The following is a 57,671-nucleotide window of genomic DNA, read 5'->3' on the forward strand; positions in this document are numbered from 1 at the left end:
CAACGAGCGCAAGCACATCAGCAAGTACGTCGGCTTCAACAAGTGCAAGTACATCGGCTAGCACTTCAGCTTCAACAAGTGCAAGCACTTCAGCAAGTACATCAGCATCAACGAGCGCAAGCACATCGGCTAGCACATCAGCAAGTACGTCAGCCTCAACAAGTGCAAGTACGTCAGCAAGTACATCAGCCTCAACAAGTGCAAGCACTTCAGCAAGTACATCAGCCTCAACAAGTGCAAGCACTTCAGCAAGTACATCAGCATCAACGAGCGCAAGCACATCGGCTAGCACATCAGCAAGTACGTCAGCAAGTACATCAGCCTCAACAAGTGCAAGCACGTCAGCAAGTACATCAGCTTCAACAAGTGCAAGCACATCGGCAAGTACGTCGGCCTCAACAAGTGCAAGTACGTCGGCAAGTACATCAGCAAGTACATCAGCAAGTACATCAGCAAGTACATCAGCAAGCACATCCGCTTCAACAAGTGCAAGCACATCAGCAAGTACGTCAGCAAGTACATCCGCTTCAACAAGTGCAAGTACTTCAGCAAGCACATCGGCATCAACGAGCGCAAGCACGTCAGCAAGTACATCGGCATCAACAAGTGCAAGCACATCGGCAAGTACGTCAGCCTCAACAAGTGCAAGCACCTCAGCAAGCACGTCAGCAAGTACATCCGCTTCAACAAGTGCAAGCACATCAGCAAGTACATCCGCATCAACAAGTGCAAGTACTTCAGCAAGCACATCGGCATCAACGAGCGCAAGCACGTCAGCAAGCACGTCGGCATCAACAAGTGCAAGTACGTCAGCATCAACAAGTGCAAGCACCTCAGCAAGTACATCCGCATCAACAAGTGCAAGCACCTCAGCAAGTACGTCAGCATCAACAAGTGCAAGCACATCGGCAAGTACGTCAGCATCAACAAGTGCAAGCACATCGGCATCAACAAGTGCAAGCACGTCAGCAAGTACGTCAGCATCAACAAGTGCAAGCACATCGGCAAGTACGTCAGCATCAACAAGTGCAAGCACATCGGCATCAACAAGTGCAAGCACGTCAGCAAGTACGTCCGCATCAACAAGTGCAAGTACGTCAGCAAGCACATCAGCAAGTACGTCGGCATCAACGAGCGCAAGCACGTCAGCAAGTACATCGGCATCAACAAGTGCAAGTACTTCAGCAAGCACGTCGGCATCAACGAGCGCAAGTACATCGGCTAGCACGTCGGCATCAACGAGTGAAAGTACTTCAGCAAGTACATCCGCTTCAACAAGTGCAAGCACCTCAGCAAGTACGTCAGCAAGCACATCGGCATCAACGAGCGCAAGTACGTCAGCAAGCACATCAGCATCAACGAGCGCAAGCACCTCAGCAAGTACGTCAGCTTCAACAAGTGCGAGCACATCAGCAAGTACGTCCGCATCAACAAGTGCAAGCACGTCAGCAAGTACGTCTGCATCAACAAGTGCAAGTACTTCAGCAAGCACATCGGCATCAACGAGCGCAAGCACATCAGCAAGTACGTCAGCATCAACAAGTGCGAGCACATCAGCAAGTACGTCGGCATCAACGAGCGCAAGTACATCGGCTAGCACGTCGGCATCAACGAGTGCAAGTACTTCAGCAAGTACATCCGCTTCAACAAGTGCAAGTACTTCAGCAAGCACATCGGCATCAACGAGCGCAAGCACGTCAGCAAGTACATCGGCATCAACAAGTGCAAGCACATCGGCAAGTACGTCAGCCTCAACAAGTGCAAGCACGTCAGCCTCAACCAGCGCAAGCACGTCAGCAAGTACATCCGCTTCAACAAGTGCAAGCACCTTAGCAAGTACGTCGGCTTCAACAAGCGCAAGCACATCGGCTAGCACGTCAGCTTCAACAAGTGTAAGCACGTCAGCAAGCACATCGGCATCAACGAGCGCAAGTACGTCGGCAAGCACATCGGCTTCAACAAGTGCAAGCACCTCAGCAAGTACGTCGGCTTCAACAAGCGCAAGCACATCGGCAAGCACGTCAGCTTCAACAAGTGTAAGCACGTCAGCAAGCACATCGGCATCAACGAGCGCAAGTACGTCGGCAAGCACATCGGCTTCAACAAGTGCAAGTACGTCAGCAAGCACATCGGCATCAACGAGCGCAAGCACATCTGCTAGCACGTCAGCTTCAACAAGTGCAAGCACGTCAGCAAGCACATCGGCATCAACGAGCGCAAGTACGTCAGCAAGCACATCGGCATCAACGAGCGCAAGTACGTCAGCAAGCACATCGGCATCAACAAGTGCAAGTACGTCAGCAAGCACATCCGCATCAACGAGCGCAAGCACATCAGCAAGCACATCGGCTAGCACGTCAGCTTCAACAAGCGCAAGCACGTCAGCAAGTACGTCGGCCTCAACGAGCGCAAGCACCTCAGCAAGTACATCAGCTTCAACAAGTGCAAGCACATCGGCAAGCACGTCCGCTTCAACAAGTGCAAGCACGTCAGCAAGTACATCGGCATCAACAAGTGCAAGCACATCGGCAAGTACATCCGCTTCAACAAGCGCAAGCACGTCAGCAAGCACATCAGCTTCTGAATCAGCAAGCACAAGCGCATCAGAGTCAGCAAGCACATCAGCATCTGAGTCTGCATCAACAAGTGCATCTATGATTCATTCAACAAGTCTAGCTCCTCAAACTGATACCACTAAGGCCCGTAAGCAATTACCAAATACTGGTGAAACAGCTTCAGCTGCAAATGCTCTCCTTGGAGTTGTAGCAGGTCTAACTGGATTAGGATTAGTGGCTAAACGTCGTAAGCGTGATGATGAAGAATAAGTCTTCTAACCATTCTATTAGTTGATTATTCCGATCAAAAAACCTGAAAGATATAACTTTCAGGTTTTTTTCGTTCTATTATATTTTTGCTTTGGAAATATCTATAAACATTTCGAGAACTTTTTATAATTTTTGCAAAATAAAAAACTAGCCATGGAATTAGTAGTAGCTACTAAATTCTATGACTAGTTGTAAAGTTTAAGGTTTAGACTTGATAATTTTAGTTTGTTTAGATAGGGATAGGAGTGTTTCGTCACTTAATTTAGAATCAGTGATAATAGTATCGATATCTGAAATGTTGTAAAATGTAAAGAAATCAAACTTATCAAATTTGCTATGGTCAGCTAGGAGATATTTTTTATTGGCGTTTTCTAGTGCTAATTTCTGTGCTTCACCTTCGTCTTCACTAAAGGTAGCGATAGCATGATCCTTGATACCATTACAACTAACGAAGGCTTTTGAAAATTGCAAACTAGCGATATCTTGAAGAGTGAGAGTACCGACAAAAGCTCCTGTAATTGAACGATAATTACCACCGATTAGAATGAGATCAGTTAGCTTACGCTCATTTAGAATGAGAAATACAGGCAAACTATTGGTAACAACTCGAATGTTATCTATAGGAAGTTCACGCGCAAAGAATTCTAATGTGGTACCTGGACCAATGAAAATAGTTTCTCTTTCTTCAACTAAGTGACCTGCAAAGCGAGCAATTTCTTGTTTTTCTGCTGTTTGTAGTCCTTGTTTTTCAACGTTAGAACGCTCATTATTTAATAAGGAACCTGTTCGAAGTTTTTCAGCACCGCCATGAACTCGAACTAGCAAATCCTTATCTGCTAACTCTTGTAAATATCGTCTAGCTGTCATATCGGAAATATCAAGGCGATTCATAATCTCTTTAACAGTGATAGTTCCTTTTGTATTTACAATTTCTAAAATAGTATCTAATTTTTCTTGCTTCAGCATTGAACCACCCCCAAATCTAATATTATTTTATCATATTTTAAACAGCTAAGCAACTTAAAGAAAACAAAAATAAACAAAAAAAAACATCTAGTTTATAAATAAACTTAGATGTTTTTTAGGTTAGGTATTAATTTAGTCCATAGTTATAGTCATCATCCTGCATAGCTTCAACTTCACCAAGTAGATAACCATTACCAACTTGAGAGAAGAAGTCGTGGTTTGATGTACCAGTTGAAATCCCATTCATAACGATAGGGTTGACATCGTCAGCTGAGTCAGGGAAGAGTGGATCTTGCCCCAAATTCATAAGAGCCTTATTTGCATTGTAGCGAAGGAAGGTTTTAACCTCTTCGGTCCATCCGACTTCGTCATAGAGGCTCTCTGTATAGCCTTCTTCATTCTCATAAAGAGTATAGAGAAGGTCGTACATCCATTCTTTGAGTTTTTCTTGATCATCTTCTGGCAATTCATTGAAACCAAGTTGGAATTTGTAGCCGATGTAGGTTCCGTGTACAGACTCGTCACGAATAATCAATTTGATAATTTCTGCCACGTTGGCCAACTTGTTGTTTCCAAGATAGTAGAGTGGTGTAAAGAAGCCAGAGTAGAAGAGGAAGGTTTCAAGGAAAACACTAGCTACTTTCTTTTCAAGAGGAGTTCCGTTTAGGTAGATTTCATTGATAATCTCAGCTTTTTTCTGAAGATATGGATTGGTATTAGTCCATTCAAAAATTTCTTCAATTTCAGACTTGGTATTTAAGGTTGAGAAGATAGAAGAGTAAGACTTAGCATGAACAGATTCCATAAATTGAATGTTATTGAAAACAGCTTCCTCGTGCGGTGTACGGATGTCTGCGCGGAGGGCTTGAACCCCAGTTTCAGATTGCATAGTGTCGAGAAGGGTTAAACCACCAAAGACTTTTCCTACTAAGTCTTTTTCTACATTTGATAGCTTTCTCCAGTCATCCAAGTCATTTGACAAGGGAATACGTGTATCAAGCCAAAATTGCTCCGTTAGTTTTTCCCAAGTTGATTTGTCGATGACATCTTCGATGGCATTCCAGTTAATGGCTTTGTAGTAAGTTTCCATTTGAAATCTCTTTCTGTGTTTAATATTGCGAACTCACAATTATCTCTATTTTATCATAATTCTAGAGGAGTATCGCACAAAAAGTCGGAAGCCCGACTTTTTGTTATTTCATAGTATAGCTGCTTATTCCAGCTTAGCTTGGTAAATGAATCGATAGCCTAAGAAAATGTAGTTTCCTCAAGCAAAGATTAAATCACACAGCTTTCACATTGGTTGGCACCGACTTCTCCACCATCATCAGTAAAGGTACGGACGTAGTAGATAGACTTGATTCCCTTGTTAAAGGCATAGTTACGAAGGATAGACAAGTCACGTGTCGTTTGTTTGTTTTCTTTCTTCCATTCGTAAAGGCCTGTTGGGATATCACTACGCATGAAGAGTGTGAGTGAAAGTCCTTGGTCCACGTGCTCAGTCGCAGCAGCATAAACATCAATGACCTTACGCATATCCATGTCATAAGCAGAAGTGTAGTAAGGAATTGTTTCTGTTGACAAACCAGCAGCAGGATAGTAGATCTTACCAATTTTCTTCTCTTGACGTTCTTCGATACGTTGCGTAATTGGGTGAATAGAAGCAGAAACATCGTTGATGTAGCTGATAGAACCATTTGGCGCTACAGCAAGTCGGTTTTGGTGGTAAAGTCCATCTGCTTTAACTTTATCACGAAGTTCAGCCCAGTCAGCAGCAGTAGGAATAAAGATATCTTTGAAGAGCTCTTTAACACGGTCTGATTTCGGAAGGAATTCGCCAGTTAAATACTTATCAAAATAGCTTCCGTTAGCATAGTCTGATTTGTCAAAGTTGTGGAAGGTAACACCACGTTCACGTGCGATATTGTTTGACTCAACCAAGGTCCAGTAGTTCATAAGCATGAAGTAGATGCTTGTGAATTCAACAGACTCAGGTGATCCGTATTCGATCAATTGTTGAGCAAGATAGCTGTGAAGTCCCATAGCTCCAAGGCCAAAGGTATGAGCTTGACTATTTCCGTGGTCGATAGTAGGAACTGCGACGATGTGTGAACTATCTGTAACGAAGGTCAAGGCACGTACCATTGCACGGATAGAGCGACCAAAGTCAGGTGAAGTCATCATGTTTACAACGTTTGTTGAACCAAGGTTACATGAAACGTCAGTCCCCATTTTAAGGAATTCTTGGGCATCGTTGATAAGACTTGGTTCTTGGACTTGAAGAATCTCTGAACACAAGTTACTCATGATAATCTTACCATCAACTGGATTTGCACGGTTGGCTGTATCAATGTTGACCACATAAGGATAACCAGATTCTTGTTGCAATTTAGAAATCTCAGTTTCCAAATCACGCGCCTTGATTTTTGTCTTACGGATGTTTGGATTTGCAACTAGTTCATCGTATTTTTCTGTGATGTCGATGTAGTTAAATGGCACGCCGTATTCAAGCTCTACAGAGTAAGGGCTGAAGAGGTACATTTCTTCATTTTTACGAGCCAATTCGTAGAATTTATCTGGAACCACAACACCAAGTGAAAGGGTCTTGACACGCACTTTTTCATCGGCGTTTTCCTTCTTAGTTGAAAGGAAGGCGATGATATCTGGGTGAAAGACATTGAGGTAAACAACCCCAGCACCTTGACGTTGACCAAGTTGATTAGAGTAAGAGAAGCTATCTTCGAAAAGCTTCATAACAGGTACGACACCAGAAGCAGCCCCCTCATAGCCTTTGATAGGAGCTCCAGCTTCACGAAGGTTGCTGAGGGAAATTCCTACACCACCACCGATACGTGAAAGTTGAAGAGCAGAGTTGATAGAACGTCCGATAGAGTTCATATCATCTGTTACCTGAATCAAGAAGCAAGATACCAACTCACCACGACGAGCACGACCTGCATTCAAGAAAGAAGGAGTAGCAGGTTGATAACGTTGGTGGATGATTTCATTAGCGATATCAATAGCAATCGCTTCATCACCATCTGCGAAGTATAGGGCATTAAAGAAGACACGGTCTTCCATGCTTTCAAGATAGTACTCCCCGTCATTAGTTTTCAGAGCATACTGATTATAGAATTTATAGGCAGCCATGAAAGACTTAAATTGGAAGTTCTGATCCTTGATAAATTGATGCAGTTCTTCCAAAAATTCTGGACGGTATTTCTTGATAAATGCTGTCTCAATGTAGTTATGCTCAATGAGGAAATTAATTTTATCCGTTATTGAGTCAAAAACCATTGTGTTAGGTACAACATTTTCTTTAAAGAAGGCTTCTAAAGCTTCCTTGTCTTTGTGAAGCATAATTTGTCCATTAACAGGACGGTTAATTTCATTATTAAGACGAAAGTAAGTCACATCTTCAAGTTGTTTTAATCCCATAAAAAATCCTTTATCTAATTACAAAAGAAAGGCTTCTAAGGTAGACATAGAAGCTTTTGTCCTGATTCTTAAGCAAGTTGTTTGAGTTTACCTGGTTGGAAACCAGAGAAAACTTCTGTTGGTGTCTGAATAATAGGAGCAGCACTAAAGCCAAGCTCTTTTACTTGATCAATGTATTCAGGTTGTTCATCAAGATTGATTTCTTTATATTCAACATTATTACTGTCTAAAAAACGTTTCGTCATTTTACATTGGACACAGTTGTTTTTAGAATATACGGTTACCATTTCTGTAACTCCTCTTTAAAAAATTATTACTTTCTTAGTATATCAGAAAAAAAAACTTTGTCAACTTTCTAAAACTAAATCTTGTGTACTTATTTTACTGATTTTACTAACGAACACAATATATAGTGTAGTATTGAAAAATAATTACAGAAAAAGCAATGATTTCATTATAGGTGTCTCGACAAAAACTACATACTGTGTTTTGCTAAATTTAATAGAAGATTTTCAGCAAGTTATCTGAAAGGAAATTGAAGAAAGTCCATAAAATACTTGAAAAATATCAATGAAGGTGATATAATACTAAATTGTAAGGGTTATCAGATATGTAACTCAACAAGAAAACTATTAAAGGAGAGTCAAACTATGGCTTCTAAAGATTTCCACGTAGTGGCAGAAACAGGTATTCACGCACGTCCAGCAACATTGTTGGTACAAACTGCTAGCAAATTTGCTTCAGATATCACTCTTGAGTACAAAGGTAAATCAGTTAACCTTAAATCTATCATGGGTGTAATGAGCCTTGGTGTTGGTCAAGGTGCTGACGTTACAATCACTGCTGAAGGTGCAGACGCTGATGACGCTATCGCTGCAATCTCAGAAACAATGGAAAAAGAAGGATTGGCATAAGGAAATGACAGAAATGCTTAAAGGAATCGCAGCATCTGACGGTGTTGCAGTTGCAAAAGCATATCTACTCGTTCAACCGGATTTATCATTCGAGACTGTTACAGTCGAAGATACAAATGCAGAAGAGGCTCGTTTGGATGTTGCTCTTGAAGCTTCTCAAAACGAGCTTTCTCTTATCCGCGAGAAGGCTGTAGGTACGCTTGGTGAAGAAGCGGCACAAGTATTTGACGCCCACTTGATGGTTCTTGCTGACCCTGAATTGATCGGTCAAATCAAAGAAACTATCCGTGCTAAGAAAGTGAATGCAGAAGCAGGTCTGAAAGAAGTTACAGACATGTTTATCACAATCTTTGAAGGCATGGAAGACAACCCATACATGCAAGAACGTGCAGCGGATATCCGCGACGTAACAAAACGTGTATTGGCTAACCTCCTTGGTAAAAAATTGCCAAACCCAGCTTCTATCAATGAAGAAGTGATCGTGATTGCTCACGACTTGACTCCATCTGATACAGCTCAATTGGACAAAAACTTTGTAAAAGCTTTTGTAACAAACATTGGTGGTCGTACAAGTCACTCAGCTATCATGGCTCGTACACTTGAAATCGCTGCAGTTTTGGGTACAAACAACATCACTGAAATCGTTAAAGATGGTGACCTACTTGCCGTTAATGGTATTACAGGTGAAGTGATTATCAACCCTACTGAAGAACAAGCAGCTGAATTTAAAGCAGCTGGTGAAGCTTACGCTCAACAAAAAGCTGAGTGGGCACTCTTGAAAGATGCTCAAACAGTTACTGCTGACGGTAAACACTTCGAATTGGCTGCCAACATTGGTACTCCAAAAGACGTTGAAGGTGTTAACGAGAACGGTGCAGAAGCTGTAGGTCTTTACCGTACAGAGTTCTTGTACATGGATTCTCAAGACTTCCCAACTGAAGACGAACAGTACGAAGCGTACAAGGCTGTTCTTGAAGGAATGAACGGTAAACCAGTTGTTGTCCGTACAATGGATATCGGTGGTGACAAGGAGCTTCCTTACTTCGATATGCCACATGAAATGAACCCATTCCTTGGTTTCCGTGCTCTTCGTATCTCTATCTCTGAAACTGGAGATGCAATGTTCCGCACTCAAATCCGTGCCCTTCTTCGTGCTTCTGTACACGGTCAATTGCGTATCATGTTCCCAATGGTTGCGCTTTTGAAAGAATTCCGTGCAGCTAAAGCAGTATTCGATGAAGAAAAAGCTAACCTTCTTGCTGAAGGTGTTGCAGTTGCGGATGATATTCAAGTTGGTATCATGATCGAAATTCCTGCAGCAGCTATGCTTGCAGACCAATTTGCAAAAGAAGTTGACTTCTTCTCAATTGGTACAAACGACTTGATCCAATACACAATGGCGGCAGACCGTATGAACGAACAAGTTTCATACCTTTACCAACCATACAACCCATCAATCCTTCGTTTGATCAACAACGTTATCAAAGCAGCTCACGCTGAAGGTAAATGGGCTGGTATGTGTGGTGAAATGGCTGGTGACCAAACAGCTGTTCCACTTCTTGTCGGAATGGGCTTGGATGAGTTCTCTATGTCAGCAACATCTGTACTTCGTACACGTAGCTTGATGAAGAAACTCGACACTGCTAAAATGCAAGAATACGCTAACCGTGCTCTTACTGAATGTTCAACAATGGAAGAAGTTCTTGAACTTTCTAAAGAATACGTTAACTTCGATTAATCAATTACAAATCCTTGTAGCTTCTAGCTATGAGGATTTTTTCTTCTATTTTCTAGAAAACTCCATCTGTAAAATTTATCAAAAATATGGTAGAATAGACAAGGGAAAAAACAAGGAGGCTACAATGCAAAATAGACCAATCATTATCGGAGTAACAGGTGGATCTGGAGGAGGAAAGACAAGCGTATCTAAAGCAATCTTGTCGCATTTTCCAAATGAAAAAATCTCAATGATTGAGCATGATTCCTACTATAAAGATCAATCTCATCTAACCTTTGAAGAGCGTATTAAGACCAACTATGACCATCCTTTTGCTTTTGATACTGATTTGATGATTGAGCAAATCAAAGAGTTGTTGGCAGGTCGTCCAGTTGATATTCCTACCTATGATTATGCTGCCCATACTAGAAGTTCTAAAACCTACCGTCAAGAACCTCAGGATGTCTTTATCGTAGAAGGAATCTTGGTTTTGGAGGACAAACGACTTCGTGATTTGATGGATATCAAGATTTTCGTAGATACAGATGATGATGTTCGTATCATTCGCCGTATTAAACGTGATATGGAAGAACGTGGTCGTAGCCTGGATAGCGTTATTGACCAGTATCTTGGTGTGGTAAAACCCATGTATCATCAATTTATTGAGCCAACAAAGCGTTATGCAGATATCGTTATTCCAGAAGGAGTAACCAACACAGTAGCTATCGATTTGCTGACAACAAAGATTGAAAAGATTTTAGAAGAAGCACGTCTAGCCCAATAATAAGTAGATAAAAGGCTATGGGAAAGTAATTATTTTTCCAAGATTGAAGCTTTTTCCCATATTGGTGAGTCTTTACAATCAAGTTTTTCGATAGTTTCGTCAAAGGGACTTTTAGGAGTCTGTAATCTTAATTAAATACAGAGTCAGTTACTTGGGGTAAATAAAAATCGAGGCCGGGATTCTCCCGACCTCTTATTTTTTGATTTTTTCAAGTCTCGGAACAATAACTAGGGTAAGTATTGCTGAGATTATGAGTTCTGCGATAGAATTTGTTGAGATAACAGTAGCTAATAGTTTTTGGATATTTCCGTCAAAAACATTTCCAAAGAGGAAGAAGATTCCGCCTAGTACAAATACAGTATTTGTGAGGGAACCGAGTGCTCCAGCGAAGATAAGCCCCGCCTTGTTTTTGAGGAGTTTATAGACAAAGTATGGAGTTAAACCAATAAGGATGCGTGGTATAATCGCAATAACTAGGGAGTAGATGTTACCGTTTGGTACAAATGGAGAGAAAAGGTAGCTGGTTGGGAGAATTGTGATTGTATTGACTGTCAAGCTAATCATCCCCATCAAGAAACCTAAGATGGCCCCAATCCGTGGTCCGTAGATGATACTAGCAATGATGACTGGAATATGGACAATGGTTGGTTTAATTGGAAATGGCAAGACATTAAAGACAATAGAGCTCAGCAAATGAATGACAATCATGCTGGCAAAAAAGATAGCAATAGGAGCAATATTAGAGCGTTTGTTCATGAAGTTTTTCCTTTATCTGTTGTAAAATAGTATCAAGATCAGCAAGAGCACCACGTCCTACATCGCCACAGGCCAGTAGGGACTCTTTTGGAGCAATAATTGTATAACCATAAGTTTCTAAAGTTTTTAAGTTTGTTTGAGTTGCTGGATGGTCATACATTTTGGTATTCATAGCAGGTGCTACTAGTTTTGGAACATAGTTTGGCAAGGCAAGAGCTGTAGCAGTTACCATATTATCAGCCAAACCGTGCGCGACTTTCGCAATCGTATTTGCGGTTGCAGGAGCAAGGATAAACAAGTCTGTTTCTTTTCCTAGCTCGATATGATTGACTTTATCAGGATAAGGTTCCTGCATAAGATCGAGATGTACGGTATTTTGAGATAAGACTTGAAGGGTTAAAGGTTGGATAAAGGCAGTCGCAGCCTGGGTCATAAGTACAGTAACAGAATACCCTTGTTTCTTCAAGCCACTTACCAAATCAGCAGCCTTGTAAGAGGCGATAGAGCCTGTCACAGCGAGTGTAATACGAGCCATAATTTTCCTTTCTAACGATCAAATCCCTGAATTTTTTCCACTAAAAAGTTAGCAATTTCTTGTTTGCTAGCAGCAATCTGATAGTCTTTTTCCTCTACTAGATAAGCCAGGTGTTGATCAGCATTAATCTGAGTGAGGTCATTAGCGACAATCAAATCTGCTTGATTCTTTTCAAGACTTTCTCTAGCGATTTGAATCAGATGCTCCTTAGTAACATCGACAAGGAGTTTAAAGCCAATGAGATGGATACTTGGATTCCATTCTTTAACAAGAGAGATGATCTTTGGATTTTTCTTGAGAAATAGGACTTGCACCTCATCCTTAGAGGAGATCTTTGTTTCCATATTTTTCTTATGCAAAAATTCATTTAAATCTTGGCTTGCTTGAACTTGGTCAAGACCAGTCATGTAAACAGGGCTGTAGTCAGAAACAGCCATTGAATGGATCAAGACTTGATAATCAGGGACAATCCGTTTCATCTCTTGGAGTAAATCGGAAGTGTTTTTAATTTCAATAATGGTTAAATTCTGGTCTATCTCTGGTTTTAGTGCTTGTTGCGTAGTAATCAGACAAACTTGGTGACCAGCTTTTAGTAAAGTCTCAGTTATAACTTTACCAAGTCTACCAGTAGAGTGGTTGGTAATGGAGCGAACTCGATCAATGGCTTCGCTTGTACCACCAGATGTAACTAAAATTTTCATAGAACTATTGTACAAAAAAATGAACAGTAAGTAAAATGAAAGCGATAAAATATAACTAAACTTTATAACTATATTATTATTGACAATTAATTTAAGATATAAGATAATTATTTTAGTTATATATGAAAAGGGGAAGCCGTTATGGACTTTTTTAAGTTTGCAGATAATATGGTTAAAGAAGCTAGTAAAGTAATTGATGATGCTAGTAAGACAACCAGTAGCGTACTTAATGAAGCTGGAAAAGCTTTAGATAGCGCTGGGAAAGTTACAGGAGATTTATTATCAGATTCTGTAAAAGTAATAGGAGATGTATCAAATAAGATAGGAAATGTTGTTTCAGACGTTTCAAGTCAAGCTGCTACAGTAGCGAATGATACTGTTCAACAAGTAACAGAGGTGACAACTGGCACAATCAATCAAGCTGGAAAAATTGCAACGGAAGCAAAATCACAAATTGATTCAATAGATCTTTTTAATGGTAAACTAAGGTCCGAAGCCGTTGAGAATTACCATGAATCTATTCAAATATATAATGAAAAAGCTACAGATTTAACGAATAAATCGACTGAGCTTTATAAAAGTAGAGACAAGGCGATCAAAGTTGTCAAAATAATTGAAGAAAGAATTAGTAAATTAGCAAATAAACCGAAAGAATTTGAAACAAAATTAGACGAAATAATTGTTGAAATACAGAATTTCGAAGATAAGCAGTTAGCTATTACTCAGGCAATCAAAGAAGCAGAATTAGCCAGCGGTAGTACGGCAGCTACAGCTTCTTTAAGTGCTTTAGGTGTGACAGTCGCAACTTTAGGTCCTACTGCAGCTATGGGAGTTGCAACTACTTTTGGTGTCGCATCAACAGGAACAGCAATTTCTAGTTTGACAGGTGCAGCAGCAAATAGTGCGGCATTAGCTTGGTTAGGTGGAGGAAGTCTAGCAGCAGGCGGAGGAGGTGTGGCTGCTGGAAATGCCTTTCTAGCCATGGCGGGCCCTGTTGGTTGGGGGATTGCTGGCTTAATGTTAACAGCGTCTGTCGGAGCAGGTGTTTTTGCTAATAAAAAAAATGAAGAAGTAGCTAAAGAAGCGCTTGATGAACAAAAGAAAATTGAGTTATTAATTAGACAAACTGAAAAATCAATAATAGAAATTACTGAATTAATTAATTTAATTGAAAAGCAAACTGAGGGAATCTACTTAGCTAATCTTTCTTTAATTGGAAAAGATTATAACTTATTTACTGATGATGAAAAGTATCAAGCAGGTAGTTTAGTAAATTCAACCCTCTCACTTACTTCGATGATTAATAAGGAAATTAAAATAAATGATGAATCAGGCTGTTAATAGAGCATTTTATCAAGGGATAGGTGCTTATGTCAATTGTTTAAACAACTTGAGAATTCAAGACTTACAAATTGCTATGAAAATGATTGAGGATGAAGCTCGACATGTCATTTTAAACAAGGACAATGCCTCTAAAATCTTAAACTATGCTAGAGATAACATTGAAGACGTAATTCTAAAGAATCGTGGAGGTGAATACGGCGGTCACGGTTTTATTGCTGAATTTGCAGAAGCAGGAATTGTGAATGCGAGAAGAGCTTTTGAAGGATTAAATCCTATTGTAAAAGTATTGAATGATAATGGACCAGCCGATTTATTAATTGGTAGAAATACCATTCAAATGAAGTTTTATAATAATTTACGTGATGAACTAGCTCAATCATTTCATTACAGTAAAAAAATGAAAATGATGTTTCCAAAAGATCACGTGTTAGTATACGAAAAAATTATGGCTGGCGCCAAAGAAGTTGAATTTAATGGTAAAAGATTGTCTATTAAACAAATTACCGATATACGACAAATGATCAATGATATTACCGAAAATAAGGGACTTACTTCATATAAATCTTGGATGAAATCATCTGTTCTAAATTATGATGATGCTCAAAGAAATTCAATAAAATCCATTTTAGATTCCGAGGAGAAGAATATTTGTAAAACTGTCAGACTAAAACAACAAGAATTAAATAAAAAACGATTAGTAGCACAAAAAAATTCATTGCCAAGAATAAAAGAAGCCAATAAGATTGCAAGAAACGCAGCTGTTTTACAGGGTGGTTTAGCTTTGATGTTCAATGTGTATGGAAAATACAAAGAAGGAAAAACTATTTTTGAATTTGAGCAATCAGATTGGTTAGACTGTGGACTGGAAACAGTGGAAGGTGCGGTAAAAGGTTCTATATCAGGTTACGCGATTTATGGTCTCACTAATGTTTTTAAAATGAGTGCACCAAGTGCAAGTGCATTTGTAACAGCAACTTTTGGAATGATCGATATTATTACTCAATTTAGAACATCTGAAATAACTAAAGAAGAATTTATAAATCTTATTACTATAAGCGCTTTGGATACTTCATTTGCTACAATTGGTGCTTGTGTAGGGCAAACAATGATTCCTTTTCCAGTTTTGGGAGCTGTGTTAGGTTCAATAACTAGTTCAATAATTTGGGAATTAGGTAAAGGAATTTTAAGTGATAGGGAACAGGAATTAATTCAAGATTATAGGGAAAACTTAGATAATCATATCAAAAAGTTAGATGATAAATACAAGATTATTTTTAATGATATTATGGATAAATATCATAAACTAGGACGATTACAGGATTACTCTTTTGATTTATCTATCAATACACGTCTTCGTTTTGAGTATTCAATTGAATTAGCTGAGTATATAGGAGTTTCTGATGACGAAATTCTACATGATTTATCCGAAATTGATAGCTACTTTCTGAGTTAGTAGAAAGCTTTCAACTATAGTTAAAACCTATAAAGGCATATAAAAATTCAAAAAGAAGCCAAGAAAGTCTGAAGTGTTGTGATATTTACGAACGTTACCAAGCTTTATGACTGTTAAAAATCTTATTTTATGATATAATGAATTAACACATTTGAGGTAGAGGAGTTTGTTATGAAAACAGATATTGAAATTGCACAAAGTATCGAATTAAAACCAATCGTTGATGTTGTTGAGAAACTTGGTATTTCATACGATGATTTGGAGTTGTATGGAAAATATAAGGCTAAACTAAGCTTTGATAAGATTCGTGAAGTGGAAAGTAATCCAGTCGGTAAATTGATCCTGGTTACAGCTATCAACCCAACACCTGCTGGTGAAGGAAAATCAACTATCACTATCGGACTTGCTGATGCTTTGAATAAGATTGGTAAGAAAACCATGATTGCTATCCGAGAACCTTCTCTTGGACCAGTCATGGGGATTAAAGGTGGTGCAGCTGGTGGTGGTTATGCCCAAGTTTTACCAATGGAAGACATCAACCTTCACTTTACTGGAGATATGCACGCTATTACAACTGCAAATAATGCTCTCTCTGCCTTGATTGACAATCACTTGCACCAAGGAAACGAGCTAGGAATCGACCAACGTCGTATTCTTTGGAAACGTGTGGTTGACTTGAACGATCGCGCTCTTCGTCACGTAACAGTCGGCCTTGGTGGTCCTCTTAACGGTATTCCACGTGAAGATGGATTTGACATCACTGTGGCTTCAGAGATCATGGCCATCCTTTGCTTGGCAACTGATATTGAAGATTTGAAACGTCGTTTGGCCAATATCGTCATTGGTTACCGTTATGACCGTACACCTGTTTCAGTGGGTGATCTACATGTTGAAGGTGCCTTGGCATTGATTTTGAAAGATGCTATCAAACCGAACTTGGTTCAAACCATCTATGGAACACCTGCCTTTGTACATGGTGGCCCATTTGCCAATATCGCACACGGATGTAACTCTGTCTTGGCTACAACTACAGCCCTTCACTTGGCAGATTACACAGTGACAGAAGCAGGTTTTGGTGCAGACCTTGGTGCTGAGAAATTCCTGGATATCAAAACTCCAAATTTGCCAACTTCACCAGATGCAGTAGTGATTGTTGCAACACTTCGTGCTCTTAAGATGAATGGTGGGGTTGCTAAGGATGCATTGACAGAAGAGAATGTAGAAGCAGTTCGTGCTGGTTTTGCTAATTTGAAACGCCACGTTGAGAATATCCGTAAGTTTGGTATTCCAGCAGTTGTTGCTATTAACGAGTTCGTATCTGATACAGAAGCTGAAATCGCAGCTTTGAAAGAACTTTGTGCTTCAATTGATGTTCCGGTTGAGTTAGCTAGCGTATGGGCTGATGGAGCTGAAGGAGGAGTAGCTTTGGCTGAAACTCTCGTCAAAACAATTGACGAAAATCCAGCTAACTATACACGTTTGTATGACAACGACCTTTCTGTTCAAGAAAAGATTGAAAAGATTGTCACTGAAATCTATCGTGGAAGCAAAGTAAACTTCGAGAAGAAAGCTCAAACTCAAATCGCACAAATCGTACAAAACGGTTGGGACAAATTGCCAATCTGTATGGCAAAAACTCAATACAGTTTCTCAGACAATCCAAATGCACTTGGAGCACCTGAAAACTTTGAGATTACTATCCGCGAATTGGTACCAAAATTGGGTGCAGGCTTCATCGTTGCCCTTACTGGTGATGTGATGACCATGCCTGGACTTCCAAAACGCCCAGCAGCTCTCAACATGGATGTTGAAAGTGATGGAACAGTTCTTGGATTATTCTAATAAGAAAATTTAAAGACAAGCTCAACATTGAGTTTGTCTTTTTGTTATTATTAAAAAAATCTCCTAGAGATAACTAGGAGATTTGAGTTTTTATTTCATAGTTGGGAAGAGCAATACATCACGGATAGTTGTAGTATCTGTGAGGAGCATGCAGAGACGGTCGATACCAATTCCCAAACCACCTGTTGGTGGCATACCGTATTCAAGTGCTTCGATGTAGTCGTAGTCAATGCCTGTTGCTTCGTCGTCACCAAGTTCTTTGGCTTTAGCTTGAGCTTCAAAACGGCTAAGCTGGTCGATTGGGTCGTTGAGCTCAGTAAAGGCATTACCATATTCTTTAGTCATGATGAAGAGCTCGAAGCGGTCTGTAAAGCGCTCATCTTCTGGATTTTTCTTAGCAAGTGGTGATACAGCTACTGGGTGACCGTATACAAATGTTGGTTGAATCAATGTTTCTTCAACGTACTCTTCAAAGAAGGCATTGATAATGTGTCCAACTTCAGTATAGTGTTTTTCAACAGGAACATTCTTTTCAGCTGCGATAGCTTTAGCTTCTTCGAAAGTCATATCTTGCCAGAAATCAACACCTGTAATTTCCTTGATTGCATCCACCATGTGTACACGTTTAAATGGTTCATTGATCTTGATTTCAGTTCCTTGATAGATAACTGGACCGTCGCCTTTAACAGCTTTAGCAGCGTGTTGAATAATGCCTTCAGTCAAGTCCATGATATCGTGGAAGTCTGCATAAGCTTGGTAAACTTCGATAGAAGTAAACTCAGGGTTATGTGTAGCATCCATTCCTTCGTTACGGAAGATACGACCAATCTCATAAACACGCTCCATACCACCAACGATAAGACGTTTCAAGTGAAGCTCAGTCGCGATACGAAGCACCATGTCAATGTTTTGAGCATTGTGATGAGTGATGAATGGGCGAGCAGCAGCACCACCAGCTTCGTTGTGAAGAACTGGTGTTTCAACTTCAAGGAATCCTTTTTGGTCTAGGTAACGACGGATTTCAGAGATGATTTTTGAACGAGTAACAAAACGTTCGAAGCTTTCGCGGTTAGAAATCAAGTCAAGGTAACGTTTACGATAGATTGTTTCAACGTCTGTTAAACCGTGGAATTTCTCTGGAAGTGGACGAAGAGCCTTAGACAAGTGTGTAATGTGAGTCGCCTTGATAGAGAGTTCTCCCATATCCGTACGCATCACTTCACCCTCAACACCGAGGAAGTCTCCGAGGTCAGCCTTCTTAAAGATTTCGTAGTTTTCTTCACCTACAGCATCTTTACGAACGTAGATTTGAATTTGACCTTCGCGGTCTTGAAGGTGGGCAAATCCAACTTTACCTTTACCACGCTTTGTTACCAAACGTCCAGCGATAGTAGCAGTCTCGTTTAAATCGTGTAGTTGTTCTTTGTCAAGGTCAGCATATTTATCTTTTAATTCTTGTGAGTTAGCAGTGCGTTCAAAGCGTTTACCGAATGGATCGATTCCTTGTTCGCGGAGCGCAGCCATTTTTTCACGGCGAACGATCTGCTGGTCATTTAGTTCTTCCATATGTTCTGTTGACATGGTTTCCTCCTAGTTTTTACTCAATTCTTGATACGATGAGTCTTTTTTGCGATACTCCCATTTTATCATAAAAGTCAAATAAATTCACGGATATTCTACAAAATCTAAAAAGAACTTAACTGTGATTGTTAAGTTCTGTTCTAATTCTGATAAGAAGTGTCGTTCCAGACTAAGAGGTTAAAGTTTTTAAAGTCTTCTGTTTCGACAATAGTCACACTAGCATTTGCTAAACCGCCATCTTTTCTAAGTAGCGGAGTATCATATCCTAGAAGAGTTCGAATACTGGCTGTAAGATTGGCTCCGTGACCAACAATCATGACATGTTCAAAAGATTTGGATTCTAATGATTTGATAAATTGAGTGGTACGCTGAGTTATTTGATAAACAGACTCTGCACCAAACAAAGTCGAATCAAACTTAGCAAGATTGGTACGAAAAGCTTTTAATTGCTCGGGATAGATGGCTTCTAAGGTTGCAAATTTTGCTCCTTCAAGTTTCCCGAGTTGCCATTCTCTTAGAGAGGCTATTTCTACTAAAGGACAACTGACTTTCAGTTGACTTTGGATAATTTGAGCAGAAGTTTTAGCACGAGGAAGATCACTAGAATAAATCACATCAAATGGAGTTTCTTGGAGATACTGCCCCAATTTTTTTAAGATCTCAATGGATTCCTCAAGGAGTGGAGAGTCACCACTTGCTCCTTGAAAACGTCCCTCAAGATTCCAAAGTGTTTTACCGTGACGAATAAAATAGAATTTCATGTGTTACTTGCCTCCAAGATATCTGCAAATTCAGCTTTAACAAAGGTTGCTAGATCTTGAGGGTTTATAATGATACTATGACCTACTTCCCCTGCGGAAACAATCATTTCCTCCAGTTTAATAGCAGTTTGATCGATAAAGATAGGATAGTTATGTTTTTGACGAATCCCAACTGGATTATTGGCACCGTGGATATAGCCTGTTGTTTTTTCCAGGTCTTTTTGTGGAATCATGCTGACTTTCTTATTACCAGAAATCTTAGCCAGTTTCTTTTCAGAAAGATGTTCAGTGATAGGAAGGATGCCGATAATGGGTCCAGTCTTATCCCCCAGAAGTGCTAAAGTCTTAAAAATCTGACTCTTTTCATAACCTTGAGGCATCTCACCTTCCAAGGCATTAATTTGAATACCCGTATGGTTTATTCCTGCCTTGGTTAAAATTTGTTGGACCAAGGTTTTCTTGACTTTTACTTTTTTTGCCATTATTTATACTTATCCTCCAATTGACTCATCCAGATTCCCAACCAAATCCCTAGGGCAAAGAAGAAAGCAATCAGTACATATGAAACAAGTGACAAACCACTGTAACTGATACTTTCAGCATTGCCAGCGTTTGGAATAAGGATCAAAAGTGTACTTGATAGTACAATTCCAATGATAAAATGATACACACGTGAGTGATATAGGCGAAGAGCGTAGTCCATGAATTTTGAAAAGATAATCAGAGTGATAAGAAGTCCAATCCCAATTGGTAAGAAGGTTCCTAACAAATCAAAAGTCTTGAACCCTGTTAACATAGGGCCATAAAGGCCGAGAATCAAGAGAAGATTAGAAGGACTAAGCCCTGGAACCAAAATTCCAAGCGCCAACAAACAACCAGCCAGTGTAAAGTTAAGGAAGCTTGCAGATAGAGAACCAACTACAAAATTCAAGGCGTAGAGGGCAAGACCTGAGATGATGAAGGTTGCCCAAAACCATATGTGGTCAACCTTATCTCTATCAGAATCACGAGTTGATTCTTTGACAAGACTTGGGATGGTACCAATGATAGCTCCAGCAAAACTCCACAATACATAAACTTGATAATTTTCTAAAAGATACTCAATTGGATAAGAGAAAAGTCCGATGCCCAGTAACATCCCAATACCGACAGGAAGGAAAAAGAGCACATCTTCTTTTAAATTCTTAAAAGGATGAGCAAGAAAACGAATCATTCTCTCATAAATTCCCAAGATAGCGGCAAGAACGCCACCAGAAATCCCTGGTAGAATGAAACCTAGGACGATTACAATTCCTTTAATAATTTTTGATAGCCATGATAACATAGAGGTCCTCCGAGATTTATATACTATATAGATAAAAAAGTGATTTAATACTGAAAAATAAAGAAAAGCAAGCAGAAAGCAATGTCTGACTTGCTTATTGTGATAGTGATTAAGGATTTAAAAACAATTTTCTAAAGGTTTCTTCCTTGTTCTTTGATGAAGAAATAAGGTTCAAATCGAGGTGATGTTCAAATCCACCAAGATTTCCATGGGAAGTGTATTGGTGAAGGTCGTAGCTAAGATCTGTTTTTGGAGCACTCTCATAGTGACCTGAGTTGGTTCCATAGGAAGGTATCCAGATAGCCGAGTAATTATCAACGCTGATACTATGTTCCTCCATAAAGTAAACACCAACATAGATACCAATATTTTTTGCACCCAATGAAGCTAATTTAGCACGAAAGGCCTCAACACCCTTGTTCATGTCAGACATAGTCTTGTCTTCAACATCCAACCAATAGTAGCTAGGATTATAGGGAGAAGCAGCGTTATAAAAGGCTTCAGCAGCTTTTTCCATTTCTTCGACATTTTTTCCAGCTACATAGGCATAAACAGCGACTGGAACATTTCGTTTTTGGAATTCAGTGATATGTTCTTTATAAGCCTTATCAACCCCATTTTTGAATGAAGCGTCATTTTCTACAGAAACTTGAGCTCCACTATGAACCCGAACGATCGCACCTGAAATATTTTGAGTTAAGGTATCATAATTAATCTCTGATGGTCTTTGCCAGCCAGAAACATCAATAATCGGCTTGTTGATATTATGTAAAGCTTGAGTTTCTACTTGAACTGGATTTTGCTTTGTTTTGACTGGATGGTCTTCGAACTTGGGTCTATTGATGATTAAAATACCCACGAGAGTAGCTAATACAGTAAAAATAAAAACAGGATTTATTTTCTTTCTCATACTTTTATAGTGTATCGTAAATGGTGAAAAAAATCAAAAAAAAATACTCGAAATCATCTAGAGAATGCGATGTTTTAAAGCATTTGCCCTCTTTTGTGTTTGAAAAAGCAAATTTATGATATAATATAAGGGAATTTCTATAGAAAAGAGAAAAATATGGCAAATTATGCAGTTATTTTAGCAGCGGGTAAAGGTACTCGTATGAAATCAGATCTACCAAAAGTCATGCACAAGGTTGCAGGAATTTCAATGCTTGAGCATGTTTTTCGTAGCGTAGGGGCCATCAATCCTGAAAAAACAGTAACGGTTGTGGGTCATAAGGCAGAACTTGTGGAGCAAGTTTTAGCTGGTCAAACTGATTTTGTAAGACAGTCTGAGCAATTAGGAACTGGTCATGCGGTTATGATGGCAGAGCCAATTCTTGAAGGTCTTTCTGGACAAACATTGGTTATTGCTGGTGATACACCACTCATTACTGGTGAAAGTCTAAAGAACTTGATTGATTTTCACGTAAATCACAAGAACGTAGCTACAATCCTAACTGCAGAAGCTGAAGATCCATTTGGTTATGGGCGTATTGTTCGTAATGAGAATGCTGAAGTGCTTCGTATCGTGGAGCAGAAGGATGCGACTGATTTTGAAAAACAAATCAAGGAAATCAATACAGGAACCTATGTCTTTGATAATGCTCGTCTCTTTGAAGCTTTGAAGAATATCAACACCAACAATGCCCAAGGCGAATACTACATTACCGATGTCATCGGCATTTTCCGTGAAGCTGGAGAAAAAGTCGGAGCCTATACTCTGAAAGACTTTGATGAAAGTCTCGGAGTTAATGACCGTGTTGCCCTTGCGACAGCTGAAGGCATCATGCGTCGTCGTATTAACCAAGCGCATATGGTCAATGGAGTTAGCTTTGTGAATCCCGAAGCGACTTACATTGACATTGATGTTGAGATCGCTCCAGAAGTTCAAATTGAAGCGAATGTAACCCTCAAAGGTTCTAGTAAGATTGGTGCAGGAACTGTTTTGACCAATGGAACTTATATCTTTGATAGCACTATCGGTTCAGGGGCAGTGATTACAAACTCGATGATTGAAGAAAGCACGGTTGCTGATGGTGTTACAGTTGGGCCTTATGCTCATATTCGTCCAGGATCAAGCCTTGCGAAAGATGTGCATATCGGGAACTTTGTTGAAGTCAAAGGTTCAAGCATCGGTGAAAATACAAAAGCTGGTCATTTGACTTATATTGGTAACTGTGAAGTTGGTAGTGATGTCAACTTCGGTGCAGGAACCATCACTGTAAATTACGATGGTCAACACAAGTTTAAAACAACCATTGGTAACAATGTTTTCGTTGGTTCAAATTCAACCATCATTGCTCCAGTAGAACTCGGAGATAACTCTCTTGTTGGGGCAGGTTCAACCATTACTAAGGATGTTCCAGCTGATGCCATTGCTATTGGACGAGGTCGCCAAATTAATAAGGACGAATATGCAACTCGCCTCCCTCACCATCCTAACAATAAATAGGAGCTAACGATGGAATTTGAAGAAAAGACGCTTAGTCGTAAAGAAATTTATAAAGGACCTATTTTTCAGCTAGTTCAAGATCAGGTTGAACTACCTTCTGGAAAAGGTACTGCGCAACGTGATTTGATTTTCCACAATGGGGCAGTTTGCGTTCTTGCAGTTACTCCAGAAAATAAGATTGTCCTTGTTAAACAATATCGCAAGGCAATTGAAAAAGTCTCTTATGAAATTCCTGCAGGTAAGCTTGAAGTAGGTGAAAATGCAGATCCAGAAGCTGCAGCACTTCGTGAATTAGAAGAAGAAGCAGCCTATACTGGTAAATTAAGCCTTCTCTATGATTTTTACTCTGCGATTGGATTTTGTAACGAGCGCTTAAAACTTTACTTGGCAAGTGATTTGACAAAAGTTGAAAATCCTCGTCCTCAGGATGAAGATGAGACTTTAGAGTTACTTGAGGTCAGTCTTGACCAAGCTAAAGAACTGATCCAGTCTGGAGATATTTGTGATGCTAAGACCATCATGGCTATTCAGTACTGGGAATTACAAATAAATAGTGGAGGAACCCATGGGTAAACCTTTATTAACAGATGAAATGATCGAACGTGCCAATCGAGGAGAGGACATCTCAGGTCCTCCCTTGCTAGATGATGAGGAAACTAAGATTTTACCGACTTCTTCGCAAAATTTTGGCTATTCGCGAACCAGAGATCATGGTTTTAGCCAGGATACACTGACCATCGAAGTTGAACCTTCTATTCACAAAAGTCGTCGGATTGAAAATACTAAGAGAAATGTCTTTAATTCTAAATTAAACAAGATTCTTTTTGCAGTTATTTTTCTCTTGATTTTGTTGATTCTAGCAATGAGATTTATTTAAGGGGTCTATCATGAAAATTGGAATTATTGCAGCTATGCCAGAAGAGCTAGTTTACTTGATTCAACACTTGGACGAAGCCAGTGAAGAAAAGGTTCTGGGAAATAGCTATCATACTGGTAAGATTGGTTCTGTTGAGCTTGTACTTGTAGAGAGTGGTATTGGTAAAGTCATGTCTGCGATGAGTGTCGCTATCTTAGCGGATCACTTTCAAGTCGATGCAGTGATTAATACTGGTTCTGCTGGTGCAGTGGCAAGTGGAATCGCAGTAGGGGATGTAGTGATTGCAGACAAGCTTGCCTACCACGATGTTGATGTGACTGCCTTTGGCTATGATTACGGTCAAATGGCTCAACAGCCTCTCTATTTTGAATCAGACAAAAAGTTTATCAGTTTGATTCAAGAGAGTTTGTCTAAACTGGACCAAACTTGGCATTTAGGTTTGATTGCGACAGGAGACAGTTTTGTTGCTGGAGAAGATAAAATCAAAGCGATAAAAGAGTATTTCCCTCAAGTTCTTGCCGTAGAGATGGAAGGGGCAGCTATTGCTCAAGCAGCTTATGCTTTGAACCTTCCTTTCTTAGTCGTTCGTGCCATGAGTGACAATGCCAATCATGAAGCATCCGTTTCCTTTGATGAATTTATCGTAGAAGCAGGACGTCGTTCTGCCCAAGCCCTAATGACGCTTTTGCAGTCTATAAAGGACTAATAGAAGAATTACGAAGAACACTCATCCAGTGTTCTTTTCTTGTCTAATCTCCTAAAGTAATCAGAAGGCTCCTAAGAAAAGTTATTTTCAAACTTTTTTGATATAATAGAAACATTGACTTGAAGAATAAGGAAGAGAAAATGAACGAATTATTAAAGGGAATGAATGACCGTCAAGCCGAGGCCGTTCAAACCACAGAAGGACCCTTGCTGATCATGGCGGGGGCGGGATCTGGTAAGACTCGTGTTTTAACCCACCGTATTGCTTACTTAATTGATGAAAAGATGGTCAACCCATGGAATATCTTGGCCATTACCTTTACCAATAAAGCAGCGCGTGAAATGAAGGAGCGTGCTTATGGACTCAATCCAGCTACTCAGGATTGTTTGATTGCGACCTTCCACTCTATGTGCGTGCGTATCCTACGTCGCGATGCGGATCATATTGGCTACAATCGCAATTTCACGATTGTGGATCCTGGAGAGCAGCGAACGCTCATGAAACGCATCCTCAAGCAGTTAAACTTGGATCCTAAAAAATGGAATGAACGCACTATTTTGGGAACCATTTCCAATGCTAAGAATGATCTGATTGACGATGTTGCTTATGCTGCCCAGGCAGGAGATATGTACACTCAAATTGTAGCAAAGTGTTATACGGCCTATCAGAAAGAACTTCGTCAGTCAGAGTCGGTGGACTTTGATGACTTGATTATGTTGACTCTACGTCTTTTTGATCAAAATCCCGATGTTTTGACTTATTACCAACAGAAGTTCCAGTACATTCATGTTGATGAGTATCAAGATACCAACCATGCTCAGTATCAACTCGTTAAACTCTTGGCTTCTCGTTTCCAAAATATCTGCGTAGTTGGGGATGCTGACCAGTCTATCTACGGTTGGCGTGGTGCTGATATGCAGAATATCTTGGATTTTGAGAAGGATTATCCTAAAGCAAAAGTTGTTTTGTTGGAGGAAAATTACCGCTCAACCAAAACCATCCTCCAAGCAGCTAATGATGTCATCAAAAACAATAAAAATCGTCGTCCTAAGAATCTCTGGACTCAAAATGCGAATGGGGAACAGATTGTCTACTATCGTGCTAATGATGAACAAGACGAGGCTGTCTTTGTTGCTAAAACTATCGATGAACTTGGTCGAAGCCAAAACTTCCTCCACAAGGACTTTGCAGTTCTTTACCGTACTAATGCCCAGTCTCGTACCATTGAAGAAGCTCTGCTCAAGTCTAATATTCCTTATACTATGGTCGGTGGAACTAAGTTCTATAGCCGTAAGGAAATCCGTGATATTATCGCTTATCTGAATCTCATTGCCAATTTGAGTGATAATATCAGTTTTGAGCGGATTATCAATGAACCAAAACGTGGCATTGGACCAGGAACAGTAGAGAAAATCCGTGACTTTGCCAACCTACAAAACATGTCGATGCTTGATGCTTCAGCTAACATCATGTTATCAGGGATTAAAGGTAAGGCAGCCCAGTCAATCTGGGATTTTGCCAATATGATTCTTGATTTGCGGGAGCAACTGGATCAATTAAGCATTACTGAGTTAGTGGAAGCAGTCTTGGAAAAGACAGGCTACGTAGATATTCTCAATGCCCAGGCGACTTTGGAAAGCAAGGCTCGTGTTGAAAATATCGAAGAGTTCCTTTCTGTTACCAAGAACTTTGATGATAATCCAGATAATCAGGAAGAGGAAACTGGCTTGGATAAGCTCAGTCGCTTCTTGAACGATTTGGCCTTGATTGCAGATACAGACTCTGGCAGTCAGGAAACATCAGAAGTAACCCTGATGACGCTCCATGCGGCCAAGGGACTCGAGTTTCCAGTTGTCTTCTTGATTGGAATGGAAGAAAATGTCTTTCCACTTAGTCGTGCAGCAGAGGACGTGGATGAATTGGAAGAAGAACGCCGTCTAGCCTATGTCGGTATCACGCGCGCAGAGAAAATCCTTTATCTAACCAATGCTAACTCACGCTTGCTGTTTGGTCGAACGAACTATAATCGCCCAACACGCTTTATCAATGAGATTAGTTCAGATTTGTTAACTTATCAAGGTTTGGCGCGTCCTGCTAATAGTAGCTTCAAAGCATCCTATAGTAGTGGAGGTGTCGCCTTTGGTCAAGGCATGAGCCTAGCTCAAGCTCTACAAGATCGTAAACGCAACGCAGCTCCAAGATCAATTGAATCAAAAGGACTACCTTTTGGACAGTTTTCAGCTGGTTCTACATCGACTTCTAGTGAGACCAGTTGGTCTATTGGTGATATTGCTCTTCATAAAAAATGGGGCGAAGGAACTGTTCTAGAAGTTTCAGGAAGTGGATCTACTCAGGAATTGAAAATCAATTTCCCAGAAGTCGGCCTCAAAAAACTCCTAGCTAGTGTAGCACCGATTGAGAAAAAGTAAGTTTTAAACGAATAAAATACCCTCTTGAAATAGCAAGAGGGTATTTTTTTGATTCTCTTATCACAAGATTGTGATAGTTTACAAGTTTTTAACAAATAGCTTTTTAAACTTCACTATCTAAAAAATAGTGTATAATTGAAAATGTTTTTGAAAGGAGAAGAAAATGAGTGAAAAACAAATGAAAACATTAGGTTGGATTGCAACCTTTATGTCTGTTATGATGTATATCTCATATATTCCACAAATTATGAACAACCTTGCGGGTCAAAAAGGAAACTTTATCCAACCAGCAGTAGCTGCAATTAACTGCAGTCTCTGGGTTTACTACGGTCTCTTTAAAAAAGAACGTGATATTCCTTTGGCAGCAGCTAATGCACCAGGTATTGTTTTTGGACTTATTACCGCATTGACAGCTTTATTCTAAAACATAAAGTAAACTCTTCTTCATATCTAGTTATGAGGGAGAGTTTTTCTTTATCCGAAATTCCTAAAAAAACATGATATAATACTATTAGAAAGGTTGGTGTTTATGGCTAGAATACTTATCATTGAAGATAATAATGAGATTCAAGAAATTTTGAAAACTCTTCTTTCTAAGGAACACGAGGTGATTCAAGCTTTTTCTGGTACTGAAGGAATGATTCGATTTGAGCAAGGGGGCATTGATCTAATCTTGTTAGATATTATGCTTCCTGGAAAAAATGGCGATCAGGTTTTAAAAGCCATTAGACAAGCTAGTTCAGTTCCTGTCATCATGCTAACTGCCCTAAGCGATAAAAAGCTCATCAGTCAATATCTCTTAGATGGTGCTAATGATTATATTGTAAAGCCTTTTGATTTGGATGAAGTTTTTGCTAGGGTTACGGTTCAATTACGTCAAAATAGTGATAAGCAACCAGTTGAAATCGAGAATCCTGACAAGTTGATTCAACAGTTAAAAAATATTCAATTTGATGCAGATAGTTTTGCAATCAAAAATAGCCAGGAAACTATTCGCCTAGCTAAGAAAGAATGTTTGATACTCCAAACCTTACTGGGACATCCTAAGAAGATTTTCACGAAAGAAGAACTCTATGAATTGGTCTGGGAGGATACTTATTTACCAGGCGACAATACTCTAAACACTCATTTAAGTAATCTCCGTAAAAAATTAGGCCAACTGGATCCAGAGCAAGAGTATATTGAAACTATCTGGGGAGTTGGTGTTCGGTTAAAAGGAGTTGAGCAATGATCTACATTTTACTATCTTTGCTAGTGCTGGTCATTATCCTATTGACCATATGGTTGATTCGCTATCATTTAGCACTCGTTAACTTGAGCCAACAGATTGAAGATAAGATTCTGACTGGAAGTATGAAGAGAATCGGAGTGTCAACTTTCTCCAAGGATTTTTTACATCTTTCCCAGCAAATCAGTCATCTTTTTCAAGAAGTTGAGCAGTCACGCTTGATTATGAAACGTGAAAAGCAGACTTTAGACATGGCTATTAGCAATATTGCACATGATATTCGGACGCCTTTAACGATTGCGTCGGGTTATACTCAGCAATTGCTTAAAACAGAAAATCCTGAGTCTGAGAGTTTGAAAAAAATTGCCCATCATCTCAATCAAGTTTCAAAACGGCTAGAGGCTCTTTTGGACTATCGTCGGTTAATGGAAGGAGCAGTTAAACCTGACTTATCTGAGTTAGAAGTCTCGACATTTATGACGCAAAAATTGCTAACCTATTATGATTCTTTTCAAACGGCAAAGATTGACCTTGATTTGCAAGTAGAACCTGGTTTGTATTTACTGACAGATTCGGATTTATTAGACCGTATGTTGCAAAATCTCGTTGGCAATGTTCTAAAACATGGTAAGAATGAAGCAAGATTTTCTTTGGCGGAAGTGGACAATCACATTTGTTTGGAGATTGCTAATCTTGTCAAACAACCCATTCGCAAAATTGAAAATCTAAGTCAACGATTTTACTCTGAAAATCTCTCAGATACAGAGGAATCCTCTGGTTTAGGTCTTTATATTACTGAAGAACTATCTCATCTTCTAGGAGCAGAACTGCAACTAAGTACAGATGGTGCTTGGTTTACAGTTAAGATTCTCTTTTAAAACAAGAAACCTCCTCTTTTTGAATAGAGGAGGTCATTTTTATAAGCTTTTCTTTTTGAAAACAGCTAGTCCACTAATGGTAAAGAATAGAATAACAGTTACTGTAACGATAATGGTGTAAAGAACAGCCTGACTATAGGCAGTCATGGCATAGGCAACATTCAAGGACAAATAGCGTAAAATCTCGATATCTGGAAAGATTAGCATCGGCGTTGAAAGCAAGATAGAACTGATTAAATAGCCAATGAAAACAGCCAGATAAGAATGCGTCACATAGAGAATGAAAGAAATAATGGATAGCCAAGCAAGAAGGCAGAGGAATTGAAGGCCGATCGTTAGAAGGAGATTGCCAATAAATCCTTCTGGCATCGTTCCTACCCCATTTAGGATAGTTGCTGGTACGAAAGCAATAACTAGGCTAATAAGAATTTGCATTAGAGCGATACTGGCTAATACAACAGATTTGGCTAGGAAGAATTCTGTACGAGAAACCCCTACTGTCAAACTGTTTTTATAGAGTTTTCCGATAAGGTCAACTCCCAGAACGAGGCAAGCAAGGATAATACAGAGAAAAACGAGGTTTGAACCTTGACTAGATGCGTTAATCAGGGCTTGCACACCATTCCAACCTTGGGTTGGAATTTCTGATTCTGGGGACGTTGTATTAACTGACATTAGATGTCCTGTAGCCCCAATAGTAGCTCCCATTAACATGAGTGCAAAGAGAACAATCTCTGTAATCCAAAAACCTTTGGAACGGAAAAGACGGTAAAAGTCTGCTTGAATTGTATGAATCATGATCTTCCTCCTATTTTACTAATTGTGTGAAGTATTCTTCAAGATTTTGACGAGCATAGTAAATCTCATCAACAGCGACATCTGCTAGAGTAAGTTCTTTGAGAATTCGTTTGACATCTTGTTCATGACTAAAAATATGAATCTCATTTTCTGAATTCACAACTTTAAACTCAAGACGCACTTTGTCTTTTAAGATTTGACTAGCTTTTTCTTTTTCGATTGTTTTTAGGACGATATAGTCTTCATTGAGTGTCTCAAATTCGGCCTTACTGATTTCTCGAATGATCTTCCCTTGGTCAAGGATTCCAAATCGATTGGCAACGAGATAGAGTTCTGACAAGATATGACTAGAGATGAGAATGGTCATTCCTAGTTCTTGATTCAGACGTTGAATCATTTGACGAAATTCTTTGATACCGATTGGGTCGAGACCATTGATGGGTTCATCAAGGATGAGAAAGTCTGGTTTTGATAGGAGAGCGATAGCAATACCTAGACGTTGTTTCATCCCAAGAGAGAAATCTCGAAAAACTTTTCTACCTGTATTTGTTAACCCTACATACTTTAATGTTTCCTGAATGACTTGATCAGCATTTGGGATATGTCGAATAGTACAATAATATTTAAGATTTTGATAGGCCGTTAAATGATTATGAGCTACTGGAGATTCAATGACTGAACCTACTCGAGATAGGGCTTTTGTGCATTCCTTATATCCTTGACTGGAAAAGAGGGAAATAGTTCCATGATCAGCAGCTAATAATTGAGTAATAATTTTAATCAGAGTGGTTTTACCAGCACCATTCTTTCCGATAAGCCCATAGATATCTCCTTCTTTTACTGAGAGATTAAGGTCTTGTAGAATAGGTTGTTTGCCAAATTGTTTGGACAAGCCATGGATTTCGAGGACTGTTTTCATAGTTTTCTCCTTTAACCTTTAATACTCAATGAAAATCAAAGAGCAAACTAGAAAGCGAGCCGCAGGCTGTACTTGAGTACGGCAAGGCGAAGCTGACGTGGTTTGAATTTGATTTTCGAAGAGTATAAGATGTTTTATTTTTATAATTCTAGTATAAAGCATAGATATCAAAGAATCGTCAAGCATTTCTAAAGTGTTTCTAAAGTTTTTAAGTTTCTAAAAAATAAAAAGCCCAGTTGGCTAAAAATGCTAGTTGACTGGGCTTATATTCTACAAAATATATTCTTCAATAGCGCGTGCAACACCATCTTCTTCATTGCTGGCAGTTACGGCATCCGCGAGAGATTTGACATAGTCGCTAGCATTTCCCATGGCAATCCCAAGCCCTGCAAACTCTAACATCTCAATATCGTTATTGGCATCCCCCATTGCCATGATTTCAGAAGGTTGAATATTCAAAATATCAGCCAAGCGAGAAAGAGCAGAAGCCTTGGTTGTGCCAAGTGGCATCGCTTCATAGATAACAGGTTGAGAACGAACTCCGCTAAAACGTTGACAAAGTTCTTCAGCAAATCGTTGTTCAAAATCATCTGTTTGTTCTTTTGTACCTAAGAACATACCTTGGAACATACGGTACTTACCACTAGTGGCTTCCTCAAGTGAGATTTCGGTCAGGTCAGCAAAGACAAGTGTCGCATCATATTGAACGATAGGATTTGGTTTGCCTCCGAGAACGAAGTAGTGTTTTTCATCAAAGAGAGTCAACTGGACCTCACTCTTTTCAGCAAGGTCATTCAGATATTCAATATCAGATTTGCTAAGTTCTCGCCAGTCAACAAGACCCCAGTCACTAGTTTGGTGGGTCGAACATCCATTGTTGACGATGACGTATTCATTCTGCAAATCGAGGCCTAGTTTCTTATAGTAGGGAAGAACTCCAAAGAGAGGGCGACCAGTACAAAGAACCAATTTGACGCCTTTGTCGATAGCCTTATGGATGGCATCAATATGAGCCTGAGGGATTTCCTTGGCTTCGTTGAGTAGAGTTCCATCCATATCAAGGGCAAGTAGTTTAATCATAGTAGTTCCTTTTCACGTGTTTTGTCTATATTATAGCATAATTTAGTGGAAATAAGGATTACTATGTCAATTTAGGACGTTTCAATTACAATTCATGATTTGAAGAAGCTTTTTGGCAAATATATGCTATACTAAACTTGCAATGTATTAGAGGTTATAGAGATAATGGATAAAAAAGCAGAGGTCTTATCATGAAAAGAAGAACAGTACAGATTTTACTAGCCTTGTTGGTAATCATTTATAGGAAGACATGGTTTTGGTGGATTTTTAATCATTTTGCAGGTAGGCTTGTACCTGCTAGTAGAGAATTTTTTCAAATTCTTGCTTTTTTAGAGCTCATCGTTACTTTTATAGCTATTCTTTATTTACTAGTATTCGAAGGTAGGAAAATTCTTGAGTTGAAGTGGAAATGGAGATATCCAGTTTATTTGCTTCTTGCTTATGGAGTCAATCATCTTTCAGGTATTGTGTTTTCCTTTTTAACCCCAGCAACGTCCAATCAAATGGCTTTAAATGAATTAGTTGAGATGACAGGGAGACAAGAGTTACTATATTTATTGCTTATTACTTGTCTGCTAGGACCAATTACAGAAGAATTGGTTTATCGAGGAGTTCTCATGAATACATTTTTGAAAGATTCACCTTGGTATGGAGATGTTTTACTATCAGCCTGTGTATTTGGCTATGTGCATGTTGCTGATGGTATAACACCACTTGCCTTTTTCACCTATGCAAGTGGAGGAGCGATTGTAGCATTCCTCTACCGAAAAACTCACTCTCTCTATTATCCTATTTTGCTCCATCTCATGATTAACATTGCTGCATTTTGGGAATTATGGGTAAATCTATTTTCAGGAAGCTAGTGCTTATCAATCAATGCCGGAAATTTCCGGTATTTTACTTTTTATCAGTAGTTTAAGAACTCTCTATTTATAGGATTAGCAGTCAAAAAATGGTATAATGAAAGGTAATGAAAAAATCAAATGAGGCAGAGATGAAACTACTTTATACCGATATTCGGACTTCTTTGACAGAAATCCTGACCAAGGAGGCTCAAGGACTGGTTGCCCAAGGCAAACGAGTCTTTTACATAGCTCCTAACTCTCTTTCTTTTGAAAAGGAACGTGCCGTGCTGGAGTACTTGAGTCAGCAGGCTTCTTTTGCTATCACAGTCACGCGCTTCGCCCAAATGGCTCGTTATCTGGTTTTAAATGATATTCCTGAGAGGTCAAGTCTCGATGATATCGGTCTTGGTATGGCTTTCTATAAATGTCTGTCCGAGATTGATCCGAAGGATTTACGTGTTTACGGGGCTATTAAACAGGATCCGCAATTCATCCAGCAACTGATTGAGATTTATCATGAAATGACAACTGCAAAGATGAGTTTTTTGGACTTGGAAAGTTTGACAGATGCTGATAAACGCTCTGATTTACTCTTGATTTTTGAAAAGGTAACAGCTTATCTAAATCAAGGTCAAGTTTCACAGGGGAGTCCATTATCCTATCTGATTAATGCTATCGAAGAAAACAAGGTAAGTAGTGATTTTAGTAAGATTGCCCTAGTCATTGATGGTTTTACCCGATTTTCTGCAGAAGAGGAACACCTAGTGGATTTGCTTCATCGTAAGGGTGTTGAGATTATTATTGGTGTCTATGCAACTAAGAAAGCCTATAATAGCCCTTTTAGTGAAGGGAACCTCTATCAAGCCAGTGTTGAGTTTCTACGCCATTTAGCTTTTAAATATCAGACCAAGGCAGAAAATACTTGTCAAGAACATGAGAAACTTGATGCCTTTGCCAAAGCCTCAAAATTACTGGAAAGTGCTTATGATTATTCTGAAATTAGCTTGGAAGTGGATGCTAAGGATAGAGAAGACTTGCAAATCTGGTCTTGTCTGACCCAAAAAGAAGAGTTGGAGTTAGTTGCTCGTAGTATTCGTCAGAAATTGCACCAAGAGCCAAAACTTAGCTATAAGAATTTTCGAATCCTACTTGGTGACATAGAGTCCTATAAACTATCCTTGCAGACAATTTTTAATCAATATCAGATTCCTTTTTATTTGGGTAAGAGTGAGTCTATGGCTCATCATCCTCTAACTCAATTCGTAGAATCCATCGGACGTTTGAAACGATACAATTTCCGTCAAGAAGATTTAATTAATCTCTTACGAACTGGCTTGTATACTGACCTTAACCAAGAGGAAATTGATAGCTTTGAACAATATCTTCGTTATCTAGGGATTGATGGTCTTTCTAGTTTTAAACAAGAATTTACAAAAAATCATCATGGGAAATTTGATTTAGAAAAATTAAATAAGCTTCGTGTTCGTGTTCTAAATCCACTAGAAACTTTATTATCTAGTCGCAAGCAAAAAGCTGAAAATATTCTTGCAAAATGGAATAACTTTTTGAAGGAAGCTCATTTGACCAAGCAGTTACAAAACTTATCTGCAACGATGGAAGTAGCGGAGCAAGAAAGACAAGAGGAGGTCTGGAAGGCCTTTTGCCACGTAATGGAGCAATTTGCTACCGTATTTGAAGGTCCTCAGGTCACTTTGGATGATTTTTTGGCTCTTCTTCATTCAGGCATGAGCTTGTCTAATTATCGTACAATCCCAGCAACAGTAGATACTGTCATAGTGCAAAGTTATGATTTGATTGCACCTTTGACATCTGATTACATCTATGTACTTGGCTTAACTCAAGATCATTTGCCCAAAATTGCTCAAAACACCAGTTTGTTGAGCGATGAAGAAAGAGAATCCTTGAATCAAATGACTCAAGAAGGTTCTCAATTACTGATTGCAAGTCAAGAAAACCTCAAGAAGAATCGCTATACTATGCTTTCGTTGGTTAACTCTGCTAAGAAGCAATTGGTCTTATCGGCGCCAAGTTTACTCAATGAAAATGAGAGTAAAGAGTCGGTATATCTGAAAGAATTACAAGACTTTGGTTTTAGCAAGATTGAAAAGAGAATTGACCGAAAAAATCTAACAAAGGATGATATTGGTTCTTATCACAGCCTTTTGTCTAGTCTTGTTGCCTATCATCAGCAAGGTGAGAGTGAGACAAGCGACCAAGACTTAACCTTTGTCAAGGTTTTGGCTCGTGTGATGGGTAAAAAGTTGGAAGGCAAAGGTTTGGAAAATCCCGTCCTTCCAACAAGTCCAAAGAGCAAGACTTTAGATTCTGAAACTTTGAAAGCCTTGTATCCGCAGGAACAAGATTTCTATCTATCAACTTCTGGATTAACAGAATTTTACCGTAATGAATACAGTTATTACCTTCGTTATGTATTAGGCTTGCAAGAAGAAGTGCGTCTGAAACCTGATGCTCGAAGCCATGGGAATTTCTTGCACCGTATCTTTGAGCGGGCATTGAAAATGCCGATCGATGAATCCTTTGATCGACGTTTAGAACAAGCTATCTCTGAAACCAGTCAAGAACGTGAGTTTCAAGCTATTTATCAGGAGAGTTTGGAGGCTCAATTTACTAAGGAAGTCCTCTTAGATGTCGCACGCGCTACTGGACATATTCTTCGACATAATGCGGATGTTGAAACGATTCAGGAAGAGGCAATCTTTGGTGGCAAGGAACAAGCCTTTATTCAGCTAGATAATGGTCGAAATCTCTATGTTCGTGGTAAGGTTGACCGAATTGACCGTCTAAAATCAGATGGAGCTATCGGTGTTGTAGATTATAAGTCTTCTTTGACTCAGTTCAAGTTCCCTATGTTTTATAATGGTCTTAACTCGCAATTACCAACTTATCTAGCTGCCCTCAAGCAAGAAGGGAATACGGATTTCTTTGGTGCTATGTACCTAGAAATGGCTGAACCAATTCAGTCATTACAAACTGCTAAAACTCTTTCTAAAGCAGTAGCAGAAACGAATAAGACTATGAAATACCAAGGCCTCTTTCTTGAAAAAGAGATAAAAAACCTTGGAGAGTTTTACAATAAAAATAAGACTTATCAGTTGTCTGATGTGGAATTCCAGTTATTGTTGGACTATAATGCCCTTCTCTACAAAAAAGCGGCAGAGAAGATTTTATCTGGTGAATTTGCGATCAACCCTTATACAGAAAACGGTAGAAGCATTGCACCCTATGTTCAACAATATCAAGCTATTACAGGTTTTGAAGCCAATTACCATCTAGGTCAGGCGAGATTTTTAGAGAAAGTTGCCAAGAGCAATGCCAAGGAAGCTTGGTTTAATAAAATCAGAGAGGAGTTGGAGCGATGAAATTTTTAACCCAAGAAGAGATTGCAGCCTTGCAAGTAGCAGAAGCTCAGTCTAACAAGAAACCTAAGAAAACAACTGAACAAATTCAAGCTATTTATAGCTCTGGTCAAAATATTCTGGTCTCAGCTTCAGCTGGTTCAGGGAAAACCTTTGTTATGGCTGAACGAATTCTTGACCAACTAGCGCGTGGTGTTGAGATTCGCCAACTCTTTATCTCAACCTTTACGGTTAAGGCAGCTACCGAGTTAAAAGAACGCTTGGAAAAGAAAATCAGTCAACAAATCCAAGAAACGCAAGATGTGGAACTAAAAAAACACCTCGGCAGACAATTAGCTGATTTACCCAATGCTGCGATTGGGACCATGGACTCTTTTACCCAAAAATTCCTGACCAAGCATGGTTATCTCCTTGACCTCTCTCCAAATTTTCGCATTCTTCAGAATGAAAGTGAGCAGCTTCTCTTCAAAAATGAAGTTTTTCGTCAAGTTTTTGAAAGTCACTACCAAGGCAAAGAACAGGAACGATTTAGTCAGTTGGTGAAGAACTTTGCAGGGAGAAGCAAGGATGCGCGTGGACTGCGTAAACAGGTCTATATGATTTATGACTTTTTGCAATCTACCAGCAATCCTCAGGCTTGGCTAGAAAATTCCTTTCTAAAAGGCTTTGAAAAGGCTGATTTTACAGTTGCTAAAGAAATCCTTGCAGAGGATATAAAAGAAAGACTTTGGGATTTAGAAAGCTTTTTCCGTTATCATCTGGATAATGATGCCAAGAAATTTGGCAAAGCAGCTTATTTAGAATCTGTCCAACAAGTTCTTGATGAGATCGGTTCTTTAAGCCATGAATCTACTTTTGAGCAATATCTAGAAGTTTTAGACCGAGTTGTTAGTATCTCTAAGGATAAGGGAGGTCGTGCTCTTACAAATGCTAGCCGTAAGGCTGAACTACAAGACTTGAAAGAAACTTACAACCAAGAGAGAAAAGTAAAAATTGAAAAGTTGATTGCACTCAATGATCAAATCACTTTATTGAAATTTCAGGAAGATTATCATCAAGATTCCTGGGACTTGGCAAAGACATTCCAAGTCTTCATGAGGGATTTTGTTGATGCCTATCGACAACGTAAACGTGAAGAAAATGCCTTTGAATTTGCTGATATTAGCCACTATACCATTGAGATTTTGGAAAACTTCCCTCAGGTTAGACAAGAGTATCAGGAACGCTTCCATGAAGTCATGGTCGATGAGTACCAAGATACCAACCACATCCAGGAAAGAATGCTGGAACTCCTCTCAAACGGTCATAATTGTTTTATGGTAGGAGATATTAAGCAGTCTATTTATCGTTTCAGACAGGCAGATCCCCAAATCTTCAACGAAAAATTTCATAGATTTGCTCAAGATGGCAAAGAAGGTCAGTTAATTCTGCTTAAGGAAAATTTCCGTAGTAGTTCAGAGGTTCTAGATGCTACAAATGATGTCTTTAAGCATCTTATGGACGATGAAGTTGGGGAAATTTCATACGATGGTATGCATCAACTTGTTTTTGGAAATACTGATATTCAAGCAAATCCTGAAAACAAGGCAGAAGTTCTCTTGTACGATAAGGATGATGATAGCGATACTGATGATGAGGAGGAACTTGCAACCAACAAATTAACTGGTGAAATGCGCATGGTGCTTAAGGAGATAATTCGCCTTCATAATGATAAAGGTGTCTCTTTCAAGGATATGGCTCTCTTAACTGCTAGCAGAAGTCGCAATGACCAGGTCCTACTTGCCTTGTCTGAGTATGGTATTCCAGTTAAGACAGATGGCGCACAATCAAACTATTTGCAATCCCTAGAAGTGCAGGTTATGTTGGATACTCTTCGTGTCATTCACAACCCTCTTCAAGATTTCGCTTTAGTGGCTTTAATGAAGTCTCCAATGTTTAACTTTGACGAGGATGAATTAGCTCGTCTTGCTCTCCAAAAATCCGAGGATAAGGTCCAAGAAAACTTTTACGAGAAACTAGTCAATGCTCAATCACAAACTAGCCTCCAAAAGGATTTAATTAAGACTGAATTACACAAAAAGTTAGACTTTTTCATGGAAACCGTCCAGGCTTGGCGTTTGTATTCTAAAACGCACTCACTTTATGATCTCATTTGGAAAATCTATAGCGACCGCTTTTACTATGACTATGTCGGTTCTTTGCCAAATGGTCAGGTCAGACAGGCTAACCTCTATGCCTTAGCTTTACGAGCTGATCAGTTTGAAAAGAGTAATTTCAAGGGATTATCTCGCTTTATTGGAATGATAGATCAGGTCTTGGAAGCCCAGCATGATCTTGCTAATGTCGCTGTGGCACCACCTAAGGATGCTGTAGAACTTATGAGTATTCATAAAAGTAAGGGCCTTGAGTTCCCTTATGTCTTTATCCTTAACATTGATCAGCAATTCAACAAGCAAGATTCCATGTCTGAGGTCATCCTAAGTCGAAGAAATGGCCTTGGTCTCAAGTATGTTGCTAGAGTTGCTACAAATGTCAAAGAGGAATACGTTCCATCTACGATTAAGTTATCTATTCCAAGCTTGACCTATACGCAAAACGAAGAAGAGCTCCAATTAGCAAGTTATTCTGAACTCATGCGTTTGCTTTATGTGGCTATGACGCGAGCTGAGAAAAAATTATATTTAGTTGGAAAAGGATCTCGTGAGAAATTAGAAGCAAAAGAATATCCGACAAATGGGAAAGGTCTTTTGACTCGAGAAACTAGACTAGATGCTAGTAATTTCCAAGATTGGATTTGGGCCATTTATCGAGCATTTTCTAAGGAGGATTTGCATTTCACTGTGCGCTTTGAGGGTGAAGAAAATTTAACCCAAGAAGCTATCGGAGAATTGGAAAATAAAAGCCAGCTCCAAGACCAATCCCAAGCAGATAATCGCCAGTCAGAAACCATCAAAGATGCGTTGGAAATGCTAAAAGAAGTGGAAATGTATAATCAAGTCCACCGTGCAGCAATCAATCTTCCAAGTGTACAAACCCCTAGTCAGCTTAAAAAATTCTATGAACCTATCATGGATATGGAAGGTGTAGTAGTAGCTGGTCAAAGTCAACTAAAAGAAAGTACGGTTCAATTCAACCTTCCTGATTTCTCTAAAACTAAGAAAGTTACTGGTGCTGAGATTGGTAGTGCTACCCACGAACTCATGCAGAGAATTAATCTAGCTAAGAAACCCACTTTAGAGACTTTAACAGAGGCCTTGGAGCAAGTTCAAGTAAGTTCAGCTGTCAAATCCAAAATCAATCTTGATAAGATTTTGTCCTTCTTTGATACGGCTCTAGGCCAAGATATTCTTGCAAATCAAGATAAACTCTATCGAGAACAACCTTTCTCAATGTTAAAAAGAGACGAGAAGAGCCAAGAAAACTTTGTTGTCCGTGGAATCTTAGATGGTTATCTCCTCTACGATGATAAGATTGCTCTCTTTGACTACAAGACAGACCGTTATGAGTATGCTAGTCAGCTTATTAAACGTTATCGTGGTCAATTAGAACTCTATGCAGAGGCTCTATCTCGTTCCTATCAGATAGAAACAGTTGAGAAATATTTGATTCTACTTGGTAAAGACCAAGTAGAAGTTGTTAAACTTTAAAAAGAAAGGAGACATCATGTCCATTCCTGTTAGAAAAAACTTATATGATGCAGTTTTAGAGGCCTCTAAAGCCGATACTTGGGAACAAGCTACCAAAGAATGGAGTGAAGTTTCCTTGATTTTTAATGGAATCGGTCGAAGCAATTGTGTCTGCGGTAATGCTATTAAGTATGCTTATGAACTTTTTAACGGAGTTACTGGCAAACGACTTTTTCCCATTGGGAGTGACTGTGTGCGTCATTTCCAAAGAATTAGCCTAGTTCAACAGCTAGAAGAGGAAGAAAAACTTCTCAGAAAGCTTGAAAATCTAACCAGAAAGGCCCAGAAAAAAGAAACCATTCGAGTTAATAAAACAGATTTTGATGAGCGACTGATCAACTGGCTATGGGAAAAGGGAGCTTTTAAGTCAAATCGAGGCAATCAATTTTCACCAGAAAAGGATTATCAACTCTTTTTGGAAGTTTTTCAAGGTGGAAGTTGGAGTAAGGCAGAGCCTTTGAAGAAAGCTCGTATGGAAGAAGTCCTTGAAAAATTTATCAAACCCTTTCTACTTGGAAAATCTGACGATCAGCTCTATCTTGTTAAACTAGGAAAAGAAAAAATTGACTATGAGCAGGAACTTCGCATCAAGGCTGAAAAGGAGCGAAAGAAGCGAGACAAGATTGCTAAACAATATGCGGATAACCTGGTTCTAGCAATGGGACCAGCTGAACGTGCCTATCAGGATTACTTTGGATTGAGCGAAACACTGACACTAGAAGAGCGCCAGTGGGAAAAGATTCTCTTCGGTAAAAATCGGACAGAACGTTCTATAAAATCAAAACAGTACCAAAGAGAACTCGAAAAGGATCAACGCATTGCTAGTCAAGATCCTCTTGAAAGAAAACAAAAGCAAGTCTGGTTGCTTAACTCTTATTTTAAGGATATACCCGAAGAAAAAGCTCGCTTTTCCCGACTTCTAATCATGTATCGAAAAACTGGAGAAATTCCATTTTCAACTGACTATCTCTCTAACACTTTGTTTGACTTTTTCTACAAAATGAAGGCTTTTGAGTTTGAAATAGCACCTGATCAGGTACGTGATTTTCTTAAGGAATGTTTAGATGCAGAAAATCTATCGTCCGCTCAAAAATCTTGGATAGAAGGCATTTTAACCAACTGCATCAAACCTTTTTTAGAAAGAATGTTAGTATAGCAGGAGCTTTCGTCCTGCATGGAGAGACTCATTATTGTTAAAATTATGTCTCTAAATAATTTTACATAATTTTATTTATGTGTTAACTTAAAATTTTTGTATCAACATTAAAAATTAGAAAGAAACTATGTCAAAAGAAATCGATATCGAATATTATCACCAACTAGCCTTGCAAAAACAAAAAGAGCATCGTAAGTTTTTAGGTAATCTAAAGAAGAAAGCTCCTAAAAATTTAGATAAAATTGCGCTTGAAATCCATCAAGAAGTTTTTAATGAAATTGATTGTACAGCCTGTGCTAACTGCTGCAAGAGTCTTGGTCCAGACTTCAAAGAAGCAGATATCACACGTATTGCCAAGTATTTTAAAATGAAATTGCCAGCCTTTGAAGCTGAGTTTTTGCAGGTAGACGAGGATGGAGATAAGGTCTTCAAATCTATGCCCTGTCCATTTTTAGGTGGCGATAATCTCTGTTCCATCTACGATGTTCGTCCCAAAGCCTGTCGTGAATTTCCACATACTGACCGTAAGAAGATTTACCAAATCAATAATCTTACTATTAAAAATACTCTAACCTGCCCCGCAGCTTATCTCTTTGTTGAAAAGTTAAAAGAAAAAATCGAATGAAGGAAGCTTTATTCGGTTTTTTCTGTCTTTAATGATAGATTATTGGTGATTTTTACATATCTTTTCATAAAAATATGTAAAATTTCTTAATTTATTAGCTAATTGTTTGCAAATTAAGCGTTTACATTGTATACTATATGTGAAAATATTATCAAACTATCGGATTTTGCTTATGCATTATCCCCTTTCATATAAGGAGAAAAAGTGTATGAAAAAACTCACTAAATTAGGCATTATCACAATGTCTGTTTTTGCTCTAAACTTGGTTTCACAGTCAGTAGTTCAAGCTGATGAAACTAATAGCGAACCAGCAAAAGCTTCAGTGACACTAGGCGTTACTAATTCAACTGATGCTGAGAACACGTCTTTAGGAGACAATAGGGTTGAAGCGGACACTACTAGTGATACTTCACCAAAATCAGACGCAGAGGATGCCAATACTTCCTCACCTAAAGCTAAAGAAATCTCAACTAATAGCGAAGCTACAACTGAGAAGAAAGACGAATCAACCTGTCCTGCAGGAACTTCAACAGGCTCAGCCCCAAGCGCTAGTTGCGAACCAGATGGTAGCAATATCATTGATGAGGGTGGTTATGTCAATGTTGAAGGACTTCCAGCACATTTTACTGAAGATGGTAAAAGTGTGGTCTACAATTACACTGTAGCCTTCAAAGGAATGCACTCAAGTGATCGCGGACAAACAGTCCGTGATATTCGTATTCGTATTCCTAAAATTGCAGGTTCGAAGGCCGATTTCACTTTGATTGGAACACGTGATGCTAATGAAAATCCAGTATCTGTTAATGTTCCAATGAAAGAAATTACTAGAGATGAGATTATTGCAGATCCTAATCCTGAATCTAATTTAAACTCAAATTCATCAGTTATTCCAACTGCGGAAGAACTAGCAACTGGAAAGAAACCATCTATTGTTAATATGGAAGATGATGACTTAGGTGATGGAACTGTTAACGTATATGCTGTCAGTTCTAAAACACTTAGATCAATAGCTTTTCATATGTCAGTAACTGTACCTTTGGAAGAAGCTAAGAAGATTAAGTACTTACCAATTGATGTTAGATTTCAATGGAAATGTAGCCAAGAAGGTGGAATCAGCTCTTATGAAGAAGGTTGTCAACATTTAGAAGAATATTCTCTCTATCAACCGTATTATGCAAATAGTAAAGGAGAAGTGACTTATGGTGCTCTAGGTAATCCAAGTTTAATTGATGACTCTTATGTGCAAAATAATCATTTAATTAAGTCGGTTGCAAATTCAAATACTTACATCACACCAAATAATGGTGATTGGAAAACTATTCCACACGATACCAATATTAATCCTGAAACTTTCTTTAATTATGTTAAAATTTTTACTTTGAAATACAATCCTGATGTCAAATACTACGCTTCAGAATTTGAAGATATGGCTGACCAGGATGTTTCTACGCTTCACTATGGAGATGTAGTGGTAGATTATGTTATTAAGGGAACAAATCAATCTATCAAGGAAACTTATAAAGACACACCATTAACTTCTATTTATGGATCTGATGGAAATCTTGTGACCTATAATGCTGCTGAAAACGCAGATGAGCGTCCGTCTTCTATCACTGTAGATGGTAAAAAATACAATCTAGTTGGTGTTTCTTCAACATCTGCACCTGAAACAGGTCAGTTAAAAGAAGGTACAACTCATGTTATCTATGAGTATGAGAAAGAACCAGATCCAAAACCAACTCCGGATCCAAAACCAACACCAGATCCAAAACCAACACCAAATCCAGAGCCAACTCCGGATCCAAAACCAACACCAAATCCTATTCAACCCCAAAATGTTCAATCTACTGAGAAAAAATCAGCTCCAGAAAAAGCTCAGTTACCAAATACAGGAACTTCTGATTCGCCATTAGCTATGAATCTTCTTGCTATTTTAGCTGGAATCTTTGGTATTTCACTTTTCAAAAAAAGTAAAAAATCAGAGAGCTAAGTAGATAGTTTTATAAAAAGCCATCCAAATTGGATGGCTTTTTAGTGTAGCCTGTAGCCAACTATTTTTCTATAGTAAATCTCCATACAAAATAGGCTTTAATTTTTTAGATTTTTGTATATTTATTTTTATCTGAAAATTCAAACTAAATTTCTTATTAAGTGATAAGTCCTTTTTTAAAGCTTAAAGTTTTTTAAACTTTTTCTTAAAGAAAACTGATATAAGGTATTTTTAAGCGATCTTCTGTATAGTTATACCATCATCAAAGAAAGAGGTATCGATATGAACTACATAGTCATTCCAGCTTATCAACCAGATAATAAACTTATCAAACTCATCGAAAAAATTCACGAAAAGAGTGATTTTCATATCTTAGTCATAGACGACGGCAGTTCATCAGAGTGCCAAAAAATCTTTGATAAAGCAAAACAATTTGCTACTGTCATTCGTCACCAGGTGAACCAAGGTAAAGGGCAGGCTCTAAAAACAGCCTTTACTTATATCCAAGAACAAAACATTTATGGTACGGTTGTCACAGCAGATGCGGATGGACAGCACAAGGTATGGGATATTTTCCGCACGGCTAATAAAGCTTCCGAAAATCCAAACAAGCTAATCTTGGGTGTACGTGCCTTTTCTGGAAAAGTTCCCCTTCGTAGCCGTTTTGGTAACAGCTTAACCAAAGCTCTCTTTAGGCTTCAAACAGGAGTAGGAGTAACAGATACGCAAACTGGACTTCGTGCATTTACGACAAACTTGATTCCTTTTATGTTAAAAATAGAAGGCCAACGTTATGAATATGAGATGAATATGTTGCTCGAAGCAACGAAAGAATACGAGATTCTAGAAGTGCCGATTGAAACTGTCTATATCAACGATAATGAGGCTTCACACTTCCGTCCAATCCAAGACGGGCTCATGATTTATAAAAATATCTTTAAATTTGCCTTATCATCTCTCAGTAGCTTTGTTGTAGACTATGTCGTTTACGCCCTAGCAATCTTGATTTTGCCGACAGTTCCGACGAGTCTACGAATCTTTCTAGCAAACGGAGTCGCTCGTGTGACTAGCTCTATTTTCAACTATTCTACAAATAAGAAACTAGTCTTTAAAAATGACGATAGCCTTGTGAAAACAGGGATGGGATACTTTGGTCTAGCAGTTGGACTCTTTGTCCTAGACACGCTACTGATTCGTCTCTTCTTTACAGTCTTTGGTATCAACCTTCTGATTGCTAAAGTTATCGTCGGCATCCTTCTCTTCGCTGTTTCTTGGACAGTTCAGAAGAAATTCATCTTTAAAGAAAGGACCTCAACTGTATTATGAAATTTTTAAAGAAACGCTATGCTTATGCCTCAGTTCTTGGCCTACTCTTGACAGGATCCTTTAGTTACTCAATGCTAAAGACCTTTGTCCTCGCTGAAACTATCTCGACAGTTGCTACAACTAGCACAAGTTCCAATGCTGCAGCAGCAAGTCAAGCTGCTAAGACAGCTACTGTCACTGACTCTAGTTATAAAGATGACAATATTACTGTCAATTTGTCTGAAACGACGGTCAATAATACCCAAGTCTACGTTGCTGATATTACTCTGAGCTCATCAGATTATCTGAAAACTGCCTTTGCTCAAAATGCTTATGGAACTAACGTAACTGCAAAAACCTCTGTAACCGCAGCTAACAACAATGCCATTTTAGCGGTAAATGGGGACTACTATGGAGCAAACTCTACAGGCTATGTTGTCCGTAATGGAGTTGTTTATCGTGATACTGTTCGTGAAGATTCTAGTAATGGGGACTTAGCTATTTATAAAGACGGCTCTTTCAAGGTTATTTACGAAGATCAGATCTCAGCTGAGCAACTAGTAAATGACGGTGTCGTCAATCTCTTGGCTTTTGGACCAGCCTTGGTCGAAAATGGTGAAATTGCAGTTGATACCAATACAGAAGTAGGACAGGCCATGGCTTCAAATCCTCGTACAGCTATTGGTATTATCGATGAAAACCACTATATCATCGTGGTTTCAGATGGACGTACCTCTGAAAGTGAAGGTCTCTCTCTTTATCAGCTTGCTGAGGTCATGAAATCTTATGGAGCAAAAATAGCCTACAACCTTGATGGTGGTGGATCATCTACACTTTACTTCAACGGTCAGGTTATCAATAAACCAACGACTGGAGGAAACAAAATTTCAGAAAGGGCGGTGAGTGACATTGTCTACATCGGTTACTAATTTTGGCAAAAAACGATTTAAAAAAACGGTCATTTCTTATACACTAATCACTATTTTCTTCTTTGCATTTTCTAGAATTTACGAAGCTTTTAGTTTTGGAGAAACTTCTGTTCATATGCACTATTTATTTGCAGTACCTCTTATTGGAGGAATTCTACTAGCAATCTTTCTCAAGGTTCTCCCACATTTCTCTCGTATTAGTCTAAATCTATGGAATTCGGCAGTAGCGATTATTATGGCAGGTACACTTTTCCGCGGGATTGTCAACCTTTCAGGACGCTCAACAACCTTGGATGCACCCTACTGGTATGTTGGGATTGGGTTTGCAATACTAGCAATCGTCACTATTTTCATCAATCCAAACCTTTGGAAGAATTCTGCTAAAGCAACTAAAACAAATCGCAAAGAAGTCTATAGTCAGGTATAATTTTATAAAAAAGTAGTCGTTCAGATGGTGTTCGACTACTTTTTATTGACTTTTATTTCTAAAATATTTTAAAAATATTACAAGTTCTTTTCTTCTGAAAGTTACTGCTTTTATATTTAACAGAATATTGTATAATATAGTGGATAATTACTGTTTTTTACACAATATATAGAAACATCAAATACAAAATCTACGTATTCGTAAGGAGAAAAGAATGAAAAAAATATTGCTGGCAAGTACAGTTGCCCTCTCTATGGCAGGTTTTGCAAAAACGACCGTCTATGCCGAGGATTCTCAAGCTACCAATAATGTTCAATCATCAGAAAAGATTGCTACCAATACAGTAAGCAATGAGAAGAAAAATCAAAGCGAAGCTGAAAAAGCAACTTCTCAAACTCCAGAGACCAAAGAACAACCTTCAAAAGAAACAGTAGTAGAAGTAGTTAACAAAGAAGGTTGGCAAAAAGAAAATAACCAATGGCGTTATTATGAGGATAATCAACCAGTTTCAAATTGGAAAAAAATAGCTGGAGTCTGGTACTATTTTAATAAAGACGGTGTCATGTTAAGTAGCCAATGGAAAGAGAAATACTATCTAAAAGATAGTGGGGCCATGGCCAAAAGTGAATGGATTTTCGATGAAAAATACAAGAGCTGGTTCTATCTCAAATCAGACGGAACCTATGCCGAAAATCAATGGGTAGGTTCTTACTATCTCAAACCTTTTGGTTATATGGCCAAAAATGAATGGATTTTCGATAAGGACTACAATGCTTGGTATTATCTAAAAGAAGACGGAACCTATGTAACTGGTAACTTTACCATTAACGGGAAAGACTATACGTTCCAAAGCAATGGAAAATGGATTTCTGCTACAGCAGCATACTATAAAGTAAAACCAATTACAGCAAATGTATATAGCGCTTCTGGTGAGAAACTCAGCTATATTTCGCAAGGAAGTATTGTAGCGATTGATGGCGCAGAAGCCAAAGACGGTCGACTTCCAGTCAAAATTTCAGGCCTTTCAGGATATATGAACAAGAGTGATCTAGTAGCGGTCAGCTCTGATAGTGACTTTATTCCTCACTATGCCACTGATGGTAACTATCTCTACCACGAATTGTCACCATACGCAAGTATCCGTGTAGCACCTCATAGTTCATCAATGGCAATTGGCAAAAAATACTATTCAGCTGATGGTATTAATTTTGAAAACTTTACAGTTGAAAATCCTTTCTTATTTAGAGATTTAAGAAAACCAAGCAATTACACAGCTGAAGAATTAGATAAAGTCTATTCTCTTATGAATATCAAGGGAAGTCGTCTGGCAGGTAAGGGTGCAATCTTTAAAGAAGCTGAAGAACGCTATCAGATCAACGCTCTCTATCTAATCGCTCATAGTGCCCTGGAAAGTTCATGGGGACGTAGCCAAATTTCTAAGGATAAAAATAACTTCTTTGGTATCGCTGCTTATGATACAACACCATATGATTCAGCTAAAAGCTTTGACGATGTTGACAAGGGTATCTTAGGTGCAGCTAAGTGGATTCGCGAAAATTACATCGATAATGGTAGAACATACCTAGGAAATAAATCATCAGGTATGAATGTTCTTTATGCTTCAGATCCATACTGGGGAGAAAAAATTGCAAGCATCATGATGTCAATTAACAGCAAGCTTGGTGAAAAAGACTAAAAATCATTAAAATCGATAACGACTGTATAGTGGTTATCGATTTTGCTTATCAAGAAAACTTGAAAAATGAACTTTATGAAACAGAATTTCGAGAATACAAATAAAAGAGGAATTGATTTACGTGACTTGGGGATTGATGCATACGCTTATGATTATTCAGTAATCCCAAACTTACTTGATAATCTCAAAGCCAATAATCAAATTATACTAGGTGGGGATGTTTTTTGCTACAAGAATGGCCAATTGACACATACTTATGATAATTGGTATTACGAAAAACAAGATCCAACTATTGATAGCAGGAAATCCATTTTCCAAACAGAAAAGTATATCAGCAACTATGTAAAAAATCATGGTGAACACTATTATTTTTCAATCGTTTTAGACAATGAGAAATTTCATTTGTGACTGATTTACTTAGAAAACATTTTACAATCGGCATTGAATCAAGCGTCAAATACGAGAAATCATGTTATAATAAAAGATAGTGATTTATTTTAGAAAAAGGATTTGTATTTAATTTTTGAAACTGGAAAAATAAATACAAATCCAATAAGAGAAAGGAATTATACTCTCATGGCAACTATTCAATGGTTTCCTGGACATATGTCCAAGGCGCGTCGTCAGGTTCAGGAAAATTTAAAATTCGTTGATTTTGTGACAGTTTTAGTAGATGCACGTTTGCCCTTGTCAAGTCAAAATCCGATGCTGACGAAAATCATCGGAGATAAACCAAGACTATTGATTTTGAACAAGGCAGACCTAGCAGACCCAGCATTAACAAAAGAATGGCGTCAGCATTTTGAATCACAAGGCATTCAAACACTGGCAATCAATTCTAAAGAGCAAATTACGGTAAAAGTCGTAACGGACGCTGCTAAGAAACTCATGGCAGATAAGATAGCTCGTCAAAAGGAACGTGGGATTCAAATCGAAACCTTACGTACCATGATAATCGGGATTCCAAACGCTGGTAAATCGACGCTAATGAACCGTTTGGCTGGTAAGAAAATTGCTGTAGTTGGTAACAAGCCAGGTGTGACCAAAGGCCAACAATGGCTCAAAACAAATAAGGATTTGGAAATCTTGGATACTCCAGGGATTCTCTGGCCAAAATTTGAAGATGAAACTGTTGCTCTTAAACTTGCTCTTACAGGAGCGATCAAGGATCAGTTGCTTCCAATGGATGAAGTGACGATTTTCGGACTCAATTACTTTAAATCGCATTATCCTGAAAAACTTCAAGAACGTTTTAAACAAATGAATCTAGACGACGAAGCTCCTGAAATTATCATGGACATGACCCGTATCCTTGGTTTCCGTGATGATTATGATCGCTTTTACAATCTTTTCGTCAAAGAAGTTCGTGATGGAAAACTAGGTAACTATACATTAGATACATTGGAAGACCTCGATGGCAACGATTAAAGAAATAAAAGAAGAATTAGCAAAGATAACTGAACTTGAAAGTCCCTTGTTTAAGGAATTTGAAAAAGATTCTCGTTCAGGTGTTCAAAAAGAAATTGAAAAGCGTAAGAAAGCCATTCAAGCTGAAATTTATGAAAATCTGCGTTTAGAAGGCATGTTATCTTATGAAAAAGAGCTTTACGCTCAAGGTATTAGCTTAATTGCAGGTGTAGATGAAGTTGGACGTGGGCCTTTAGCTGGGCCTGTTGTTGCCGCAGCAGTCATTCTTCCCAAAGATTGTAAAATAAAAGGCTTGAATGACAGTAAAAAGATCCCCAAGAAAAAACATGAGGAGATTTTTCAAGCCGTTAAGGACAATGCTCTAGCAATTGGTATTGGAATTATGGACAATCAAGTCATTGATCAAGTCAATATCTATGAAGCAACTAAACTAGCTATGAAAGAAGCTATCTCTCAGCTTGACCCTCAACCAGAACATCTTTTGATTGATGCTATGAAGTTGGATTTGCCGATTTCTCAGACATCCATCATCAAAGGAGATGCGAATTCCCTATCCATTGCAGCAGCATCGATCATTGCTAAGGTTACCAGAGATAAAATCATGGCAAACTATAATCAGGAATTTCCAGGTTATGATTTTGCTCAAAATGCTGGCTATGGAACGGCTAAACATTTAGAAGGTTTAGAAAAGCACGGTGTTACACCCATTCATCGCACAAGTTTTGAACCGATTAAAACGATCATTTCAGAAACTAGTAAAAGATAATTAAAGGAGAGAATTATGGAGGAACAGTCGGAAATACTTAGTTCCAAGAAAGAATTTGCCTTCGCGTCCAGTACGATCTTAGCTCAAGTAGGGCGAGGTATTATTGTTGGATTAATCGTAGGACTTATTGTTGGGTCATTTCGTTTTTTGATTGAAAAAGGCTTTCATGTCGTTCAAGGACTATATCTAGACCAAGAAAATCTACTTCGAAATCTATTGATCATTTTATTGTTTTATATTCTAATTTGCTTGCTTAGTGCCAAATTAACACGCTCAGAAAAAGATATTAAAGGTTCTGGTATTCCTCAAGTTGAAGCGGAGTTAAAAGGTCTCATGTCTCTCAATTGGTGGAGTGTCCTCTGGAAGAAATACATTCTAGGTATCTTGGCCATTGCGAGCGGACTCATGCTCGGTCGTGAAGGTCCCAGTATTCAGCTAGGTGCCGTAGGAGGAAAAGGAATTGCCAAATGGCTCAAGTCTAGCCCTGTTGAGGAGCGTTCTTTGATTGCTAGCGGAGCTGCTGCTGGACTTGCTGCTGCCTTTAATGCACCAATAGCAGGTCTGCTTTTTGTAGTAGAAGAAGTCTATCACCATTTTTCAAGATTTTTCTGGGTTTCTACCTTGGCAGCCAGTCTGGTAGCAAACTTCGTCTCTCTTCTCATCTTCGGCTTAACACCTGTTTTGGATATGCCGGATGATATCCCTCTTATGAATCTTAGTCAATATTGGATTTATCTGGTGATGGGAATTTTTCTTGGGCTCTCAGGTTTTCTTTATGAAAAAGCGGTTCTGAATGTCGGAAAAGTTTATGAATGGATTGGCCAAAGGGTTCACATTGATAAAGCTTATCATCCGATTTTTGCCTTTATTCTTATTATTCCAGTAGGAATTTTTCTACCTCAAATACTTGGTGGGGGCAATCAGGTTGTCTTATCCTTAACAGAACAAGATTATAGTTTCCAAATTCTTTTACTTTACTTCATCATTCGCTTTATCTGGAGCATGATTAGTTACGGAAGTGGACTGCCAGGTGGTATTTTCTTGCCAATTTTAGCTTTAGGCTCCTTACTTGGTGCTCTAGTAGGCGTTATTTGTGTCAATCTAGGCCTTGTTACCCAACAGCAATTTCCTATATTTGTAATTCTTGGAATGAGCGGTTATTTTGGGGCTATCTCAAAAGCACCTTTGACAGCTATGATTCTTGTGACGGAAATGGTTGGTGACATCCGCAATCTCATGCCTTTAGGTATGGTGACACTAGTTGCCTACATCGTCATGGATTTGCTAAAAGGAGCGCCTGTCTATGAAGCCATGTTGGAGAAAATGCTACCTGAATCAGCAACTGATGATGGAGAAGTTACACTGATAGAAATCCCGGTTTCAGACAAAATAGCTGGTAAACAAGTACACGAACTCAATTTACCTCATAATGTCCTCATCACAACGCAAGTACATAACGGTAAAAGTAAAACAGTTAATGGATCTACAAGGATGTATCTAGGTGATATGATTCAACTCGTGATTCCAAAAAGTGAAATTGGAAAAGTGAAAGATTTGTTGTTGTAGGATTGGTTGTTTACATAACTTATGTTATGTCTCTTATATAGTTGGTCTAAAATTAGTAATTAAAATGATAGACCGAGTCATATGAATCAAAACTCGATTCCTAAATAATGGTATCGAGTTTTTATATTTTATTCTGATAAACTGTAGAAGCTTTAGAAATTTTTTAAGTCAATAAATTAATGATCAATAATTCACTTAGAGAATCTAGACGTTTTTTAGAATTGTATAGCTTATTTGAACATTCCTAAAAAAACTAAAAGTTTATGTACAATTGACTTAACTAGAGCTAAACCATTGATACAACTGAATTAGAAGCATAAAGTACATTCTTTAAAAAGTGTACTTTATTTTTATTTTGTACATTATTCTGGAGTGGTATTTTGTATGTTTTCTAGTTCATAACATCATCTGATTTAAGGGATTATTTTGTACATTTTTTACTCTAATAAGTGCAGAAGAAGTGGTGGTTCAATTGTACATTTTTTTAAAACTTATTTATGTTCCTACTTAACACAAGATATAGATTTTTATTTTGTTGATGGTATAATTAATGATAGATGATGCGCTATTTCTAAACGTAAAATACAAGATTTTCTAATTTATTTTCTTTTAGACTAGAAGATTATTGCAATAAATACTATGTATAAACTATTAAAAAGGTAGGAGCTATAATGGCCGATAAATTTGGACAGTTTTTTAAAGATACACTAAAAGAAATTCTCGTAGAACATGTAAAAGAATTAAAAAATCAATCTGAAATTGATAAATTTTATGAAAAATATGAAAAGGCTGATTTTTCAGGATTATATCTAGAAATGATTAATGACACTTCAAATCAAATGGTAAGAGATGCTAAGATGATAATGCATGAGAATACGTTACTGTTTAGAGGAGAGGAAACAGAAATAATTGCAAGAATAGAGCAAAAGTGGTCTAATGCGTTTGCTACATCTGAGACCATGTATATGATGGTTCTTGAATCTGTAAAAGATTATTCTGATTATGTAAATAAAATTGATAACAAGGAGAGAGAAAAATCTATTCATAAATACACAGCCTTAAAATACATACACGGAAGAGGTCTACAACAATTTTTAGAGATAATCACTTTAATGAAAAATGGATTTGCTGATGGTGCGTATTCTAGATGGCGTTCACTTTACGAATTAAATATTATTGCGTCGTTTATTTCAGAATATGGAGAGGAAGTTGCTGAAGCTTATATTTCATCACATAATACAGAAGATCGTTATGAATGGGCAAGAGCTTGTGGTGAATTTAGTCCTAAAAAGAGATATATAAGTTTTGACGATATCAGAAAAAAATCCAATTTCCCATCAGAATTATGGCAACAACCATATCGAATCTCTAATGAAGTCACACATGCATCATCACAAGGCACATTTAATCGATTAGGTCTAATGGACGGGGAAGAGAAAATAAGTGTAGGGCATACTGATTATGGACTAACAATACCTGGTGAACACTCTGCTATAACAATAGCGCAACTTACGGGGTTGCTTTTGATGGTATATCCATCTGGTGATTCTATAATAGCTGCAAAAATGCTAAATAAGTGGATTGATGTGGTAAGAGAGCAATATTTTAAAACACATGACTATATTTTTCCTGATGAACCCAAATTATGGAATAATGAAAAAAATTTAAGTCTAAGATAGATATTTGATAGAATAAAAAAGTACAAAAAATTAAAATTATTTTTATTAAAGACTCAGCAAAACACAATATATTGTTTTTTTTATTTGTATACATAAAGTTTTCATTGAAAATTACTACATGTTAAAACTAAAAAATTTTGTACTTTTCCCGAGACAGTGGATAAACCCTTGATACAACTGAGTTTAAGGAGTAATGTAGACTATTTGAAAAATGTACTTTATTTTATTATGTAAAATTGAAAAAGCTAGAATAACGTTCATCGTGGTATCTATATTGTAGTCCATTAGGAGATTTTTTAATGTATATTTTAGAAGAAAGTTTGGTGAAGTTGATGAAGAGCAAAAGTACATTTTTAGGTATAGAAAAACAGACACCGAAGTAAGATGTCTGTTCTCCAATCTATTTTAGATTATTGTTCTTAAAAATACATACTAATTCTTGAAGAATAATCCTTTGTAAGTCTTAGTTTTACTGGGGGTTCGTGGTATAATAGAATTATTACTACAAAAATTAGGAGTTATTAAGATGCTCAACTTATATTGTGATGAGTCTTGTCATTTGGAAAATGATGGTGAGAGTGTAATGTTAATAGGAGGGATTTCTTGTCCAGACTATGTAAGGAATATTGTCTATAAGGAGATAAAAGAAATAAAAAGAAAACACGGTATTTCTTCACGTTCTGAAATAAAGTGGAGGAAAGTTTCAAATTCTAAAATTACCTTTTATGAAGATCTTGTAAATTATTTTTTTGATAATGAGCATCTTAATTTTAGAGTAGTTATAATAGACAAAAATAAATTAAACCATAAGAAATATAATCAAACCCACGATGATTTTTACTATAAGCAGTACTTTTATTTAGTAAGAAAATTTCTCTTTGAGGATGATGTTAACGTTTTTATAGATATAAAAGACACAAATAGTATTTTAAAAGTTAACAAGTTAAAGAATATTCTTGAAAACTGGAAGCAGTCACCCAAACATATCAAAAATATTCAACAAATTCGCTCTCATGAAAACTCAATAATGCAATTAGCTGACCTATTGATAGGGGCAGTAGCTTATAAAAATAGGAGCTTTGAAAGTAGTTTAGCTAGAATCAGGCTAAGTAATTTAATCTCTAATAGAGCTAAGCATGAGTTAACAACGAATACAAAGTATAACGCAATAAAATTCAATATTTTTAAAATGGAGTTAAGTGATGAGCAGTAACGTAACAGATTTTTGTCCTATCCTTCCTCCGAAGATAACACTTGATCAATTTAATGGTGACTATGCTCTTTATGATGATTTTTTATATGAGAATGTATTTTTAGAGCAATTGTTCAACTTCAAGATAACTTTTAGAGGGAAATTTGTCGAGTTAAAGTCGTATCCGTATTTTGAAGGTAAAGAAGATAGTTATTTTCATCTTACCTGTAAAAATTTTGATATAGATTCAGAAGAACGAGAACCTGATTTAAGAAGGAGCGAAAGATTATGTTGGTTAAGACCTGCAATAGAAACGGATCATAACAAGATTTGCAAACAAGATTGTTTCTTAATATATGAACGACCGTATAAAAAATCTAATAGAATATTTTTATTAGATCCAGTAGATCGCTATTTTATTGTACTTGAAGAAAGACCTAGTTACTATTTATTGATAACAGCATTTTACATACACTATGATAATGTACTTCGAAAGAAACTGAAAGAATACGATAAATATAAAACTAACTGAGAAAAACAGAAAACGTCCCTATGATTAGGGACGTAATCGCAATCTCCTTCAACAACTTGGTCGATGAGTTAACTATATTATACCAAAACTATAAAATATTGCAAGTATTTAATTAACAGACAGCAATAATTTCAGAGATATTCTCCCAAATGTCCAAATGGATATCTCTATTCCCGCATGAAATTTATTTACAAAGAGTACATTATGGACTTACAAGAACTTTACGACAACCTATCAACTGAGTTAAACACTCTTGGTATTCGGTTAGATAAAAATATTTACCAAGGAATGCAAAAAGAATCGCTAAAAGGATTTCTTAGTGACTTTGAGAAGCCGGTGTATTAGGCACACCTTTGAAGTCAACTCAAGGATGTAGAATCTTTGGATAGCTATCAGAGATTGTTAGATGGGACTGATGACCGCCAATCTGATTATGTTAAGCAATCCATTCAGCGCTTTTACACGGAGTTTGTTGAATCAATCAGGGATGAATTATATTAAAGAACACTGATGACAAAAAGTCTGGCAAATTCCTTGTCAGACTTTAACTATATGATTTTAGTAAAGTATATTCTCACTAAAATTCAGGTTTAATAAATTTCCAGTTTTCACTTTGATAGGGTAGACTTTAGGATATTTTTGTTCCAAAAAAAAACTAAAAGTTTATGTACAATTGATTTAACTAGAGCTAAACCATTGATAAAACTGAATTAGAAGAATAAAGTGCACTCATTAAGTAGTGTACTTTATTTTTGTTTTGTACATTTTTTGTTGATGGCTTAATCAATACTACATCTCTATCAGGCAATTCAGACTCCATTTAGTCCTCTAAAACCCATGTTGAGTGTGTATCTTTGCTGGTAAAAGCTTAGAAACCTTGTAGCGAAGTAATAATGAAAAGCCTTTATTATAAAGGTTTTTCATATTCCAATAAAGAACTTGACATTATTAGTTACTTCCACTACAATAGAATTACATACCATTGGTATGATAGAAAGGGACTGGAATGGCAAGAAATAGAAACTCACATGAAACTAGACAAAAAATACTAGAGGTCTCTAAAAATTTATTTTTAGAAAAAGGATTTGATAATACGTCAATACAAGATATCATAGATGGGTTAGGTGGATTAACAAAAGGTGTTATCTATCATCATTTTGAGTCTAAATACGATATACTGCAAACAATCATTAGCGAAAATAATCAAGAAATTTTAAATTATAATTGGAGAGGAAATACTGGGTTAGAAAAGATACAAAATTCTTTGATGGACTCTTTCTCTAATTTTGAACACCAAAGGCTCGTTTACTCTGCCTCAATCATGCTTAGAAGTCCACGTTTGTTAGGAGAGCAGTATCTAGGTCTATTTTCTGATTTTTTACCCGAAATTAGAGAAAAAGTTTACGAAGGAGTTGAAGATGGGTCTATTAAAACAGAATATCCAGAAGAGCTAGCAGATTTAATTGTTTTAACTCTAAATATTTGGATTGGTTTTCAAATTTCCGTTTTTTCATTAGTAGAATTAAAGCGCAAAATGAATTTCATTAAACTTACTTTTGAAGGTCTAGGGGTACAGTTAATTTCTGATGAAATGATGGAGGTGATTTTCAACTTATTTGATCACTTAAAAAAATAGTAAATAAGTAGTCGCATGACATTCTTGTTAATACTAATTTCTATTTATGTATTATCAATTGAATAAACTATATTACATAATTTATAATTTAAAAATAACACACTTAAAGTGTGTTATTAAAAATCCACTATACATACCGTAGGTATGTTTATTTTTCAGTGTAGCCATACCGATAGTATGTATGGTGTAATTGTCTGAAAAATAAGCTAATTTTTAAATATTTGTTGAGATTAGTTTGAATAGTTTACTCTTTATTTACACTTTGGAGGAAAGAATCTATGTTATCGCTTATTAAAATTGAATTAAATAAAATTTCTAAACCTAAATTATTTTTAGCCTGGTTGTGTACTATTTTTATAGTGTTAGGCATTACAGCAATCATTATTATGGGTTTAGGTACTGACAATAAACTAGGAGAATTCGCTGGTCAGGATTCTAATGTTATTAGAGTTACTGGTAAATGGGAAGGCTGGGCAATTGTAGCTTCATTGTTTTCATCTTTATTTACAAAAG

Annotated in this window: 51 protein-coding genes (1 of these 51 running past the window's edge); 36 read left to right on the forward strand and 15 right to left on the reverse strand. The window is 37.8% G+C overall.

The genetic code is table 11. The features are described from left to right. Positions 1-1,312 precede the first annotated feature (1,312 nt). Complete coding sequence (locus tag QM460_RS06340; RefSeq protein ID WP_414289623.1) at positions 1,313-1,597, forward strand: hypothetical protein; 285 nt, start codon at positions 1,313-1,315, stop codon at positions 1,595-1,597. Positions 1,598-2,654: 1,057 nt separating this feature from the next. Further along, positions 2,655-2,825 carry an LPXTG cell wall anchor domain-containing protein gene (locus tag QM460_RS06345; protein WP_373093262.1) on the forward strand — a complete coding sequence of 57 codons (171 nt, stop codon included), beginning with the start codon at positions 2,655-2,657 and terminating at the stop codon, positions 2,823-2,825. A 198-nt stretch (positions 2,826-3,023) separates the two neighbouring features. On the opposite strand, the gene QM460_RS06350 is transcribed toward QM460_RS06345, so the two are convergent. The 4 genes from QM460_RS06350 to nrdH all read right to left on the reverse strand — a co-directional run bounded on the left by QM460_RS06350 (position 3,024) and on the right by nrdH (position 7,516). Next, entirely contained in the window at positions 3,024-3,791 is a 768-nt protein-coding gene (locus QM460_RS06350; RefSeq protein ID WP_223140922.1) for a DeoR/GlpR family DNA-binding transcription regulator, read from the reverse strand. 127 nt (positions 3,792-3,918) lie between these two features. Then, positions 3,919-4,881: a class 1b ribonucleoside-diphosphate reductase subunit beta gene (gene nrdF, locus QM460_RS06355; RefSeq protein WP_414289567.1), complete on the reverse strand. Its 963-nt coding sequence runs from the start codon at positions 4,879-4,881 to the stop codon at positions 3,919-3,921. A gap of 188 nt (positions 4,882-5,069) precedes the next feature. Further along, positions 5,070-7,229 carry a class 1b ribonucleoside-diphosphate reductase subunit alpha gene (gene nrdE, locus QM460_RS06360; RefSeq protein WP_414289568.1) on the reverse strand — a complete coding sequence of 720 codons (2,160 nt, stop codon included), beginning with the start codon at positions 7,227-7,229 and terminating at the stop codon, positions 5,070-5,072. Between the two features lie 68 nt (positions 7,230-7,297). Next, positions 7,298-7,516 (reverse strand): glutaredoxin-like protein NrdH, encoded by a 219-nt coding sequence (gene nrdH / locus QM460_RS06365; RefSeq protein WP_000259242.1) that lies wholly within the window; start codon positions 7,514-7,516, stop codon positions 7,298-7,300. A 363-nt stretch (positions 7,517-7,879) separates the two neighbouring features. Here nrdH and QM460_RS06370 point away from each other — a divergent pair, with 363 nt between their 5' ends. The 3 genes from QM460_RS06370 to udk all read left to right on the forward strand — a co-directional run bounded on the left by QM460_RS06370 (position 7,880) and on the right by udk (position 10,644). Beyond that, positions 7,880-8,143 carry a phosphocarrier protein HPr gene (locus tag QM460_RS06370; RefSeq protein WP_000146952.1) on the forward strand — a complete coding sequence of 88 codons (264 nt, stop codon included), beginning with the start codon at positions 7,880-7,882 and terminating at the stop codon, positions 8,141-8,143. A 4-nt stretch (positions 8,144-8,147) separates the two neighbouring features. Beyond that, a complete protein-coding gene (gene ptsP / locus QM460_RS06375; RefSeq protein WP_153225717.1) occupies positions 8,148-9,881 on the forward strand; it encodes a phosphoenolpyruvate--protein phosphotransferase in 1,734 nt (577 codons plus the stop codon). Positions 9,882-10,005: 124 nt separating this feature from the next. Then, positions 10,006-10,644 carry a uridine kinase gene (udk, locus tag QM460_RS06380; RefSeq protein WP_007555045.1) on the forward strand — a complete coding sequence of 213 codons (639 nt, stop codon included), beginning with the start codon at positions 10,006-10,008 and terminating at the stop codon, positions 10,642-10,644. 192 nt (positions 10,645-10,836) lie between these two features. Here udk and QM460_RS06385 read toward each other — a convergent pair whose 3' ends face one another. From QM460_RS06385 to QM460_RS06395, 3 genes are read right to left on the reverse strand one after another with little or no spacing between them, the layout of a single operon-like run. Further along, positions 10,837-11,400 carry an ECF transporter S component gene (locus tag QM460_RS06385; protein ID WP_414289569.1) on the reverse strand — a complete coding sequence of 188 codons (564 nt, stop codon included), beginning with the start codon at positions 11,398-11,400 and terminating at the stop codon, positions 10,837-10,839. After that, the gene (gene coaC, locus QM460_RS06390) at positions 11,384-11,935 is read right to left on the reverse strand and encodes a phosphopantothenoylcysteine decarboxylase (protein ID WP_414289570.1); all 552 of its coding nucleotides are present in this window, start codon (positions 11,933-11,935) and stop codon (positions 11,384-11,386) included. The genes QM460_RS06385 and coaC overlap by 17 nt, the downstream gene beginning before the upstream one ends. Before the next feature lie 11 nt (positions 11,936-11,946). Continuing rightward, positions 11,947-12,636 carry a phosphopantothenate--cysteine ligase gene (locus QM460_RS06395; RefSeq protein WP_414289571.1) on the reverse strand — a complete coding sequence of 230 codons (690 nt, stop codon included), beginning with the start codon at positions 12,634-12,636 and terminating at the stop codon, positions 11,947-11,949. 141 nt (positions 12,637-12,777) lie between these two features. Here QM460_RS06395 and QM460_RS06400 point away from each other — a divergent pair, with 141 nt between their 5' ends. From QM460_RS06400 to QM460_RS06410, 3 genes are all read left to right on the forward strand, one after another. After that, entirely contained in the window at positions 12,778-13,977 is a 1,200-nt protein-coding gene (locus tag QM460_RS06400) for a hypothetical protein (protein ID WP_414289572.1), read from the forward strand. Continuing rightward, positions 13,958-15,433 carry a hypothetical protein gene (locus QM460_RS06405; RefSeq protein WP_414289573.1) on the forward strand — a complete coding sequence of 492 codons (1,476 nt, stop codon included), beginning with the start codon at positions 13,958-13,960 and terminating at the stop codon, positions 15,431-15,433. Before QM460_RS06400 ends, QM460_RS06405 begins: the two co-directional genes overlap by 20 nt. A gap of 171 nt (positions 15,434-15,604) precedes the next feature. Then, complete coding sequence (locus QM460_RS06410) at positions 15,605-17,275, forward strand: formate--tetrahydrofolate ligase (RefSeq protein ID WP_414289574.1); 1,671 nt, start codon at positions 15,605-15,607, stop codon at positions 17,273-17,275. Positions 17,276-17,365: 90 nt separating this feature from the next. Here QM460_RS06410 and lysS read toward each other — a convergent pair whose 3' ends face one another. The 5 genes from lysS to QM460_RS06435 form a co-directional block, all read right to left on the reverse strand. Next, positions 17,366-18,856: a lysine--tRNA ligase gene (gene lysS, locus QM460_RS06415; protein WP_414289575.1), complete on the reverse strand. Its 1,491-nt coding sequence runs from the start codon at positions 18,854-18,856 to the stop codon at positions 17,366-17,368. 140 nt (positions 18,857-18,996) lie between these two features. Beyond that, on the reverse strand, positions 18,997-19,617 hold the full coding sequence (locus QM460_RS06420; protein WP_414289576.1) for a histidine phosphatase family protein: 621 nt from the start codon (positions 19,615-19,617) through the stop codon (positions 18,997-18,999). Continuing rightward, complete coding sequence (locus QM460_RS06425) at positions 19,614-20,099, reverse strand: aminoacyl-tRNA deacylase (protein ID WP_049526115.1); 486 nt, start codon at positions 20,097-20,099, stop codon at positions 19,614-19,616. Before QM460_RS06425 ends, QM460_RS06420 begins: the two co-directional genes overlap by 4 nt. Further along, positions 20,099-20,941 (reverse strand): DUF368 domain-containing protein, encoded by an 843-nt coding sequence (locus tag QM460_RS06430; protein ID WP_414289577.1) that lies wholly within the window; start codon positions 20,939-20,941, stop codon positions 20,099-20,101. Before QM460_RS06430 ends, QM460_RS06425 begins: the two co-directional genes overlap by 1 nt. 109 nt (positions 20,942-21,050) lie before the next feature. Then, positions 21,051-21,851 (reverse strand): glycoside hydrolase family 25 protein, encoded by an 801-nt coding sequence (locus QM460_RS06435; protein ID WP_414289578.1) that lies wholly within the window; start codon positions 21,849-21,851, stop codon positions 21,051-21,053. A gap of 156 nt (positions 21,852-22,007) precedes the next feature. On the opposite strand from QM460_RS06435, the gene glmU reads away from it, so the two are divergent. The 8 genes from glmU to QM460_RS06475 all read left to right on the forward strand — a co-directional run bounded on the left by glmU (position 22,008) and on the right by QM460_RS06475 (position 29,505). Next, positions 22,008-23,387 carry a bifunctional UDP-N-acetylglucosamine diphosphorylase/glucosamine-1-phosphate N-acetyltransferase GlmU gene (gene glmU / locus QM460_RS06440; protein ID WP_414289579.1) on the forward strand — a complete coding sequence of 460 codons (1,380 nt, stop codon included), beginning with the start codon at positions 22,008-22,010 and terminating at the stop codon, positions 23,385-23,387. Positions 23,388-23,396: 9 nt separating this feature from the next. Beyond that, positions 23,397-23,960, forward strand: coding sequence for an NUDIX hydrolase (locus QM460_RS06445; protein WP_414289580.1), 564 nt, complete (start codon positions 23,397-23,399; stop codon positions 23,958-23,960). After that, entirely contained in the window at positions 23,953-24,264 is a 312-nt protein-coding gene (gene macP / locus QM460_RS06450; RefSeq protein ID WP_060955683.1) for a cell wall synthase accessory phosphoprotein MacP, read from the forward strand. The genes QM460_RS06445 and macP overlap by 8 nt, the downstream gene beginning before the upstream one ends. A 10-nt stretch (positions 24,265-24,274) precedes the next feature. After that, positions 24,275-24,970, forward strand: a complete 696-nt coding sequence (locus tag QM460_RS06455; RefSeq protein WP_414289581.1) for a 5'-methylthioadenosine/adenosylhomocysteine nucleosidase — start codon at positions 24,275-24,277, stop codon at positions 24,968-24,970. 140 nt (positions 24,971-25,110) lie between these two features. Next, complete coding sequence (pcrA, locus tag QM460_RS06460; RefSeq protein ID WP_414289582.1) at positions 25,111-27,399, forward strand: DNA helicase PcrA; 2,289 nt, start codon at positions 25,111-25,113, stop codon at positions 27,397-27,399. A 163-nt stretch (positions 27,400-27,562) separates the two neighbouring features. After that, entirely contained in the window at positions 27,563-27,823 is a 261-nt protein-coding gene (locus QM460_RS06465) for a SemiSWEET family transporter (protein ID WP_414289583.1), read from the forward strand. A gap of 105 nt (positions 27,824-27,928) precedes the next feature. After that, a complete protein-coding gene (locus QM460_RS06470; RefSeq protein WP_414289584.1) occupies positions 27,929-28,630 on the forward strand; it encodes a response regulator transcription factor in 702 nt (233 codons plus the stop codon). Further along, entirely contained in the window at positions 28,627-29,505 is an 879-nt protein-coding gene (locus QM460_RS06475) for a sensor histidine kinase (RefSeq protein WP_414289585.1), read from the forward strand. The genes QM460_RS06470 and QM460_RS06475 overlap by 4 nt, the downstream gene beginning before the upstream one ends. 39 nt (positions 29,506-29,544) lie before the next feature. Here the strand turns inward: QM460_RS06475 and QM460_RS06480 are convergent, their stop codons facing one another. The 3 genes from QM460_RS06480 to QM460_RS06490 all read right to left on the reverse strand — a co-directional run bounded on the left by QM460_RS06480 (position 29,545) and on the right by QM460_RS06490 (position 32,302). Next, positions 29,545-30,303, reverse strand: a complete 759-nt coding sequence (locus QM460_RS06480) for an ABC transporter permease (protein WP_414289586.1) — start codon at positions 30,301-30,303, stop codon at positions 29,545-29,547. Between the two features lie 10 nt (positions 30,304-30,313). Next, the gene (locus tag QM460_RS06485; protein WP_414289587.1) at positions 30,314-31,222 is read right to left on the reverse strand and encodes an ATP-binding cassette domain-containing protein; all 909 of its coding nucleotides are present in this window, start codon (positions 31,220-31,222) and stop codon (positions 30,314-30,316) included. A gap of 270 nt (positions 31,223-31,492) precedes the next feature. After that, positions 31,493-32,302 (reverse strand): Cof-type HAD-IIB family hydrolase, encoded by an 810-nt coding sequence (locus QM460_RS06490; RefSeq protein WP_414289588.1) that lies wholly within the window; start codon positions 32,300-32,302, stop codon positions 31,493-31,495. A 191-nt stretch (positions 32,303-32,493) separates the two neighbouring features. On the opposite strand from QM460_RS06490, the gene QM460_RS06495 reads away from it, so the two are divergent. The 20 genes from QM460_RS06495 to QM460_RS06590 form a co-directional block, all read left to right on the forward strand. After that, the gene (locus QM460_RS06495) at positions 32,494-33,165 is read left to right on the forward strand and encodes a lysostaphin resistance A-like protein (RefSeq protein WP_414289589.1); all 672 of its coding nucleotides are present in this window, start codon (positions 32,494-32,496) and stop codon (positions 33,163-33,165) included. Positions 33,166-33,296: 131 nt separating this feature from the next. Continuing rightward, positions 33,297-36,548 carry an ATP-dependent nuclease subunit B gene (gene rexB, locus QM460_RS06500; protein ID WP_414289590.1) on the forward strand — a complete coding sequence of 1,084 codons (3,252 nt, stop codon included), beginning with the start codon at positions 33,297-33,299 and terminating at the stop codon, positions 36,546-36,548. Beyond that, positions 36,545-40,192 carry a helicase-exonuclease AddAB subunit AddA gene (gene addA / locus QM460_RS06505; protein WP_414289591.1) on the forward strand — a complete coding sequence of 1,216 codons (3,648 nt, stop codon included), beginning with the start codon at positions 36,545-36,547 and terminating at the stop codon, positions 40,190-40,192. Before rexB ends, addA begins: the two co-directional genes overlap by 4 nt. A 16-nt stretch (positions 40,193-40,208) precedes the next feature. After that, positions 40,209-41,387 carry a hypothetical protein gene (locus QM460_RS06510; RefSeq protein WP_414289592.1) on the forward strand — a complete coding sequence of 393 codons (1,179 nt, stop codon included), beginning with the start codon at positions 40,209-40,211 and terminating at the stop codon, positions 41,385-41,387. Positions 41,388-41,514: 127 nt separating this feature from the next. Further along, positions 41,515-42,012, forward strand: coding sequence for a YkgJ family cysteine cluster protein (locus tag QM460_RS06515; protein WP_414289593.1), 498 nt, complete (start codon positions 41,515-41,517; stop codon positions 42,010-42,012). 208 nt (positions 42,013-42,220) lie between these two features. Then, a complete protein-coding gene (locus tag QM460_RS06520; protein ID WP_414289594.1) occupies positions 42,221-44,002 on the forward strand; it encodes an LPXTG cell wall anchor domain-containing protein in 1,782 nt (593 codons plus the stop codon). 282 nt (positions 44,003-44,284) lie between these two features. Then, on the forward strand, positions 44,285-45,328 hold the full coding sequence (locus QM460_RS06525; RefSeq protein WP_414289595.1) for a glycosyltransferase: 1,044 nt from the start codon (positions 44,285-44,287) through the stop codon (positions 45,326-45,328). Beyond that, complete coding sequence (locus QM460_RS06530) at positions 45,325-46,236, forward strand: phosphodiester glycosidase family protein (protein WP_414289596.1); 912 nt, start codon at positions 45,325-45,327, stop codon at positions 46,234-46,236. Before QM460_RS06525 ends, QM460_RS06530 begins: the two co-directional genes overlap by 4 nt. Then, a complete protein-coding gene (locus QM460_RS06535) occupies positions 46,217-46,663 on the forward strand; it encodes a hypothetical protein (protein WP_414289597.1) in 447 nt (148 codons plus the stop codon). Before QM460_RS06530 ends, QM460_RS06535 begins: the two co-directional genes overlap by 20 nt. Positions 46,664-46,877: 214 nt before the next feature. Further along, entirely contained in the window at positions 46,878-48,359 is a 1,482-nt protein-coding gene (locus QM460_RS06540) for a glucosaminidase domain-containing protein (protein WP_414289598.1), read from the forward strand. A 75-nt stretch (positions 48,360-48,434) separates the two neighbouring features. Beyond that, the gene (gene imm40, locus QM460_RS06545) at positions 48,435-48,767 is read left to right on the forward strand and encodes an Imm40 family immunity protein (protein WP_414289599.1); all 333 of its coding nucleotides are present in this window, start codon (positions 48,435-48,437) and stop codon (positions 48,765-48,767) included. Between the two features lie 168 nt (positions 48,768-48,935). Further along, positions 48,936-49,787 carry a ribosome biogenesis GTPase YlqF gene (ylqF, locus tag QM460_RS06550; protein ID WP_414289600.1) on the forward strand — a complete coding sequence of 284 codons (852 nt, stop codon included), beginning with the start codon at positions 48,936-48,938 and terminating at the stop codon, positions 49,785-49,787. Further along, complete coding sequence (locus tag QM460_RS06555) at positions 49,774-50,553, forward strand: ribonuclease HII (RefSeq protein WP_414289601.1); 780 nt, start codon at positions 49,774-49,776, stop codon at positions 50,551-50,553. Before ylqF ends, QM460_RS06555 begins: the two co-directional genes overlap by 14 nt. A 15-nt stretch (positions 50,554-50,568) precedes the next feature. Then, positions 50,569-52,119, forward strand: coding sequence for a ClC family H(+)/Cl(-) exchange transporter (locus QM460_RS06560; RefSeq protein WP_414289602.1), 1,551 nt, complete (start codon positions 50,569-50,571; stop codon positions 52,117-52,119). A gap of 671 nt (positions 52,120-52,790) precedes the next feature. Continuing rightward, positions 52,791-53,798 (forward strand): DUF5677 domain-containing protein, encoded by a 1,008-nt coding sequence (locus tag QM460_RS06565; protein WP_000763879.1) that lies wholly within the window; start codon positions 52,791-52,793, stop codon positions 53,796-53,798. Between the two features lie 526 nt (positions 53,799-54,324). Then, positions 54,325-55,011 (forward strand): DUF3800 domain-containing protein, encoded by a 687-nt coding sequence (locus QM460_RS06570; RefSeq protein WP_000933618.1) that lies wholly within the window; start codon positions 54,325-54,327, stop codon positions 55,009-55,011. Beyond that, positions 55,001-55,522 carry a hypothetical protein gene (locus QM460_RS06575; protein ID WP_000097857.1) on the forward strand — a complete coding sequence of 174 codons (522 nt, stop codon included), beginning with the start codon at positions 55,001-55,003 and terminating at the stop codon, positions 55,520-55,522. Before QM460_RS06570 ends, QM460_RS06575 begins: the two co-directional genes overlap by 11 nt. A 204-nt stretch (positions 55,523-55,726) precedes the next feature. Beyond that, a complete protein-coding gene (locus QM460_RS06580; RefSeq protein ID WP_006151551.1) occupies positions 55,727-55,867 on the forward strand; it encodes a hypothetical protein in 141 nt (46 codons plus the stop codon). A gap of 661 nt (positions 55,868-56,528) precedes the next feature. Continuing rightward, positions 56,529-57,158, forward strand: coding sequence for a TetR/AcrR family transcriptional regulator (locus QM460_RS06585; protein WP_000113543.1), 630 nt, complete (start codon positions 56,529-56,531; stop codon positions 57,156-57,158). 278 nt (positions 57,159-57,436) lie between these two features. Beyond that, positions 57,437-57,671, forward strand: partial view of an ABC transporter permease gene (locus QM460_RS06590; protein WP_000949747.1) — the beginning only. It continues 506 nt past the right edge of the window; 235 of the gene's 741 nt are visible here — the first part of the coding sequence; its start codon is at positions 57,437-57,439; its stop codon lies beyond the right edge, outside the window.

The organism is Streptococcus infantis (assembly GCF_047464415.1).
GTDB classification, from domain to species: Bacteria; Bacillota; Bacilli; order Lactobacillales; family Streptococcaceae; genus Streptococcus; species Streptococcus infantis_AE.

Coding starts and splice junctions, on each gene's coding strand:
- QM460_RS06410 (WP_414289574.1), top strand. CDS start 15,605: ATGAAAACAGATATTGAAATTGCACAAAGTATCGAATTAAAACCAATC.
- QM460_RS06510 (WP_414289592.1), top strand. CDS start 40,209: ATGTCCATTCCTGTTAGAAAAAACTTATATGATGCAGTTTTAGAGGCC.
- QM460_RS06560 (WP_414289602.1), top strand. CDS start 50,569: ATGGAGGAACAGTCGGAAATACTTAGTTCCAAGAAAGAATTTGCCTTC.
- QM460_RS06520 (WP_414289594.1), top strand. CDS start 42,221: ATGAAAAAACTCACTAAATTAGGCATTATCACAATGTCTGTTTTTGCT.
- QM460_RS06495 (WP_414289589.1), top strand. CDS start 32,494: ATGAAAAGAAGAACAGTACAGATTTTACTAGCCTTGTTGGTAATCATT.
- QM460_RS06425 (WP_049526115.1), bottom strand. CDS start 20,099: ATGGCAAAAAAAGTAAAAGTCAAGAAAACCTTGGTCCAACAAATTTTA.
- coaC (WP_414289570.1), bottom strand. CDS start 11,935: ATGGCTCGTATTACACTCGCTGTGACAGGCTCTATCGCCTCTTACAAG.
- QM460_RS06585 (WP_000113543.1), top strand. CDS start 56,529: ATGGCAAGAAATAGAAACTCACATGAAACTAGACAAAAAATACTAGAG.
- udk (WP_007555045.1), top strand. CDS start 10,006: ATGCAAAATAGACCAATCATTATCGGAGTAACAGGTGGATCTGGAGGA.
- QM460_RS06525 (WP_414289595.1), top strand. CDS start 44,285: ATGAACTACATAGTCATTCCAGCTTATCAACCAGATAATAAACTTATC.
- QM460_RS06470 (WP_414289584.1), top strand. CDS start 27,929: ATGGCTAGAATACTTATCATTGAAGATAATAATGAGATTCAAGAAATT.
- QM460_RS06455 (WP_414289581.1), top strand. CDS start 24,275: ATGAAAATTGGAATTATTGCAGCTATGCCAGAAGAGCTAGTTTACTTG.
- QM460_RS06430 (WP_414289577.1), bottom strand. CDS start 20,941: ATGTTATCATGGCTATCAAAAATTATTAAAGGAATTGTAATCGTCCTA.
- addA (WP_414289591.1), top strand. CDS start 36,545: ATGAAATTTTTAACCCAAGAAGAGATTGCAGCCTTGCAAGTAGCAGAA.
- QM460_RS06490 (WP_414289588.1), bottom strand. CDS start 32,302: ATGATTAAACTACTTGCCCTTGATATGGATGGAACTCTACTCAACGAA.
- QM460_RS06445 (WP_414289580.1), top strand. CDS start 23,397: ATGGAATTTGAAGAAAAGACGCTTAGTCGTAAAGAAATTTATAAAGGA.
- pcrA (WP_414289582.1), top strand. CDS start 25,111: ATGAACGAATTATTAAAGGGAATGAATGACCGTCAAGCCGAGGCCGTT.
- QM460_RS06485 (WP_414289587.1), bottom strand. CDS start 31,222: ATGAAAACAGTCCTCGAAATCCATGGCTTGTCCAAACAATTTGGCAAA.
- ylqF (WP_414289600.1), top strand. CDS start 48,936: ATGGCAACTATTCAATGGTTTCCTGGACATATGTCCAAGGCGCGTCGT.
- QM460_RS06420 (WP_414289576.1), bottom strand. CDS start 19,617: ATGAAATTCTATTTTATTCGTCACGGTAAAACACTTTGGAATCTTGAG.
- QM460_RS06540 (WP_414289598.1), top strand. CDS start 46,878: ATGAAAAAAATATTGCTGGCAAGTACAGTTGCCCTCTCTATGGCAGGT.
- QM460_RS06395 (WP_414289571.1), bottom strand. CDS start 12,636: ATGAAAATTTTAGTTACATCTGGTGGTACAAGCGAAGCCATTGATCGA.
- QM460_RS06435 (WP_414289578.1), bottom strand. CDS start 21,851: ATGAGAAAGAAAATAAATCCTGTTTTTATTTTTACTGTATTAGCTACT.
- macP (WP_060955683.1), top strand. CDS start 23,953: ATGGGTAAACCTTTATTAACAGATGAAATGATCGAACGTGCCAATCGA.
- QM460_RS06475 (WP_414289585.1), top strand. CDS start 28,627: ATGATCTACATTTTACTATCTTTGCTAGTGCTGGTCATTATCCTATTG.
- QM460_RS06480 (WP_414289586.1), bottom strand. CDS start 30,303: ATGATTCATACAATTCAAGCAGACTTTTACCGTCTTTTCCGTTCCAAA.
- QM460_RS06465 (WP_414289583.1), top strand. CDS start 27,563: ATGAGTGAAAAACAAATGAAAACATTAGGTTGGATTGCAACCTTTATG.
- nrdF (WP_414289567.1), bottom strand. CDS start 4,881: ATGGAAACTTACTACAAAGCCATTAACTGGAATGCCATCGAAGATGTC.
- QM460_RS06345 (WP_373093262.1), top strand. CDS start 2,655: ATGATTCATTCAACAAGTCTAGCTCCTCAAACTGATACCACTAAGGCC.
- QM460_RS06350 (WP_223140922.1), bottom strand. CDS start 3,791: ATGCTGAAGCAAGAAAAATTAGATACTATTTTAGAAATTGTAAATACA.
- QM460_RS06370 (WP_000146952.1), top strand. CDS start 7,880: ATGGCTTCTAAAGATTTCCACGTAGTGGCAGAAACAGGTATTCACGCA.
- lysS (WP_414289575.1), bottom strand. CDS start 18,856: ATGTCAACAGAACATATGGAAGAACTAAATGACCAGCAGATCGTTCGC.
- imm40 (WP_414289599.1), top strand. CDS start 48,435: ATGAAACAGAATTTCGAGAATACAAATAAAAGAGGAATTGATTTACGT.
- QM460_RS06515 (WP_414289593.1), top strand. CDS start 41,515: ATGTCAAAAGAAATCGATATCGAATATTATCACCAACTAGCCTTGCAA.
- QM460_RS06400 (WP_414289572.1), top strand. CDS start 12,778: ATGGACTTTTTTAAGTTTGCAGATAATATGGTTAAAGAAGCTAGTAAA.
- QM460_RS06570 (WP_000933618.1), top strand. CDS start 54,325: ATGCTCAACTTATATTGTGATGAGTCTTGTCATTTGGAAAATGATGGT.
- nrdH (WP_000259242.1), bottom strand. CDS start 7,516: ATGGTAACCGTATATTCTAAAAACAACTGTGTCCAATGTAAAATGACG.
- rexB (WP_414289590.1), top strand. CDS start 33,297: ATGAAACTACTTTATACCGATATTCGGACTTCTTTGACAGAAATCCTG.
- QM460_RS06405 (WP_414289573.1), top strand. CDS start 13,958: ATGATGAATCAGGCTGTTAATAGAGCATTTTATCAAGGGATAGGTGCT.
- QM460_RS06555 (WP_414289601.1), top strand. CDS start 49,774: ATGGCAACGATTAAAGAAATAAAAGAAGAATTAGCAAAGATAACTGAA.
- QM460_RS06565 (WP_000763879.1), top strand. CDS start 52,791: ATGGCCGATAAATTTGGACAGTTTTTTAAAGATACACTAAAAGAAATT.
- QM460_RS06580 (WP_006151551.1), top strand. CDS start 55,727: ATGGACTTACAAGAACTTTACGACAACCTATCAACTGAGTTAAACACT.
- ptsP (WP_153225717.1), top strand. CDS start 8,148: ATGACAGAAATGCTTAAAGGAATCGCAGCATCTGACGGTGTTGCAGTT.
- QM460_RS06385 (WP_414289569.1), bottom strand. CDS start 11,400: ATGAACAAACGCTCTAATATTGCTCCTATTGCTATCTTTTTTGCCAGC.
- nrdE (WP_414289568.1), bottom strand. CDS start 7,229: ATGGGATTAAAACAACTTGAAGATGTGACTTACTTTCGTCTTAATAAT.
- glmU (WP_414289579.1), top strand. CDS start 22,008: ATGGCAAATTATGCAGTTATTTTAGCAGCGGGTAAAGGTACTCGTATG.
- QM460_RS06575 (WP_000097857.1), top strand. CDS start 55,001: ATGAGCAGTAACGTAACAGATTTTTGTCCTATCCTTCCTCCGAAGATA.
- QM460_RS06530 (WP_414289596.1), top strand. CDS start 45,325: ATGAAATTTTTAAAGAAACGCTATGCTTATGCCTCAGTTCTTGGCCTA.